General features: G+C 43.5%; 54 protein-coding genes, 1 tRNA gene, 1 pseudogene and 1 riboswitch (1 of these 57 running past the window's edge). Of the genes and pseudogenes, 44 read left to right on the forward strand and 12 right to left on the reverse strand.

Features of this window, described 5'->3' with window-relative positions:
- Nucleotides 1-673 precede the first annotated feature (673 nt).
- A complete protein-coding gene (locus GM612_RS07705) occupies nucleotides 674-1,237 on the reverse strand; it encodes a hypothetical protein (protein ID WP_155431804.1) in 564 nt (187 codons plus the stop codon).
- A 501-nt stretch (nucleotides 1,238-1,738) separates the two neighbouring features.
- Between GM612_RS07705 and GM612_RS07710 the strand changes: the two genes are divergently transcribed.
- The 4 genes from GM612_RS07710 (at nucleotide 1,739) to spxB (ending at nucleotide 6,331) form a co-directional block, all read left to right on the forward strand.
- Nucleotides 1,739-2,953, forward strand: a complete 1,215-nt coding sequence (locus GM612_RS07710) for a glycosyltransferase family 2 protein (protein ID WP_155431805.1) — start codon at nucleotides 1,739-1,741, stop codon at nucleotides 2,951-2,953.
- Between the two features lie 3 nt (nucleotides 2,954-2,956).
- Nucleotides 2,957-3,250, forward strand: coding sequence for a hypothetical protein (locus GM612_RS07715; protein ID WP_155431806.1), 294 nt, complete (start codon nucleotides 2,957-2,959; stop codon nucleotides 3,248-3,250).
- Complete coding sequence (locus GM612_RS07720) at nucleotides 3,243-4,130, forward strand: polysaccharide deacetylase family protein (protein ID WP_155431807.1); 888 nt, start codon at nucleotides 3,243-3,245, stop codon at nucleotides 4,128-4,130. The genes GM612_RS07715 and GM612_RS07720 overlap by 8 nt, the downstream gene beginning before the upstream one ends.
- A gap of 446 nt (nucleotides 4,131-4,576) precedes the next feature.
- On the forward strand, nucleotides 4,577-6,331 hold the full coding sequence (gene spxB, locus GM612_RS07725; RefSeq protein WP_155431808.1) for a pyruvate oxidase: 1,755 nt from the start codon (nucleotides 4,577-4,579) through the stop codon (nucleotides 6,329-6,331).
- On the opposite strand, the gene GM612_RS07730 is transcribed toward spxB, so the two are convergent.
- Entirely contained in the window at nucleotides 6,324-6,764 is a 441-nt protein-coding gene (locus GM612_RS07730) for a MerR family transcriptional regulator (RefSeq protein WP_343031852.1), read from the reverse strand. The two genes, spxB and GM612_RS07730, sit on opposite strands and share 8 nt — an antisense overlap.
- Nucleotides 6,765-6,867: 103 nt before the next feature.
- On the opposite strand from GM612_RS07730, the gene GM612_RS07735 reads away from it, so the two are divergent.
- The 11 genes from GM612_RS07735 to GM612_RS07785 all read left to right on the forward strand — a co-directional run bounded on the left by GM612_RS07735 (nucleotide 6,868) and on the right by GM612_RS07785 (nucleotide 15,751).
- Nucleotides 6,868-7,605: an SDR family NAD(P)-dependent oxidoreductase gene (locus GM612_RS07735; protein WP_155431809.1), complete on the forward strand. Its 738-nt coding sequence runs from the start codon at nucleotides 6,868-6,870 to the stop codon at nucleotides 7,603-7,605.
- Nucleotides 7,606-7,663: 58 nt separating this feature from the next.
- A complete protein-coding gene (locus GM612_RS07740) occupies nucleotides 7,664-8,440 on the forward strand; it encodes a glucose 1-dehydrogenase (protein ID WP_155431810.1) in 777 nt (258 codons plus the stop codon).
- 80 nt (nucleotides 8,441-8,520) lie between these two features.
- A riboswitch (TPP riboswitch) is annotated at nucleotides 8,521-8,620 on the forward strand.
- A gap of 83 nt (nucleotides 8,621-8,703) precedes the next feature.
- The gene (locus tag GM612_RS07745; RefSeq protein ID WP_155431811.1) at nucleotides 8,704-9,978 is read left to right on the forward strand and encodes an acetylornithine deacetylase; all 1,275 of its coding nucleotides are present in this window, start codon (nucleotides 8,704-8,706) and stop codon (nucleotides 9,976-9,978) included.
- Nucleotides 9,979-9,995: 17 nt separating this feature from the next.
- Nucleotides 9,996-10,553, forward strand: a complete 558-nt coding sequence (locus GM612_RS07750; RefSeq protein WP_155431812.1) for an ECF transporter S component — start codon at nucleotides 9,996-9,998, stop codon at nucleotides 10,551-10,553.
- Between the two features lie 92 nt (nucleotides 10,554-10,645).
- Nucleotides 10,646-11,005, forward strand: coding sequence for a hypothetical protein (locus GM612_RS07755; RefSeq protein ID WP_155431813.1), 360 nt, complete (start codon nucleotides 10,646-10,648; stop codon nucleotides 11,003-11,005).
- Nucleotides 11,006-11,508: 503 nt separating this feature from the next.
- Nucleotides 11,509-11,841 (forward strand): metal-sulfur cluster assembly factor, encoded by a 333-nt coding sequence (locus GM612_RS07760; RefSeq protein ID WP_155431814.1) that lies wholly within the window; start codon nucleotides 11,509-11,511, stop codon nucleotides 11,839-11,841.
- Between the two features lie 27 nt (nucleotides 11,842-11,868).
- Entirely contained in the window at nucleotides 11,869-12,777 is a 909-nt protein-coding gene (locus GM612_RS07765; RefSeq protein ID WP_155431815.1) for a helix-turn-helix domain-containing protein, read from the forward strand.
- Nucleotides 12,778-12,938: 161 nt separating this feature from the next.
- A complete protein-coding gene (locus tag GM612_RS07770; RefSeq protein ID WP_155431816.1) occupies nucleotides 12,939-13,160 on the forward strand; it encodes a hypothetical protein in 222 nt (73 codons plus the stop codon).
- On the forward strand, nucleotides 13,135-13,527 hold the full coding sequence (locus GM612_RS07775) for a hypothetical protein (protein ID WP_155431817.1): 393 nt from the start codon (nucleotides 13,135-13,137) through the stop codon (nucleotides 13,525-13,527). The genes GM612_RS07770 and GM612_RS07775 overlap by 26 nt, the downstream gene beginning before the upstream one ends.
- Before the next feature lie 2 nt (nucleotides 13,528-13,529).
- Complete coding sequence (locus GM612_RS07780; RefSeq protein ID WP_155431818.1) at nucleotides 13,530-13,796, forward strand: hypothetical protein; 267 nt, start codon at nucleotides 13,530-13,532, stop codon at nucleotides 13,794-13,796.
- A gap of 86 nt (nucleotides 13,797-13,882) precedes the next feature.
- Nucleotides 13,883-15,751 carry an FAD/NAD(P)-binding protein gene (locus GM612_RS07785; protein WP_173021250.1) on the forward strand — a complete coding sequence of 623 codons (1,869 nt, stop codon included), beginning with the start codon at nucleotides 13,883-13,885 and terminating at the stop codon, nucleotides 15,749-15,751.
- Between the two features lie 265 nt (nucleotides 15,752-16,016).
- On the opposite strand, the gene GM612_RS07790 is transcribed toward GM612_RS07785, so the two are convergent.
- The gene (locus GM612_RS07790; protein WP_155431820.1) at nucleotides 16,017-16,253 is read right to left on the reverse strand and encodes a hypothetical protein; all 237 of its coding nucleotides are present in this window, start codon (nucleotides 16,251-16,253) and stop codon (nucleotides 16,017-16,019) included.
- 241 nt (nucleotides 16,254-16,494) lie between these two features.
- On the opposite strand from GM612_RS07790, the gene asnB reads away from it, so the two are divergent.
- The 4 genes from asnB (at nucleotide 16,495) to GM612_RS07810 (ending at nucleotide 22,011) form a co-directional block, all read left to right on the forward strand.
- Nucleotides 16,495-18,399 carry an asparagine synthase (glutamine-hydrolyzing) gene (gene asnB, locus GM612_RS07795; protein ID WP_155431821.1) on the forward strand — a complete coding sequence of 635 codons (1,905 nt, stop codon included), beginning with the start codon at nucleotides 16,495-16,497 and terminating at the stop codon, nucleotides 18,397-18,399.
- Between the two features lie 104 nt (nucleotides 18,400-18,503).
- A complete protein-coding gene (locus GM612_RS07800) occupies nucleotides 18,504-20,039 on the forward strand; it encodes a UDP-N-acetylmuramoyl-L-alanyl-D-glutamate--2,6-diaminopimelate ligase (RefSeq protein WP_155431822.1) in 1,536 nt (511 codons plus the stop codon).
- Nucleotides 20,040-20,041: 2 nt separating this feature from the next.
- Nucleotides 20,042-21,295 carry a carboxylate--amine ligase gene (locus GM612_RS07805; protein ID WP_155431823.1) on the forward strand — a complete coding sequence of 418 codons (1,254 nt, stop codon included), beginning with the start codon at nucleotides 20,042-20,044 and terminating at the stop codon, nucleotides 21,293-21,295.
- Nucleotides 21,296-21,300: 5 nt separating this feature from the next.
- Nucleotides 21,301-22,011: an aspartate/glutamate racemase family protein gene (locus tag GM612_RS07810; RefSeq protein WP_155431824.1), complete on the forward strand. Its 711-nt coding sequence runs from the start codon at nucleotides 21,301-21,303 to the stop codon at nucleotides 22,009-22,011.
- A 123-nt stretch (nucleotides 22,012-22,134) separates the two neighbouring features.
- Here the strand turns inward: GM612_RS07810 and GM612_RS07815 are convergent, their stop codons facing one another.
- Nucleotides 22,135-22,479, reverse strand: a complete 345-nt coding sequence (locus GM612_RS07815; protein ID WP_155431825.1) for a YisL family protein — start codon at nucleotides 22,477-22,479, stop codon at nucleotides 22,135-22,137.
- Between the two features lie 197 nt (nucleotides 22,480-22,676).
- Between GM612_RS07815 and GM612_RS07820 the strand changes: the two genes are divergently transcribed.
- On the forward strand, nucleotides 22,677-23,456 hold the full coding sequence (locus tag GM612_RS07820; RefSeq protein ID WP_343031853.1) for a sulfite exporter TauE/SafE family protein: 780 nt from the start codon (nucleotides 22,677-22,679) through the stop codon (nucleotides 23,454-23,456).
- 251 nt (nucleotides 23,457-23,707) lie between these two features.
- Here the strand turns inward: GM612_RS07820 and GM612_RS07825 are convergent, their stop codons facing one another.
- Nucleotides 23,708-24,055, reverse strand: coding sequence for a DUF1516 family protein (locus tag GM612_RS07825; RefSeq protein ID WP_155431827.1), 348 nt, complete (start codon nucleotides 24,053-24,055; stop codon nucleotides 23,708-23,710).
- A 225-nt stretch (nucleotides 24,056-24,280) separates the two neighbouring features.
- Here GM612_RS07825 and GM612_RS07830 point away from each other — a divergent pair, with 225 nt between their 5' ends.
- From GM612_RS07830 to GM612_RS07870, 9 genes are all read left to right on the forward strand, one after another.
- Entirely contained in the window at nucleotides 24,281-24,496 is a 216-nt protein-coding gene (locus GM612_RS07830) for a DUF2187 domain-containing protein (RefSeq protein WP_155431828.1), read from the forward strand.
- A 92-nt stretch (nucleotides 24,497-24,588) separates the two neighbouring features.
- Nucleotides 24,589-24,659: transfer RNA gene (locus GM612_RS07835), tRNA-Gly, on the forward strand.
- Nucleotides 24,660-25,219: 560 nt separating this feature from the next.
- Nucleotides 25,220-25,612: a hypothetical protein gene (locus GM612_RS07840; protein WP_155431829.1), complete on the forward strand. Its 393-nt coding sequence runs from the start codon at nucleotides 25,220-25,222 to the stop codon at nucleotides 25,610-25,612.
- A 255-nt stretch (nucleotides 25,613-25,867) separates the two neighbouring features.
- Nucleotides 25,868-26,875, forward strand: coding sequence for an aldo/keto reductase (locus tag GM612_RS07845; RefSeq protein ID WP_155431830.1), 1,008 nt, complete (start codon nucleotides 25,868-25,870; stop codon nucleotides 26,873-26,875).
- Between the two features lie 643 nt (nucleotides 26,876-27,518).
- On the forward strand, nucleotides 27,519-28,814 hold the full coding sequence (locus tag GM612_RS07850; protein ID WP_155431831.1) for an MFS transporter: 1,296 nt from the start codon (nucleotides 27,519-27,521) through the stop codon (nucleotides 28,812-28,814).
- 462 nt (nucleotides 28,815-29,276) lie between these two features.
- Nucleotides 29,277-30,512 carry a condensation domain-containing protein gene (locus GM612_RS07855; protein WP_155431832.1) on the forward strand — a complete coding sequence of 412 codons (1,236 nt, stop codon included), beginning with the start codon at nucleotides 29,277-29,279 and terminating at the stop codon, nucleotides 30,510-30,512.
- A gap of 260 nt (nucleotides 30,513-30,772) precedes the next feature.
- Nucleotides 30,773-31,060 carry a putative quinol monooxygenase gene (locus GM612_RS07860; protein WP_155431833.1) on the forward strand — a complete coding sequence of 96 codons (288 nt, stop codon included), beginning with the start codon at nucleotides 30,773-30,775 and terminating at the stop codon, nucleotides 31,058-31,060.
- A gap of 677 nt (nucleotides 31,061-31,737) precedes the next feature.
- Nucleotides 31,738-32,286, forward strand: coding sequence for a matrixin family metalloprotease (locus GM612_RS07865; RefSeq protein ID WP_343031854.1), 549 nt, complete (start codon nucleotides 31,738-31,740; stop codon nucleotides 32,284-32,286).
- Between the two features lie 76 nt (nucleotides 32,287-32,362).
- Nucleotides 32,363-36,817, forward strand: coding sequence for a MucBP domain-containing protein (locus GM612_RS07870; RefSeq protein ID WP_155431835.1), 4,455 nt, complete (start codon nucleotides 32,363-32,365; stop codon nucleotides 36,815-36,817).
- 109 nt (nucleotides 36,818-36,926) lie between these two features.
- On the opposite strand, the gene GM612_RS07875 is transcribed toward GM612_RS07870, so the two are convergent.
- Nucleotides 36,927-38,384, reverse strand: coding sequence for a hypothetical protein (locus GM612_RS07875; protein ID WP_155431836.1), 1,458 nt, complete (start codon nucleotides 38,382-38,384; stop codon nucleotides 36,927-36,929).
- A gap of 328 nt (nucleotides 38,385-38,712) precedes the next feature.
- Between GM612_RS07875 and GM612_RS07880 the strand changes: the two genes are divergently transcribed.
- Nucleotides 38,713-39,231 carry an AP2 domain-containing protein gene (locus GM612_RS07880; protein WP_155431837.1) on the forward strand — a complete coding sequence of 173 codons (519 nt, stop codon included), beginning with the start codon at nucleotides 38,713-38,715 and terminating at the stop codon, nucleotides 39,229-39,231.
- Nucleotides 39,232-39,429: 198 nt separating this feature from the next.
- Here the strand turns inward: GM612_RS07880 and GM612_RS07885 are convergent, their stop codons facing one another.
- Entirely contained in the window at nucleotides 39,430-40,413 is a 984-nt protein-coding gene (locus GM612_RS07885; RefSeq protein ID WP_155431838.1) for a LacI family DNA-binding transcriptional regulator, read from the reverse strand.
- Between the two features lie 299 nt (nucleotides 40,414-40,712).
- On the opposite strand from GM612_RS07885, the gene scrK reads away from it, so the two are divergent.
- From scrK to GM612_RS07945, 12 genes are all read left to right on the forward strand, one after another.
- Entirely contained in the window at nucleotides 40,713-41,588 is an 876-nt protein-coding gene (gene scrK / locus GM612_RS07890) for a fructokinase ScrK (protein ID WP_155431839.1), read from the forward strand.
- A gap of 19 nt (nucleotides 41,589-41,607) precedes the next feature.
- Nucleotides 41,608-42,606, forward strand: coding sequence for a zinc-dependent alcohol dehydrogenase family protein (locus GM612_RS07895; RefSeq protein ID WP_155431840.1), 999 nt, complete (start codon nucleotides 41,608-41,610; stop codon nucleotides 42,604-42,606).
- A gap of 13 nt (nucleotides 42,607-42,619) precedes the next feature.
- Nucleotides 42,620-43,015: a VOC family protein gene (locus GM612_RS07900; RefSeq protein WP_155431841.1), complete on the forward strand. Its 396-nt coding sequence runs from the start codon at nucleotides 42,620-42,622 to the stop codon at nucleotides 43,013-43,015.
- A 23-nt stretch (nucleotides 43,016-43,038) separates the two neighbouring features.
- Entirely contained in the window at nucleotides 43,039-43,776 is a 738-nt protein-coding gene (locus GM612_RS07905; protein WP_155431842.1) for a DUF6198 family protein, read from the forward strand.
- Between the two features lie 163 nt (nucleotides 43,777-43,939).
- Nucleotides 43,940-44,182, forward strand: coding sequence for a YdeI/OmpD-associated family protein (locus tag GM612_RS07910; RefSeq protein ID WP_155431843.1), 243 nt, complete (start codon nucleotides 43,940-43,942; stop codon nucleotides 44,180-44,182).
- 328 nt (nucleotides 44,183-44,510) lie between these two features.
- A complete protein-coding gene (locus GM612_RS07915; protein WP_155431844.1) occupies nucleotides 44,511-45,944 on the forward strand; it encodes a DUF5776 domain-containing protein in 1,434 nt (477 codons plus the stop codon).
- A gap of 149 nt (nucleotides 45,945-46,093) precedes the next feature.
- A complete protein-coding gene (locus tag GM612_RS07920) occupies nucleotides 46,094-46,819 on the forward strand; it encodes an ABC transporter ATP-binding protein (protein ID WP_155431845.1) in 726 nt (241 codons plus the stop codon).
- A complete protein-coding gene (locus GM612_RS07925) occupies nucleotides 46,816-47,973 on the forward strand; it encodes an ABC transporter permease (protein ID WP_155431846.1) in 1,158 nt (385 codons plus the stop codon). Before GM612_RS07920 ends, GM612_RS07925 begins: the two co-directional genes overlap by 4 nt.
- 12 nt (nucleotides 47,974-47,985) lie before the next feature.
- The gene (locus GM612_RS07930) at nucleotides 47,986-48,636 is read left to right on the forward strand and encodes a TetR/AcrR family transcriptional regulator (protein WP_155431847.1); all 651 of its coding nucleotides are present in this window, start codon (nucleotides 47,986-47,988) and stop codon (nucleotides 48,634-48,636) included.
- A gap of 359 nt (nucleotides 48,637-48,995) precedes the next feature.
- On the forward strand, nucleotides 48,996-49,625 hold the full coding sequence (locus tag GM612_RS07935) for an NADPH-dependent FMN reductase (RefSeq protein WP_155431848.1): 630 nt from the start codon (nucleotides 48,996-48,998) through the stop codon (nucleotides 49,623-49,625).
- A 2-nt stretch (nucleotides 49,626-49,627) separates the two neighbouring features.
- Nucleotides 49,628-51,076, forward strand: a complete 1,449-nt coding sequence (locus GM612_RS07940; RefSeq protein ID WP_343031855.1) for an NAD(P)H-dependent oxidoreductase — start codon at nucleotides 49,628-49,630, stop codon at nucleotides 51,074-51,076.
- Between the two features lie 416 nt (nucleotides 51,077-51,492).
- The gene (locus tag GM612_RS07945) at nucleotides 51,493-51,966 is read left to right on the forward strand and encodes a glutathione peroxidase (protein ID WP_155431850.1); all 474 of its coding nucleotides are present in this window, start codon (nucleotides 51,493-51,495) and stop codon (nucleotides 51,964-51,966) included.
- A gap of 117 nt (nucleotides 51,967-52,083) precedes the next feature.
- Here GM612_RS07945 and GM612_RS07950 read toward each other — a convergent pair whose 3' ends face one another.
- Entirely contained in the window at nucleotides 52,084-52,893 is an 810-nt protein-coding gene (locus GM612_RS07950) for an alpha/beta hydrolase (protein WP_425500343.1), read from the reverse strand.
- A 148-nt stretch (nucleotides 52,894-53,041) separates the two neighbouring features.
- Nucleotides 53,042-54,004, reverse strand: a pseudogene (locus GM612_RS07955) (3-hydroxyacyl-CoA dehydrogenase family protein).
- A gap of 117 nt (nucleotides 54,005-54,121) precedes the next feature.
- On the opposite strand from GM612_RS07955, the gene GM612_RS07960 reads away from it, so the two are divergent.
- Nucleotides 54,122-54,439: a thioredoxin family protein gene (locus tag GM612_RS07960; protein WP_155431852.1), complete on the forward strand. Its 318-nt coding sequence runs from the start codon at nucleotides 54,122-54,124 to the stop codon at nucleotides 54,437-54,439.
- Nucleotides 54,440-54,669: 230 nt separating this feature from the next.
- Here the strand turns inward: GM612_RS07960 and GM612_RS07965 are convergent, their stop codons facing one another.
- The 3 genes from GM612_RS07965 to GM612_RS07975 form a co-directional block, all read right to left on the reverse strand.
- Nucleotides 54,670-55,164, reverse strand: a complete 495-nt coding sequence (locus tag GM612_RS07965) for a hypothetical protein (protein ID WP_155431853.1) — start codon at nucleotides 55,162-55,164, stop codon at nucleotides 54,670-54,672.
- A gap of 105 nt (nucleotides 55,165-55,269) precedes the next feature.
- Entirely contained in the window at nucleotides 55,270-55,845 is a 576-nt protein-coding gene (locus tag GM612_RS07970) for an LOG family protein (RefSeq protein ID WP_155431854.1), read from the reverse strand.
- 65 nt (nucleotides 55,846-55,910) lie between these two features.
- Nucleotides 55,911-56,411 (reverse strand): methylated-DNA--[protein]-cysteine S-methyltransferase, encoded by a 501-nt coding sequence (locus tag GM612_RS07975; protein ID WP_155431855.1) that lies wholly within the window; start codon nucleotides 56,409-56,411, stop codon nucleotides 55,911-55,913.
- A 195-nt stretch (nucleotides 56,412-56,606) separates the two neighbouring features.
- On the opposite strand from GM612_RS07975, the gene GM612_RS07980 reads away from it, so the two are divergent.
- Nucleotides 56,607-57,671: the 5' portion of an ABC transporter ATP-binding protein gene (locus GM612_RS07980; protein WP_155431856.1), read on the forward strand. The gene runs 42 nt beyond the window's last position; 1,065 of the gene's 1,107 nt are visible here — the first part of the coding sequence; the start codon lies at nucleotides 56,607-56,609; its stop codon lies off the right edge, out of view.

Here is a 57,671-nt window from a genome sequence, read left to right on the forward strand (position 1 = left end):
AAAAATTAATAAATTAGTTCCCCTAAACTAATCTATCTATAGAATCATCACATAACAGTCTTATATATACAACCGTAAATTACACATTTTAATTTTTTCGTCACACGAGGTATTGAAACGATCTGGTAAGAAAACCGAGTCATCAGCCTAAAACGGTTTTTTTCCACAAAATTGAATCTATTTGACGAAAAATGTGTAAAAGCGGCATCGTTAGCGACTGAAGACTGTTTAACGCTCAAAAATAGTGCTGATTAAACTGACTTATGATTTCAAATAACATTTTTTTAAGCCTTTGAAATCTAGTGATGCAATTAATTTCTGTCTGAAAATTTAGTTAGCATAAGCAGTTATTGATTCAAAGGTTACCAGAATTATAGAAGCAGAAGGGTAACTATCAAAATGCTATAGAGGTTCAAAAATGCATCATAGTTTACAGTCTTACTATTGCCGTGAAAGCCTGCAATGTACTTGGAAGTGCGAAATTTGAGTGGCGAGATGATCATCAAACGACGCGATGCATTTAAGACGAATAGAGTGGTGAAGATCAGTTTACGGCAACCACTTTAAAATTTTGGAATATGAAGTAAATAGCTAATAAAAAGGCCATCCGCCCTCGAATATTAGAGTAACGAATGGCCTTAAATAAGAACGATTTTCCATTGTAGTAATCTGTCTAGTACTTCGAACCAGCTTTATACCAGTTGCCCTTAGTGGACAACTTATAAATGTTAGCTAAATTTGATTTTGAGCCTGCGTACATCCAGTACCATGGTAAATGCTTATTAAAGTGGCTGCCTTTTTTGAGCATCACATAGCTAGCATTATTTGGTTTAGCAAACGAAATTAACTTCTTGCCACTGCGCCAAGTATTAAAACGGTAAAATTTAACGTCCTTGAGGTTGACATAGTAAACATGCCCCTTGTATTTAAAATCATACACACCCTTATAAGTGGTGTTCTTGCGGGCATAGTAGGTCTTATTACGATAAATATCGCTAAAGTTATAAACAAATCCAGCGACGTTTTCGGTGCTTGCCGTGCGAGCACTAGAGTACAAATTAGCGAAATCATCATGACGTCCCCGATACATATAAGCACGATTGAACTTCTTAGTCGAAAAGGCGTTCGAAGAAGTCGTCTTATAGTGCCATGATTTAGCTTGAGCGGTGTTCCCAGCACCAATTGCACCCAAACTTAAGCCGATTAAAGTAGCGGCAATTGCAGTTCTAATTTTCATTGTAAATCCTCCAAAATAGATTTTTACTCCTCTGTTGCGTTCCCATGGTATCAAAAAGAGATAGTTTTGTCTGCAACAATTTTTGGTGCGAAATATTATATCTTTATTAATATTAGATGAAAGTTTATAAAGCGGTTTTTGTTGGCTTTATTTGTGAACTATTGAGACTCGTTTTCTATCATCAAAGCAATCAGACGGTACGCTAATAATTTTTTAAAATGAAAATTTGCTAAAATTTTTGAAACATTTATATATTTATGTTTTAATAATCCGCATTCTTTTAAAATTTAAGAAAACTTAAGTTATCGGTTTTGCGTCTTCTGTGAGCGGTTTCATCCGTGATATAAGTTACTTTGTAGTTTTTATGATATCATTAACAATCCGAATGTCTACTTGACGACCCAGAAGTCTATCAGTAGAATGAGCTGTTGTTCAACAGACACTTACATATTGTTTAGTGGGATAGTTTTAGGTTTAGGGTCATTTTTAAGGGAGATTACAATGTTTTTATTAAGCGGTTTTGTTATTTTGTATCCACTGATTGTTTCCATCGTTTGGATAATGGGAGCAATTTTTTTCGGTATTTTACAGCGTCAGTTACCTCTTCGACGACCTAGTAAAAGTGACGCAGAACCATTAGTGTCAGTTCTGATTCCAGCTCATAATGAAGAAGCAACCTTAGATCAAGTGGTGGCCTCAATCAGTGACATGACCTACCGGAACGTTGAGTTGATTTTGATTGATGACGGAAGTGACGATCAGACTTTGACCGTCATGCGAACGTTGCAGCATCAATATCAGTCTCAACTGACTGTAAAAGTGGTGCCAATTGTGCAAAATGGTGGTAAGGCCAACGCGCTCAACGTTGGTTTGAAGTCAGCTAAAGGTGAGTTCCTGCTATGTGTTGATTCGGATTCGTACATTGATAAAAATGCCCTTGATCAGATGATGCTGCGGTTTTATAACGATCCTAAAACTGGGGCAGTAGCCGGCCGTCCCGTCGTTCGTAACCGAACTACGCTATTAGGGCGTCTGCAACTACTGGAATACATTGGAATCATCGATATTATTAAGCGTGGACAAGCGTTTATTACCGGGCACATTACCACGGTTTCCGGCGTGATCGTTGTTTACCGCAAACAAGCGGTTGAAGAAGTCGGCGGCTGGACCGTCGAAGCGTTAACCGAAGACATTGATATGACCTGGCAATTATATACCAAGCACTGGCACGTTGAATACTGCCCGCAAGCGGTCTCTTGGATCCTGGTGCCAGAGCACATGCGAGCTTTAATTCGTCAGCGTCGTCGATGGGCGCGGGGCGGTTTGGAAGTCCTCGTCCGTAACCGGCGCTTGATCTTTACCGGTAATTTGGCCGAGCAGTGGCTTTTAGTCGATATGATCGTCAGTAATTTCTGGGCCTTGTGCTGTACCTTTGGTGTTTTGATGTACTTCTTAACAATGCTATTTGCTCACGCTGTGATTTTAGACGGCGGGATCCTCTTTGTGCTTACTTTGATCAGCATCGTGCAGTTCATCATTGGTTTTACCAGTTCACAACGACAAGGATACGTTGATTGGCAAGATCTATTGCTGTTGCCGATGTACTTTATCTTCTATTGGGTCGTCAATCTCATCAGCTGCATAACGGCTCTTGGGTCATTTTTCATCGATCCTAAACGTCGCGGCGTCTGGTCCAGTCCGGATAGGGGGGTGTAGACAATGGATAAAGATCAATTAGTGATTCGCAAGAAAACTTCGTTGGGCTCTCGAATTCGACGGTTTGTTCTGTTGGTACTGCTGTGGGTAGTGGCGATTTATATTATTGCCGTGAACCTGTGCTTTATTTTTGGCATCTACAGTGATGGCCTAGTGGTTAATTATTCATTGTTTAACCTTTCTTTTCACATCTATAAACTGCTAGGGATACTAATTGTTGGTATTGGTGCCCTCATCACCATTTATGGGGTCATTCACCTTCGGAATTTAAAGCGAAAGGTGGCCCATCATGAGTAAAACAACCCGTAAATGGATTTTGGGAGTCCTGATCGTCGTGTTCCTTGGTGTTCTGTCCTACACCGTGCGCAAGAGTATCAAGTTTGAAGTGGGGAATCACGAAAACTACGCATTAGCCGCTAAGGACATGAAAATTAAGAACGGTATCATGGTCTTTTGCTACCACCGAATTTTAAACGATGATGCCACCGTTAAAACGGTAGAAGCTTTGACCCCAAACAATCAGCTTCATGTTTATAACGTGAACGTGTCAGCCTTTAAAGCCCAAATGAAATTTCTGTCAAAACACCATATTCGAGTGATTTCAACCTCACAAATGGTGGCGATGCTCCATAGTCATCAGCCAATTCGTGGCAAATACGTCGTGCTCACGTTTGATGACGTTGACCGGACGTTGACCGAAAACGCGGCACCCGTCATGAAACACTATGGTTATCCTTATACAGCCTCGATCATTACTGGGGCTACTGGCCGCTACATTGGGGGTGAGCAATTGGCTACATGGCCACAAGTCATGAAAACTTACCGAAATGCTCATGGCAAAATGGAACTGGGAGTTCATACCAATGACATGCACTACCTTGTTAAGGGGACGCCAGTGTTTAACCTGCGGAAAAATTACAGCAAGTTCAAGACTGATTATGCAACTAGCCAAAAAGTTATGGCAACTAAACTTGGTCATGCCTCATCCATCTTCACGTATCCGTATGGAAGTGGAACGCCACAGGTTGAGAATTTTCTAACGGCGCAACCAACTTTAAATGTGATTTATACCTTAAACAACGGTATCGTAACGTCGGTGAACGATTTACGGCTCACACCACGGATGATTGTGACCCAGGATAGCTGGCCGAGTATTTCACGTTGGTTATCGAGGTAGTTTGTGACTTTGATTGTGTGATACAAAAACTATCTTAACCACCAAATTCGCTGATTATTCTGATTTTAAAAGGACCTTTTAGATTCTGACTCTTGCTAAAACTAATTAGATGTAATATACAATTATCGCTTTAATTATCCCTTACTTGTGCCGTCAATTCGATTTGGTGGCACTTTTTGTTTTGATTAAGGGCAATCTTGATTAAAACCATCCCGTTTAGGCCACTTATTTTAAGTACCTTGTGGCCTCACTTTGGTGCTAACTCATGAGTGACAGCAAATTTGCCGTGCATTTCGTTCATAGCTGCTGCAAATGATCAGATTCAAACAGAAATATAAAAATGTTTAATTTTAATTTCAATAAGTCAAGTTAATTGATATTCCGAGGTAATCAAATTATTATGAAAGCGCTTTAAATAACTGACAGTATTTGGAGGAGGAATTGACATGGCTGAGATGATTAATTCGGGTGTTGCCGCCCTTAAAACATTGGAAAGTTGGGGTGTTGATCACATCTACGGTATCCCAGGTGGAACGATCAACAATCTTATGTATGCTTTACATCAGGAGAAGGATAAGATCACTTATGTACACGTTCGACATGAAGAGGTCGGTGCCCTAGCCGCTGTGGCCGACAGTAAATTGACCGGCCATATTGGGGTTGCATTTGGTTCGGCTGGACCTGGAGCTACTCATCTATTCCAAGGAGGCTACGACGCGATGGCAGATAAAGTGCCAGCGTTATTCATCGTCGGCCAAAATCCACAAGCGTTGATGAATCAAGACTTTTTCCAAGAATTCGATGAGGATCCCTGGTTTGATAATCCCGGTGTATACGCTCGCACCGTAACCACCGCTGAAAGCCTGCCACACGTGTTAGATGAAGCCATTCGGCGGGCGTTTGCACAACACGGTCCTGCGTTTGTGACGATTCCTAACGACTTAGCTAACAAGCCGATCCCTGCTGATGGCTATTACAGCGCGGCCGCTAACTTTGCTAAACCGGTCTTGGCAGCGCCAGATGACAGTCAGATCAACGCGTTATTGAAATTATTAGGTGAGGCTAAGAAACCGCTGATTTACGTTGGACAAGGGACGATCGGTGCGCCAAACGAAGTGATGCAGTTTGCTAAGAAGTTCCAAGTGCCAGTAATCACGACCGCACTGGGCAAGCAAATTATTCCTTACGATTTTGAAGCGCTGTTAGGCTCAGCTGGCCGTGTGGCTTCAAAACCAGCCAACGAGGCGCTTCAAGAAACCGATTTTATCCTGTTTGTCGGTTCCAACTATCCGTTTGCCGAAACCATGTTTAAACCGGGCATTAAATTTGCCCAAATCGATGCTAACCCGCAGGTATTGGGCAAACGGCACAAGACTGATGTGGCTATCCTAGGGGATGCTAAGCAGGTTCTGCAACGGTTGCTCACGCTTGGCACGACCGCTGACCCATCACACTGGTATATGGCTAATGTGGAAAACGTAGCCAATTGGCACGACTACAACGATGATATGATGGCAGGTACCGAAGGAAAGTTGCGCTTTGAGCCAGCATTTAGGGAAATTAACCGAATCGCTACGGAAGATGCAGTCTTCTCAATCGATGTCGGTGACGTGACGCAAAATGCCGTTCGGTTGCTGAAAGTAAATGGCAAGCAGCCGTGGATCACTTCCGGTCTGTTTGCAACCATGGGGGTTGGTTTACCAGGTGCCATTGCCGCTGCCTTAAGCTACCCAGGTCGGCAGGTATTTAACCTCACTGGTGACGGTGCGGCTGCGATGGTGATGCAGGACTTAGCTACAGAGGTTACTTACGGTCTGCCAATCATCAACGTGGTCTTCTCAAATGAAGCTCTGGGCTATATTGAAGACGAGCAAGAAGATGATGGCCAAGAGTGGTTTGGCATTAGTCTGCCGCCGACTGATTTTGCGAAAGTTGCGGAGGCTCAAGGACTCACAGGTATTTCAGTATCCCGAATCGAAGAAGTAAAATTAGCCTTCGATAGAGCTCTGGAGATCAGTCAGTCTGGCAAGCCGGTTCTGATTGACGTGAAGATGTCAAACGAACGGCCGATTCCAGTTGAGAAACTCGAACTGGATCCAGATAAGTTCAATGGCCAAGAGATTGCCGACTTCAAGACTCGTTACTACGCCGACAAACTGGTTCCTCTTAGCGCCTTTTTAGAAAAGCACGGCGTTAACTAAAAGTATCTCTTAGTCCGTGGGCGCGCTTTTCATTTGATGCAAATTGTAGTTCGGCACTGACAAAGGCGGCCGCATCTGGCGCGTTGTAACGGTCTAACTTATAATCGATTTCCTGCAGGTCATGCATGATTTTGGCCTGCTTTTTGAGTACCCGGGATTTGTGAGACTGAAGCAGGGCTTTGCGCAATGGAATACTTTTTGGGCCTGCCATGCAGTAGTTGATATATTGCCGAATGTCTCTTAATGGCATTTCGGTATTTCGCAGGCAAACGATTGTTCTGATCAAATGCAGGTCAGCGGTCGTAAATTCCCGGTAGCCAGCCTGATTTTTAGCCACAAACGGCAGCAATCCCTGTTTGTCATAGTAGCGGATGGTAGAGATCGGCAAGTTAAAGCGTTCTGCGACGTCCTTGATCGTATACGTGTTATCGATTTTTATCACTCCTCAAAATAATCTTGCCCTAAACTATGGTTCAGGGTTTATGCTGTCCATATTGTAAGTGAAAATAGGTTGCAAGACAAGAGGAGCTAAAAAATTGAAAAGAGTATTAATTACGGGTGCAAATAAAGGAATTGGTTTCGCGTTGGCTCAAGCAATTGGTCTGGCTGGGGTCAAAGTGTTGCTAGGAGTTCGCAGCGAAGAACGGGGGGCACAGGCGGCCCAAAAATTGCGGGCAGCAGGTGTGAAAGCAGTGGATGTGGTTCGAATTGATCTTAATCAGCCGGCAACCATTGAACAAGCTGTTACAACCGTCAAAGCGCAGTATACCGATCTTGATGTACTGATCAATAATGCCGGAATATCCGGTCGTGACGTGGCTAATAATCAGTTGACAGTGGCTGACCTGCGTGCAACGTTACAAGTGAACTTTTTGGGCGTCTACCAATTGACAATGGGACTGTTGCGACTGTTATCAGTAAACCACGGTCAAGTTGTTAATATTACGATCCCCACAGACCCTAATCCGCTGTGGAATCCGCTGGCTTATAAGTCATCCAAGGCGGCCTTAAACGTCTTTACTGACAGTTTGGCCCTTGATATGAAGCAGCAAAAACAGCCGGTGACTGTTTACGGTATCCACCCTGGCCCAACCACGACTGATTTGAATGACAATGCCCATTATCCGGGATTCCATACACCGGCAAAAGTTGCATCGAAGATTTTACCGATTTTGGCAAAGGGAAAACGCAATCATGGCAAATTCATCGAAATTTATCACCAGATATCTGCTGGTCCATTTTCTGGGCTAATTGCTAAGGTGATGCATAACTAAACTAACTTGACTTTCTGATGGCTTCCCTCAAAATGAACAGCAAAGGGGTGGATGCAAAATGGCAGCAACATTCAGTACGGAACGGTTTCGATTAGATGGTCAAGTGGCAATTATAACGGGTGGCGCCTCAGGCTTAGGGGCCTATTATACCCAGGCGTTCTTGTTGTCCGGCGCAAAGGTTTTGGTGGTTAGTGCTAGTCAGAATCACTGGGATGAAACCAAGCAATTTGCGGCAGAACATAGTGGCACAGTCGGCTTTTATCAGATCGATATCACAAGTGAAGGCGCAGCCGCAAAAATTGTGGTAGCTGATATGGAACAGTTTGGTAAAATTGACATTCTCGTGAATAACGCGGGCATTCAGATTCGCAATGAGTGGCGGGAATATAAGGATGAAGATTGGCGTCGCGTAATTGACACTAATTTGAATGCTCTGTATTTTCTGTCCCACGAATCTGCCAAACAGATGGCCACTCAAGGCGGCGGTAAAATTATTAACATTGCCTCGATGCAGTCGTATCGAGCCGGTAAATTCATTTTTCCCTACGCCGCTAGCAAGCACGGTGTTGTCGGCTTAACCAAGGCCTACGCAGATGCTCTTGCACCCGACAATATTCAGGTCAATGCATTGGCGCCTGGTTACATCGATACGCCAATGACCAAGGCACTGCAAAATGATCAGTCTCGCAATGAAGAGATTTTGGCCCATATTCCCGCTGGCCACTGGGCGGATCCATCCGAATTAATGGGTGCCATCGTCTTTTTAGCTAGTCCAGCCGCCAACTATATTACTGGGGTGACATTGCCAGTAGATGGTGGGTATTTGCTACGATAAACTTGGTTTTTGTCACAGCAATAGTTTCCATAAAAACGCCATAAAAGATTGTAAATATCAACTAAATATGTCATGATGTTGACACAAGCTAGGGGTGCTCGTTTGGAGCTGAGATGGTGCATACCAGACCCTTTGAACCTGAGAGTTAATACTCACGTAGGAAAGCAAACATCGTGTGCAAACTCTTGGAGTGGATCTTCAGGAGTTTTTTTATTGGCTTGGCGTGGTTCATAGCTGAGTAAATCACGGAGGAATTGAGAAGAATGGAAGATTTAAGGGCTTTACTGATGGCAGCGATTGAGGAGCGTCAGTCACTGTTAATAAACGATTTATCGCAGTTGGTGAAGTTTAAGACAGTCTCACCGCCGGCTCGAAATACGGTTGGTATTCAGGATTTCCTTGAAGAGGCCTTGCAGACAGTTGGGTTTGAGGTCAAGCAACAACCCTTTTATAAACGGGATCGGTTGCTGTCAGCTAGGTTACCTGGTTATGATTCAATGACACATCGTAGCTTACTACTGAACGGTCACGTTGATGTGGCTGCTTTAACGGAAATGGGGCGTTGGCAAACCGATCCGTTTGAGCTGGTTGAACGTGGTGGACGGCTATATGGCCGCGGCGTCAGCGATATGAAGGGTGCCGTTGCCTGTTATTTGTATCTCTTTCAACTGCTGCAGGATTTAAATTTGCATCTGCCTGGAGACTTACTATTCCAATCAGTTGTGGGTGAAGAAGCAGGTGAAGCCGGAACGAAAACCCTGTTGAAACAGGGGGAAAGGGCTGACTTTGCAATTGTTGGTGATACTAGCGATATGGCATTTCAAGGCCAGGGTGGCGTGGTTACTGGGTGGATTACTTTAAAAAGTGCCCATACTTATCACGACGGCAATCGGGTCAATATGCTACGCGCAGGTGGCGGCATTAAGGCAGCCAGTATGGTCGAAAAATTGCCAGTAATTCTGGAAGCGTTGAGCAAATTAGAGCACCTGTGGGCGGTCATAAAGCAGTATCCAGGATTTTTACCAGGCACGAACACCATTAATCCGGCCTACGTTGAAGGGGGTATTCACCCAGCTTTTGTCGCCGATGAATGCCGATTATGGATCACCGTGCATTTCTATCCGGACGAAACCATTCAACAGGTGACTCAAGAAATTGAAGCGCAGGTTCGAGCAGCAGTTGTTGCTGATCCATGGTTATCAGATACCACGTTAACTTTTTCTTGGGGTGGGGAGTCGATGCTGGTAGATAAAGGTGAAGTCTTTCCACCGTTAGCAATCGATGAAGATTCACTGGCCGTTTCAACGTTAAAGGCCAGCCACGTGAAGGTGCTGGGGCAGGAACCTCAAATCAATATGTCAACTTCTGTTTCTGATGGTGGCTGGTTTGATTACTATCACATACCAGCAGTGGTCTACGGACCGGGAGAATTGGCTCAGGCGCACAGTGATAATGAGTCGGTTGAGCTACAGCAATTACTGGATTATACAAAAATCATTGCGGATTTTGTGTTGAACTGGTGCTCACAGGTTAAATAACGAGAGGAATTAAGAGAATGAATAAAAAATTTCATCTACAAGATATCATTTTGATTACGATGATTGCCTTGATCTTCGGTGCTATTTTCGTGGGGACGGATTACATCTATAATATTTTGTCGATTTTGGTCGGTCCATTTGCAAATGAGATTTTGTTTGGTTTGTGGATCATGGCTGGCCCACTGGCGATATACCTCACTCGAATTCCTGGTGCAGCTATCTTGGGGGAAGTTCTGGGAGCGGCGGCTGAAGTCATTTTTGGTGGCACATTTGGCGTGTCTGCGCTGCTTTCCGGCATCGTACAGGGTGTGGGAAGTGAAGCGGGATTTGCAATCTGGCGGTATCACAACTGGGGCTGGAAAAGTCTATTGACATCCTCGTTCACTACTACCGTCGTGGCATTTACTTACGAACTATTTCGGCTCGGCTACGTTAAATTTTCAATCGGTATGATCATTGCGCTGTTTGTTGTCCGGTTAATTTCGGTCTGCTTCTTTGGTGCAGTACTGGTTCACGGGGTATTTTCTCTTCTTGCCCGTGCCCACGCACTGCGGCATTTAGACTCAGAGAAATAGTGAGACGAGTTAGTTGCACATCCACCAAAAAGCCGGTATTTTCTAAGTGTAATCAATCTCTTAACAGACCTACCTTGGAGGAGGAAAAGACCATGCTGGATATTAAAAATTCAATTGAACGTTTGCAGTGGAATACAGAACATCATTTTTTACACATTCAAGCACAACACGAGTTCATGCGTGCCTTGGCGATTCAGTTTGAGTTGGGGTACACCGATTTCCGGGTGATTCAAATGACGTTACAGATGGGCACGTCGCAGCATTCAGATATTTTAAAGCGTTTCACATCCGCGTATGAACAGATTTATCAATACGAATACGCCTTTGTTGCTGGCGGTTTAGAAGGCTTTAATGAGCAGTTTGGCAATCAAATGACAGCCTATGAAAAGGCCGAAAAGGAGATGCTAGCAGTCTTGGCTGAGGTTCAGGCTTTAGACCAGGCTGATCAGTAGGGGTGATAGTCAATATAGCTATAAAAAGCCAGTTCAAGGCGGCGCCATTTAAACCTGTGCTGGCTTTTTGAAATGGTTCTGCAGAGCCACCTCAATTGAGCAGGTAAAAGGTTTGATCAGGTCTTTATGCTGTGTTGGAAGGAATCTTCATTGCTTATAAATCGTTTTTTATAGTTGCAGCATGATTTTAATGGCATCACCTTGCACAAGGAGACGATAAATACGATTCAATTATGGTTAAGCTTAAATTGATCAATAATTTACAAATAGTCAAAAAATTAACTTGAGACTCAAAATTAAATCGAATTATTGGCTGCCAAATATGTTATGATTTAGGTTAAAAGTGGTCGTTGTCAGTGATCGTACGGTATGTAATCAATTTGGTCATAGTCGATTTTATAGTTTGTATAGCTGTGAAATGACGAATAAGCATTATTATATAAATATAAAACGGTAAAAGGGTATTTAAGAGTTAACTTTAAGTTAGTCTGGAGGTCAGAAGCATGGCAGAAGAAACTGACACACAATTATCACCACTGGAAAATGACGTTATGGACGCCTTAGAGAACGTTATCGATCCAGAACTGGGCATCGATTTGGTTAATCTTGGACTGATCTATGGGATCAAAGTTGACGATGCAGGCAAGTGTGTTGTCACAATGACGTTAACAACTATGGGTTGCCCAATTGGGAATTTGCTGGCTGATTCAATCACTGACGCCGTGAAGTCCGTTGCTGGTGTTACTGATTGTGATATCAACCTTGTCTGGGAGCCGGCCTGGACGATGGATCGGATGAGTCGTTTTGCCAAAGTTGCTTTAGGGATTCATGGCTAGATAAGAAAAAGATGGGATCGATGACATATGGATATCGATAAATTTGTTGCAAAGCGTAAAGCAACGCACATCTCACAAGTTAAAATGTGCGATGGCATTTGCACACAATCAACACTCAGCAAGTTCGAAAGTGGCGGTCATGTGCCCTCATTGTCGATCCTAAGTCAGTTATGCGCTCGGATCGGACTCACCATTGATGATTTAAGCGATTCCGATGGGATAACTGCCAATCAGATGCAGAGTAAGCTAGATGATCTTGAAGAACAAATAGCCTTGGAAGACTACCCCGAAGTACTGGCTGGCCTTAAAGAGATCAATGACGAGCAGCTGGAGTCAAGTCGGTTGCAAATGCAGTTTTACTACCTACGTGGGTTTCTTGGGGCCGTGATCAACCAGCCCGCCGAAAAAGTACTGTATGACTTTTCACAAATTCTAAACGAGTTGGATGAATCTCACCAAACCATTTTTACTCAGTTGGTTTTCATCGGTTCTGGCGTGCTGTATAACCGACGCAAACAGACGGATCGAGCAAATTTTTTCTTTCAAAAAGTTGAGACCTTTATCCGTCGTGTACAAGGGGCTCATAGGCAGCCTTTTGCGCATACGGACGTCAATTATCTGCGCTTGTTAACGCTGGTATTCTTCACTGCCGGTTACAACAATAGTTGTCGTAGATTCGAACGGAGCGACCAATTAGTTAATCTTGGTATTAATATTTGCGCTCAGTATCACGTCACTTATTTTCTGCCAAGACTGAAATTTTTGGCGGCGGAAAATGCGATTGAAGAAAAACAAGATGCTGCGGTTGTGGAACGGCTGATCAACGAAGTTCTGGCGTTTGCGCGCATCAATAACAGTCAGTTGATTCAGTTGAAAGCAGCAGCTTTGAATCTTCGGTATAAAAAGCGAGAACCCTTAGTGAATCTGATTGCTTAATCATGGATTTTATCAGCGTACGTTGAGCGTGCGCTTTTTTGATGCACCAAAGCAATCTTGAAATGAATTTGATTAAATGATTGACAGCGGGTTAAATCGCTTGCAGGCCAGTATAAAATAAGCTATTCTCACTGTAATTAAAGCAATTAGGAGGCAACATTATGGAATTAACTGAGACAGACTACACGATTTTAGATGCTATTGAATCTGGCAAGGTGGAACCCGGTACCAGTCCCCGGCACTTTGTTGATTATTGCGATAACAGTATCGGTGGTGACCCGCAACCCCTTATCGATAACGGTTATATTGATGCCGACCACTACATTAATGGTCTGACGGAAAAGGGTAAACAAGCACTTGCCGAACACAAACGTCAAAATTGATTTTAGTCATTTCGAAGGTGCTAAACGGCAGATCTTGATTCAACTTGAGCAATGGCACTGGCAAATTGCAATCGTGGAAAATAAGGTTCGAGAACAGCAGGATTTTGATACGGTCACTGCGGAGAGTCACCGCTTGCGGGAGGCGATTCGAGACCGATATCAAGCTAATGAAAAGCTGTCTAGGCGTGAACCGATGGCGGCACAGCGCCTGCACCGACGATATCTACAAGTGCTTTTAGACTTATCAGCGGAGATTGTTTCCGTTCCCAGTCGGTCAATGGCCTATTATGATTTAGTCAGTTTTAAGGACCATTTACTTCGTGATATTGAATATATTCGCAGTACTGGTATGGAAAGGGAGAAGTAAAGGTGCAGCTATTGATCAGTGATGTGTCGGAGTTGAAAATGCCCTCACGAGGACCAGAAATCAACGCTTTTTTAACGATGATCGGTTATCGTATTTGTGCGAAGGGTGAGGAGCTTCTATTAGCTAGCGATTATGGCCAATGGAACATAACGACGCCAGCCATCTTCATTCGCTATGATCGAGACCATTTTTTGAGTGTGCGTTTTGATTCCCGGAACATGGATCTGCCGTATTTAAAAAAGCTCAGGCAGCCGGGCTTGAGACATTAGTAATTAACCAAATGTATTAGGTTCAATAAATCTGAATCTCATTTTCTGCAGACCAACAGCCATTAATTTGAAGGAGTATGACAACAATGGACATCACCATCATTGGCGCCGGCCCCCGAGGCATCATGACACTTGGCCGATTGATTGCTTGGCATGCCCAGGCACAAGTAAACATTAACGTGATCATTGTGGATCCGTTTCCCGTTGGTGGTCACGTTTGGCGCACTGATCAGCCACCGGAGCTGCTCATGAACACGCCCGCACAGCAAATCACGATTTATGCAGATGATTCTGTCCGGATGGCGGGCGCTAATTCCGTAACCGGTCCAAACTTAGCTGAATGGAGTGATTACTCCGACACGCCAGCGTTCATTAAAGCGCGGCACTTTTCAAATCAGGACTTTTTCTTAGCTCAAGTCAAAGCGCTTCAAGCTAACGATTATGCACCCAGAAACGTGTATGGAGTCTATCTGCAGTGGGCCTATGAAGATTTACTTAGTAAACTACCGTCGTCATTTCAAGTTACTTTTAAACGGACTGAGGTGACGGCAATTAACCGGACTGCTAATGGTTATACTGTGCAGGCTGGAGAACAAAACTGGCCGGCTGACCAAGTGGTACTCACGATTGGCCACTATGTCATGCGGCCGACTGAAGAGGAACAGAAATTTCAGCGGACGGCGGCTGAAAACGGTGGTTTCTACCTACCGCCTATCCTGCCTGGCGACGCTAATTTCAGTGCAATTGATGCAGGTGAGACCGTGTTGATGCGTGGTGTCGGACTGAGCTTTTACGATTACGTGGCAATGTTAACGGCCGGTCGTGGTGGCCAGTTTAGCCGCGCTGCAAATGGTCAGTTGGTTTACACACCCTCTGGCAATGAGCCGCGAGTCATTGCTGGTTCACGTCGCGGCTTTCCGTACTATCCAAAAGGCTATAATCAAAAGGGATACGGTGAACAGGTGATGCCAGCCTTCTTAACTGATCAGCGAATGGTTGATCTGGCGGCTGATGGTGGCATCAGTGGTCAAAGCTTTTTTGACTTGTTGAAACGAGACGTTGAGTTGATCTATTATACTCGGCTGATCAAAGCCACTTATCCGCATCTGGATGTTAAGGTGTTCGAAAAGGCGTTTACAACTGAGAGGGATCCGGAATCAGTCATCGCCCAGGCTGGTTTCAAACCTGAAGATCGGTTGAACTGGAATCGCTTGGTTGATCCTTTTTCTGATGTTATTCGTAATCAGCCAAAAATGATTCCTGATTGGCTTAAGCTACTAGTTACGGATGCGAAGCTAGGAACAAAGACTGGTCCGTTGACAAGTGGTCTTGAAGTTTTACGGGACCTTCGTGACCAGGTTCGGTTTGCAGTGGAACATAACCTGTTCAAACCGGATGATTATTTAAACTTTTTGCTGCGTTGGTACACACCGACTCAGGACTTTATGGCAGTCGGTCCGCCAGTGATTCGACTGGAACAATTGCAGGCACTAATGGCGGCTGGAATCGTTGAGTTTATGAAGCCCAATATGTCAGTGCGCGTCTCAAACGGTCGGTTTGTGGCTCAATCAGCTAATGATGAAACGATTTATTCTGCGCGGGTACTGATTGAAGCACGGACTCCAGGAGTGGATGCGGCTCACAACGCTGATCCGGTACTTGAATCTCTGCTGGCTGCTGGATTAGCAGTTCCAGATCAACGACGTCTGACGAATGGTAGTCAGTTTTTTACGCACGCAGTTAGCCTTGATCCTAAGACTGATCAATTAATGGATCACAATGGTCAGTCAGTAGTGGGACTTTACCTGTTTGGCATTCCCAGCGAGGGGCTGCACTGGATGACGACTGCTAGTCCACGACCGGGTGTCAACGATGGCAACCTCATTGCAGCTGATCGGATTGCCCAACAAATCGTGACCGGAAGACACAATTTTGATGATCACTTGAACCAATGAGGAAGATTAGAGCCATTTGTGAGAAAAAGTTCTTACTTAATTGAATTAAAAATACAAATAGCACACCAACAAATTCGTAATGAATCAATCGGTGTGCTTTTTTAAGTAGTTATTTAGGACTTGTTTCCAGTAGAAATCACATTTTATTTTGCCGTGGTTAGCTTCAGAATCGAGAGAATTTAAACTGAATGACACCCGGTAGAAGGGATCGTTAAAAGTTGATAAGGTCTCCATCCAAGCGAGCCCTTGATCGGGGCTTAAAGATTTAAAGCTTTTTCGATACCTTATACGGTTTTTCTGGGCCAGCTTCATTAGCGTGCGTAATTTCGTTGTCTGATAGGAAAATATCAAACTGCGTCTTACTGTCCATTCCCTTAACGACTAGCACGTGACCATCTTGAAGATGATTCTCCCGATAAATTTGGGCAGTTCGCACGGCTTCATCATAGTCGTGAAAGTTTGCGATTGAATCGCCTGGGTTGAAGAAAATTAAATTGTCCATTGAAATCACCTCTATTCATGGTTTGGATACATTATACCGCAATCGCTTTCATTTTCCGAGTTTAAAGAAAACCTTACATGCTGTGACGTTTCCTAGTATTACAGCGTTTTTTTTGCTAAAATAAGTCTTGTTTTAAATTGTCGTGAAAAGGATCAGAGAAACGATCCATTAACGACAATATCGACGTCGAATTTTGACGCTCGAGAAACCGTAAATAAATGGAATAAAGGGGATAAACTACATGTGTGGATTTGTTGGTTACGTCAACCAGTCTGATGTTCCTAGCGATACGATCGTCAAGATGGCAAACCGCATTCGTCACCGTGGACCTGATGACGAAGCATATTTCAACGACGACAAGGTTACAATGGGCTTTCGTCGTTTATCAATCATTGACCTGGCGCACGGTAAACAACCAATGTACAACCAGGATCAAACAAAAGTATTAACTTTTAACGGTGAAATTTATAATTATCAAGATATTCGTAAAGAACTCCAAAACCTCGGTTACCAATTTCGGACTGATGTTGATTCAGAAGTTTTGATTCACGGTTATGATGCATGGGGTCCAGACCTGCTGCAACACTTGCGCGGGATGTTTGCCTTTGCCATCTACGATTCTAAAACTGGTGAAGTTTTTGGCGCCCGTGATCATTTCGGTATCAAACCCCTGTACTATTACGATGATGGCCAAACCTTCCTTTGGGCCTCTGAGATTAAGGCTTTTTTGGAGCACCCAAACTTCAAAAAAGAATTTAACGAGGATCTGCTGGCGATTCACCTCAGCTTTGAGTTTATTCCTTCAAAGGATACCATGTTCAAAAACGTCTTCAAGTTATTGCCCGGCCACTACTTCATTCACAAGGCGGATGGTCACACTGAGACGCACGAATACTACAAATTTAACTACGATAATATCGACCCTAATCAAACCATTGAAGGCGATGCAAAGAAGATTCGTAAGCTCGTTGACGAATCGGTTGATGCCCATATGATCGCTGATGTGGAAGTGGGTAGTTTTCTTTCCAGTGGGATCGATTCCAGTTACGTGCTCAACGAGGCTGCTAAGTTAAAGCCAATTCAATCGTTTTCGTTGGGGTTCAATCATTCTAAATACAGTGAGTTGAGCTGGTCAACGGAATTCGCCAAGGAAATCAAGCAGGACAATACACCGATCACGATGACCGGTGACGACTACTTTGATATCTTGCCAACCATTATGTATTACATGGACGAACCGCTCTCAAATCCTTCAGCGATGCAGCTTTACTACCTATCGAAGGGAACTCGCAAACACGTCAAAGTTGCCTTGTCTGGTGAGGGGGCTGACGAATTCTTTGGTGGTTACAATACCTACTTGGAAGCCAAGCCGTTTGAAACGTATCAAAAATACGTACCAAAGTTTGTCCGCAAGGGACTGGCAAAGGCTGTCGTTAACCTACCGCGTTTCCACGGTCGCCGTTTTCTGGTTCGTGGCGCTCAACCGCTAAGCGAACGTTACTACCGGGTCAATTACGTCTTTGACTACCATGATCGTGAACGGATCTTAAAGAACCCAGATTTAAACCGGGATGCTGGTGAATACACTAAGCATATCTTTGATGATGTTAAGGGCAAAGATGAAATGACTCAGATGCAGTATTTTGACATTAACACCTGGTTGCCGTACGACATTTTGCATAAGGCCGACCGGATGAGCATGTGCAATTCGCTGGAAGTCAGAACACCATTAGTGGACAAAGAAGTTGCTAAATTTGCGGCTACGATGCCTATTAAAACGCGAATTCGCGGAACCGAAACGAAAGTCTCTCTGCGGACTGCAGCGATGGCTGAACTGCCTGAAAAAATTGCCAAGAAAGAAAAGCTTGGTTTCCCATCTCCAATTGCCAGCTGGATCAAGCAGGACAAGTACCGCAAGCGAATTGAAGAAGCTTTCACATCTGACGTTGCCAAGAAGTTCTTCAATACGGATGCCTTGTTAGACATTCTCCAAGAACACATTAACGGTAAGTCATCGATGCAAAAGATCTTTACCATTTATACCTTCATTTTGTGGTACGAAGTTTACTTCCCAGAAGACACCACGGCAGATACGATCAAGAAGGTTCACCGGACGGATATCGATAAGATTCCCGTTGCTAACTAAACTGCATTTATCAAACTGAAACCGGCTGGAAATGTCGGTTTCTTTTTGCATGAAAATGTGAAACAATAGAATTTAGGACTCAATTAATTGGAGATGAACAAGCCATGTCACTTGATATTACCCAAGTGGTGACTTTATTACGAGAACACGATTTATTAACGACTGTGAATACTGCAGTGGCGCAGCAGACTTTTCAACACGTGAGCTATAATTCGAAAACGGTGCAGCCAGCGACCCTGTTTTTTTGCAAGGGCAACTTTAAGCCAGCTTACTTAACTGACGCCAAAACGGCCGGCGCGACCGCCTACGTTTCAGAGACCCAGTATGATGAGGGTAATGGCATGACCAGCATCATCGTGACCAATATTCAAAAGGCGATGTCATTACTGGGTGCTGCGTTCTACGATTATCCGCAAAACGACTTATTTATCATTGCGTTTACGGGGACAAAGGGGAAGACCACTTCTTCTTATTTCACCTATGGTATTGAACGAACCCATACACACGACCGGGTGGCGCTATTTTCGACCATCGACCGCATCGTTGGGAATGCCCCTGAAGACCGGTTTAAATCGGATCTGACGACACCGGAATCGCTGGACCTTTTTCATGACATGCGGCACGCAGTGAATAATGGGATGACTCATCTTGTAATGGAAGTATCTTCCCAAGCTTATAAAAAGGACCGAGTTTACGGGTTGCACTATAATGTGGGTATCTTTTTGAATATCACCCCCGACCATATTGGTGAAAATGAACACCCCACGTTTGCGGATTACCTGCACTGTAAGGAACAGTTGCTGGTGAATGCTGACAAATGTATTATTAACGCGGAGACTGACCATTTAGCTGACATTTATTACGCGGCTAAAACGACGACTCAGCCGGAGGATATTTACCTGTATGCGCGTGAGGGTGCGGATGTTTCCATGCCGTTGAAGCTGGATGTAACCTTTAAAAATACCAACGAAACCCTGCATCAAAGCGATTTTCAGGTGACAGGTCTTTCCCCTAAGGGTCGGGCCTTAAAAGTGGATGGCAGCTACGAACTGCACGTTCCCGGCGACTTCAATGAAAGCAATGCGGTGAGTGCCATCATGGCCAGCGCACTGTCTGGCACCAGTTACGACGATGCCAGAACCGCTCTGACGACCGTTCACGTTCCTGGTCGAATGGAAATGGTGACTAGCCAAGATCACGGTACGATTTATATTGATTACGCCCATAATTATGCCAGCCTGAAAGCGTTGCTGAGCTTTTTACGCACTCAAACGGATGCCGGTCGAGTCATTGTGGTGGTTGGCAGTACTGGCAACAAAGGAGTATCTCGTCGGCAAGGTTTCGGGAAGGCGCTGAGTGAAGAAGCCGACGTTGCCATTTTGACAACCGATGATCCAGCCTTTGAAGACCCAAAGAAAATTGCCGAAGAGATCGATGCTCATATCGACCATTCACGGGTCAAGGTTCAATACGTGATGGATCGAAAGACGGCGATTCAGACCGCAATTAAAATGAGCGATCCTGACGACATCGTTGTGTTAGCTGGCAAGGGTGAGGACGCTTACCAGAAGATCAAGGGTGTGAATACGCCGTACGCGACGGATGTCACGATTGCAAAACAAACAGTGGAGGAATTGTAAGGATGCAACAAACACCAGAATTTACCCCAATATTATTAGGCAGTGATTTTAACGTTTACGGGATGGCACGCTCACTCTATGCGCTGTACCATCAGCCCGTAAAGGCGATTGCTTCGATTCAGTTAGCGCCAACCCGGTTTACTAAGATCGTTGATTTGGAACTGATTCCCGGATTCGACGAAGACCCAGTGTGGATCGAATCGATGCGAAAAATCAAGGAACGTTACCGTGATCATGATGAACCAGTGATTCTGATCGGTTGTGGTGATGGCTATGCAGAGCTGATTGCCAAGCACAAGGCGGAATTGGAAGACGTCTTCATTTGTCCGTATATTGATTATGATCTGCTTAAACAACTAAATAACAAGGAGAACTTTTACAAAGTTTGTGACCGCTATAATTTACCGTATCCCGCAACCAGAACGATTTCTAAAGCGGAACATGACAGTTCGGCGAAGGTGGAGCAGCCGTTTGATTACCCCGTAGCCCTGAAGCCGGCAAATAGCGTGGAATGGCTCGACGTGCATTTTGAAGGTCGTAAAAAAGCCTTTCGAATTCAGTCCCGTGAAGAATTCGACCGCGTACTGGACGCCGCCTACGCTAATGGTTACAAGTCCGATTTTATCCTGCAGGACTTCGTACCCGGTGACGATAGCAATATGCGGGTATTAAACGCTTACGTGGACCAGCACCATCACGTGAAGATGATGTGTCTGGGACACCCGTTATTAGAGGATCCAGCCCCCAGTGCGATTGGCAACTATGTCGCAATTCTGCCAGAATACAACGAGGCCATTTACAAGCAGATTCAAGGCTTTCTAGAGCAAATTGAATTTACTGGTTACGCGAATTTTGATATGAAATACGACGTGCGCGATGACACTTTCAAACTGTTTGAAATTAATTTACGTCAGGGGCGCAGCAGTTTCTTCGTCACTCTGAACGGCTACAACCTTGCTGACTGGGTCGTTAAGGATTACGTCAAGCAGGACTTAGTGGATCAGCCAACCGTTTACGGCAATAAAGATGAGAGTAAGCACGCTGTTTGGCTGGGAGTTCCGGTGCACGTTTTTAAGAAATACGCGCGTGAAAACGCCGATAAGGATCGGGCTTTGGAATTGATTCGAGCTGGTCGCTACGGCACCACTTATCAATATTCAGCAGATATGAACCTGAAGCGTTGGGCGCTGATCAAATGGATGAATCATAATTATACGAAGAATTTTGACCGTTATTTCGCTGAAAACAAGGGGTAATTTTGATGAAGCATTTCTTTACGATCATTGGTGGAATGGGTACTGAAGCGACTGAGACTTATATTCATCAGTTAAATGAGCGGACGCCAGCCAACAGTGATCAGGATTATTTGGATTATATTCTGGTCAATCACGCCACGGTTCCTGATCGAACAGCGTACATCAAGGATCACACTCAGGCCAGTCCACTGAAACCGTTAGTGGAAGATATCAAAGTTCAGAGTCAGTTAAAGCCTGATTTCTTTGCGTTACCATGTAATACCGCTCATTACTTTTTTGATGAGATGCAAGCGGCGACCGATATCCCGATCCTGCACATGCCACGTGAAGCCGTGAAGGAAATTGGGCAAAAGTATCCTCGCGCTAAACGGATCGGATTAATTGCGACTGAAGGCACGATATATGATCATATTTATGACCATGAGATTCAGGAAGCTGGCTATCAGTTTCTTGCGCCTAGTCAATCCGTTCAAGAGCAGACCAATCGGCTGATTTATGACAACATCAAGGACAATAATTATGTCGATCCTGAGCTGTATCACGGGTTAGTGCAACAGATGTTTGATGAGACTCACTGTGACGCCTTGGTCTTGGGCTGTACTGAATTATCGCTGGCTCAAGATCGTGAACCAGTGGCCGATAAGCCGATCATTGACAGCCAATCGATTCTTGTTGACCGGACTTTGGAACTGGCATTGAAACAGCAGAAGCACTAAATTCTATCCGAATCAAAGAGCACTTAATTTTAAGAGCAAAAAAGCGTTGGTAAACTTCGGTATTTTCCCGAAATTCATCAACGCTTTTTAGCTGTGCCAGACTTTTAAATTGAAGTAGCTGGTTTAATGGCCATAAACTAACCAGAGGCCGAGGCATGCTGTGACAATGATAACAATTGCCAAGCACCAAGCGAGGATCGGTGATAGTTTTCGTTCCTGTTTGCGCGCAAAAGCAATTTCAATCAGGGCGATTACTGCTAACCCGAGCAACCCCTTAATGGTCATAATCACAGGGGCGTACTTGAATGCCCCAAAAATCAACACACCACCGCTGATCAGAATCAAAATGTACAGTACCCGGTCGGCCATCAACCACGGCACAATTTGTTTCTTATTGTGCCGAGTCAGCCCAATTAGCGTGACCAACGCTAGCAAAATAAATGAAATTAAATGAATAAGTAGCCACATCATTAACGCCTCCAAGAAATTTAAAGCAAAGTTTGCTTAGTTACTTACTAATTATAACTTAATTTCATGAAAAATGTCGTCTTGGTTTTAACAGTAACGGTTAAATCTATTATCTATTCTGAATTCGTTTAGTTAATGAGGTACAATAATCAAGGTATTTTTAAAATTTGAGAATGTCAGGCTCAGAGGGAGAGATTATTTTGGGAACGGTTTTATTTTTATTTGGGGCAGGCGTGGTTGCCGGTCTATTAGCATCAACAGCTGGTTTGGCTTCCTTAGTATCCTATCCAGCATTACTAGCAGTCGGGTTGCCACCAGTCATCGCCAACGTGACGAATACGACTGCACTGATTTTTTCTGGTGTTGGTGCGACCGTTTCGTCATTGAAAGAGCTGCGTGGCCATTTCCATCAGCTGGTCATGTTTGTCATATTGTCTCTGATTGGTAGCATTGGTGGCAGTACATTGCTGCTGATCGCGCCAGCTGGCTCATTTGAAAAGGTGGTGCCGTTTTTCATTTTAGCGGCAGCCATCATGCTATTTGTGTCTGGGAGACAGACGGATAATACAACGGAACGGTTGAAGGCAGCGCAAGCCCACCCTGTGAAGCGCATCTTAATTCGCGTGGCCAGTTATCTTGGCATTATATTGGTAGGTGCTTATACCGGGTATTTTGGCGCGGCAGGCGGTGTGATCTTTTTGGCACTGCTGTCAATCATTTTGAACGAAGACTTCGCCGTCATTAACGCAATGAAAAACGTGATTGCTTTCGTTGGTAATTTGGTAGCTACGATCATCTTTATTTTTAGATCAAAAATTAACTGGCACTTCGCTATCCTGATGGGCATCGGGTTATTCATTGGTGGCTACATTGGCCCCATCATTGTGCGTCACGTCAATATTAAATTGCTGCGAGCATTGATTGCGATTGCGGCGGTTGGATTAGCAATTGATTTGTTTGTGACGGCTTACTTTTGATTGAAAGTGAAAATGATAACTGGTTAGTCTAGACATACCGTCAGAGGATGAGGCGTAAAAGCGACGCTATTCGTGAAGTTGTGACGATTTTCTTGATTCAAATATCCTGATTAAGTGGCAACATAATCAGCTATGCCAGTTTTAAAGCAAAAAATAGCCACTAAAGCGATTTTTTTAATCTGAGGAATCGTTTTAGTGGCTATCTGATTAACGTTTAAAGGGGATCATCACACGCTTGTCACTTTTGAAAGTTAAATAGAGTGAAGGGTCAGGACAATGTCGACGGCTGCGGTAATCAGAATGAAAAGGGTGATGCCAATGCTCCAAGCAATTGACAGGCTGTGCTCCTGCTTTCGCCCGAACGCTATCTCAATGATGACAATGACTAACACGCCAAGCAGGAATTTCAGTGAAACCAGCCACGGCGCATGCATGAAGGTTCGAATCATCAAGACAATCATTGCAGTGGCCATGATGAGGTAAACGATGCGATCGAGGATCAGAAATTGAGCGATTCGTTTTTCCGATGTTCGGTTGAGGCCAATAATGGTTACAGGTATCAACAGGATCAAGCTGACAAAGTAAATACTAAGCCACATGAGGGTCACGTCCTTCAATAAAATAGTTGCAGGTTGTTAGTACCTTCGTTTTAAATTATCACTTCAAGTTTACCACGAAGCCATTGTGAAACTTACTTTCATTTAAAAAGTTTAATGCTTCATTAAGTTTTCGAAAGTTTTGCAGAAAATGAAATTCTCCCTTGTATTTCATCTTAAATTTTGATATTATCTTTCTCATCATGCGAAGTGGAGGAAATATCCTAAATGGCTGAACATAAAATTGGTGAATACGTGAAGGGTAAAAAGTATGGCTCTTTTGAGCACGATTTTGAAGGTGAAATCGAGAAAGTTTACGAAAACTCGGTTTTAATTCATATCCTTCGTTATAATGATGAAGATCGGATCTTAGTTGGTGAGTTAAATAACCGGGCCATCGTCCGAAAAGGCGATGCCAAAGCGGTTAAAGTGAAGGCGGAATAAATCAAATAAAGGTAACTATTTCATGAGGACTCATTTTTATGCAGATTTGGCTGACAAAATGAACCGAATATGATAAGATAGTTACTGTTATTGCGGGTATAGTTTAGTGGTAAAATTCAAGCTTCCCAAGCTTGCGTCGCGGGTCCGATTCCCGTTACCCGCTTAAGTGAATCATTCTTGTTTTGAAGAGAGTGAGACAAAACTCGGTTAGATCCCAGAATGCAAGTTAAGAGCGCCGTGGATTCCTGATTTTGGAATCTACGGCGCTCTTGGCTTGCATGGCCGGGATCTGAGTTTTGACGCACGTTTAGACCATGTTCAGTCTCGAGGTTGAGTAACATGTTTAACTACTTCAGCGTTAAGAAACCAATTAGATATTTACCAATATTAACTTTTGTCACAGCCTCTTTTTTATTTACGCGAATTCAGGGCCTAATAAGAAATTTTTATGTATCGGTATTCTTTTGAAGTGAATCTAGTATGTGTTAAATATAAAATTGGTGTTCCAATAACAGAAAACTCGTAATTTGTTTGGGTGTTAGATAATTTACTCGAACTGTTTTTTCCTGAATTTATAGGAGATTCGTCGCACATTTTGATTGATATTAGTGGCCAGGGTCGCGTGATTTTGAGTTTTGAAAACGTTCATGATTGACAGCTCAAAAAATAGTAAACGCATCGCCCTAAAAAGAGTAAACTATGAATTGTTAGGGAGGGAAAAACATGAAAAAATCGATTTTAGTCACTATAGCAGTTGCTGCTGGATTAGCTGGGGGTGCGGTTACTACTGGTACTTCAGCTCAGGCGGCAACTTGGCATCAGGGCATGCCCAAGGCTTTGCGGGGAGTTTGGCATACCAAGAAGATTAAATTCTTTGGTGGTGTGAGATTTACAATACGCATTGGCAAGAATTATAGTCATGCAGCAGTTACTGATCCGGATGTTTTGAACCACACTCGTTATCGCTACTTAGGCCATCATGATTATAAAGTTAATGGCTATGAGCCAATTTACTCTAAAAAGCGGACGAATCGGTACTTCAAGTGGGTCTCTAAGCACCATATTGTCTATTCGGACTTTTTAAAGAAGGGGTATGGAGCCAGCTTTTATCGTTAAAAAAGCGGCACTTTTGTTAACATTTTTTAAATTGGCTTCCTTGGTATTGATGACCTTCATCAATACCTTTTTTGATGGGGAATCGCGTATCATGGTTGAGTTGATAAGCATCTAAGATGGCATGTGTGAAAGTGTTTGAATTTAGATTAGTCCTTACTAATTGAAGCGGAGAGAGCCTAACTTTTATCCATGGAATTTTTATAAACAGAGTGGAACATTGAACTTAATAAAAAACGACTGAAAGGACGGGTTCAAATGGAGTATACAAAACTAGGTCACACGGATATTGAGATTGCCAAACTTTGTCTCGGCTGTATGAGCTTTGGTAAAGCGGGGACGATGCATGACTGGACTTTGGACGAATCACAAACTGAAGAGGTGGTTGCTCACGCTTTAGACCTTGGGTTTAATTTCTTTGACACTGCTAACGTTTATTCTAAAGGTACCAGTGAAGAATACCTTGGCAAAGCGCTGAAGAAAAATGTTTCCCGAGATAAAGTGGTGATTGCCTCTAAAGTGTATTTTAATGAAGGCCGCTTATCACGGGCAGCTATTAATCGTGAAATCGACGGGACTTTGAAGCGTCTTGGGACCGATTATCTTGATTTGTATATTATTCATCGTTTTGATTACAACACCCCGATTGAAGAAACAATGTCAGCTTTGAATGATTTAGTGAAGGCCGGAAAAGTTCGCGCTTTAGGGGCCTCTGCCATGTATGGTTATCAATTCTATAATATGCAGCTAGCTGCCCGCGACAATCATTGGACGCCCTTCTCCGCAATGGAAGACCACTATAATTTGGTTTACCGCGAAGACGAACACGAACTGATTCCGATTTGCAAACAGATGGGCGTTTCGTTGATGCCATATAGTGTTCTGGCCTCGGGGCGTTTGGCTCGTCCAAACTGGAAGAGTGATACCCTGCGAAGTCAGACTGACAAAGTGGCCATGGGTAAGTACGATCATACAGAGAAGACTGATGTGGCAATTGCCGAGAGGGTTCATGAGCTGGCGGAAAAGCATGGTGTGAAAATGGCCCAGGTCTCACTGGCATGGCAATGGGCTAAGGGCGTTTCATCACCAATCGTTGGGGCCACCAAGAGTAAGTATCTAGACGATGCCGCCAAGGCGTTTGATCTGCACCTCAGTGATTCTGAAATTCAATATCTTGAAGAACCCTATGTTCCGCACAAAATTGTCGGCGCAATTGACCATAATCCTGCTGAAGGTGTTGTCCTGTTAGATAAAGATCCGAAATGATAATCTAATGAGTAAATTATGTGAATAAGAATGGTATATTTTTAAATATATAAAAGCAGAATATTTTCGACCAGTAGTAGACTCAACAAATCCCAGTGGGACAGTAATAATTAACAATATTCCTAAATATTTTAATTAAAAATAAATTAAAAAATATCTTGTAAAGTCTCATTTTAAATGCTACTGTAAAACTATTAAATCAAAGGGAGGTACGAACTTATGACAACAGTCGCGTATAATGGCAACCAATCGAATAACTTTGTAACCTCCTTATTAGCCTTATTACTATAACTTAGGACTCTGACAATTAATCGTCGAGTCCATTTTGCGTTATAGAAATGAGGCTCGGCGCACAAGCACCTCATTTCTAGTAAATGAGGTGCTTTTTTGATTTTAAATTCCGCTGAGAGAAGGGATTGATTTGGATGTCGTCAATGACTACTGGCAGTTATGGCCCACAGTAGGTCATTTTTGCTAGAAATTCTAGTTGATTAATCACACATATTTGACCGGGGATCCACGTTGGACGTTCCGGCACACATACCAACATAGTTCAAAAATGTTTTTGACTGAGATTGATCAGACTCAGCCCACATAACTTGTTTACCAGTTACAGGGTCACACACATAAGGAGATGCGTTACATGGAACTTCAGAATTTAAGTTTGCAGGATCGACTCGATCAGACGCGAGAGTCGCCACTTTTTTATAAGATTTTTGCTTTGGTTGCCGGAGGCATGTTTTTGGACGCCGCAGATGTTTACATGGCCAGTTCCGTTGCTAGTTATACGTTGAAAACTGGCTGGTCTACCGTTCAGATGAATTCGTACTTTCTTTCTAGCGGATTCTTAGGTTTGTTCATCGGTTCACTGATTTCAGGCTTTATTGGTGACTTAAAGGGCCGCCGGGTGGCCTATCAGATCAACCTGCTGCTGTTTGGTGGTTTTACATTTGCCGCTGCATTTGCCCCCAACATGGCGGTTTTGATTTTTTGTCGATTGATGGCTGCCGTTGGCCTCGGGTCTGAGATCGTTACTGGCTATTCAATGGTCAATGAATTTTCACCCGTTCACAACCGTGGCAAATGGTGTGCTGCCGTTTCACTAGTTGCTAATTGCGGGGCGCCCATTACGATGCTGGTCTGCACGATCGTGTTGCCACGCTTTGGCTGGCGGGCACTGTTTGCGATGATCGGAGTGATTGCTGCCATTCTGTGGTACTTGCGTCGAGACATTCCAGAATCACCGCGATGGCTAATTGCCCATGGACGTAAAAATGAAGCTGAAGCCATTATTGAACAGTTGGAAGTGAACGGCAGTCGTCATGAAGACGTCGATGCTGATTCACAGACCCATCCGCGTGTTCACCATTCATTAGGAATCAGCTTGTTTGTGGCAATCGTGGCCGTTTCAGCCACCATTATCTGCCAATACGCCTTTACCTCATGGGTGCCAACCCTTCTGTTGCAGCGTGGAATCAATATTTCTAACTCACTTGGCGTTTCAACTATCATGATGCTTGGGGCACCTGTTGGCTGTGCAATCGGTGCCACCATGATTGATCGAATCGGTCGCAAACGCACCATCGTCCCAGCCTTTCTGCTAACTGCCGTCTTTGGTATGATGTACGCGCATCAAGATAGCATGGTCATGGTGGTGTTTGTTGGCTTCTTACTGACCACCTGCTTCTATGTGCTAATGGCCAGTGTCGTTGCCGTTTACGTATCTGAGCTATTTCCGACCGAGTACCGTTTTCGTGGTTCAGGTGTCGCCAATGGAATTGCTAAACTGATGACGGTTGCCATGCCAATCGTCGTTGCTTGGATGTTAAAGGTCGCATCGGTGAACGTGGCCTTCTGGTCAATCAGTGGGATCGCTCTCTTTGCTGGACTGGTCGTTTGGATCTTTGGTGATGAGACTAACCAGAAATCAATTGGATAATTTGAATAATAATCAAAACAATGCTTGAAATCACGATATTAAATGATTTCGAGCATTATTTGATTACCAGCACTTGATCAAATATCACGCAGAATTTGCTGTTTATTAGGGTCAATCGCAAAAACGGACTGAGAGATGCTCAGTAATGCACTCATTTCGGGGGTGTTAACCTTGAAATCGCGGTGCGCCATAATGAGCGTGTAGCGTAGGTCAGATATTGGAATTGGGACAGTTTTAATGCCTGGGGCATGACGACTTATTTGGTAATTGGGAAGAATCGTCCAACATTCTGTTTGATGAAGCATTGCTAAAAATTGGTATACTGAATTTATTAGCCTATTCAAGTCGTGAATTTAATTTTCAAAATACAATCTCAGCCTTTGTTCTCTACTAAAGGCAGTCCTAAACTTCACAATAAAAGTGGTACAATAATCGTTAAATGATTAGGGAAGATGATGAGAAATGACCACTTTTGATGGTGAACCACTTAATATTTTACATACAATCGGACTAGATACTTTGTACCCAGTTGTTCGAATTGAGATTAATTTTCAAAAGTCGCTAGACCGAACTAGATTTGAGGCTGCCCTTTCGGCAGTTTGTGGTGTTGTGCCAGCACTGTGCTGTCGTTACGAACTGAGTACCAACCAGTGGGTATCGGTAACTGATGATCCTCGGACACTGATTCATGACCAGGTTACTGATGTGGATACCGACGCACAGAAGTGGGATCTCATGAAGGATCCACAGCTGCAGATCTATTGGAATGAAGAAAACGGCGGTCTTCGTTTAACGCTTTACATTAGCCATATTTTAACGGATGGTGCCGGTAGTAAGCAGTTACTGTATTTACTCGCGAAAGCCTATACTCAGGGGCCAGAAGCGCTTAAGAACGTGCACAATAGTCAAGATATTGGCTGGCTCGAAGAACTTGTCGCTCAGCATCAGCAGACACCAGGTCGCAAGACTGACCACCCAGATGAACCGCTATTGTTGCCGCACTTGGAAAAGCAGGGGTCACGCACATATCGTGTGGGGCATGTCACCTTCTCAAATGGCGCGACCAAGCAGTTGATTGCGGCTACTCATCAAGCTGAAATTACCGTTAATGATGTGGTGATGGCAGCCTTTGGTCGCGTCATGCAAAACTTTGCGGGTACGCATTCTATCGCGCTTGCTTGTCCAACCGATATGCGGCAGTTCACAACTGTACCAGAGGAAACGACACAGATTGCTAACATGACTTCCCGCTATAATTTAAATATTGATACTGAAATGACCGAACCATTATTGAAGTTGATCGAGCGGTTCCATAAAGAAATGACCAGCCTTAAGGATCAGCGGCAGTGTTTTGACTCTGTTGCCGGGCTGCTTAATAATTACCACACTAAAACGTTACCAGAACTTCAAAAGACGGTGGAAGATAACTATCACGTCCGGGAAGTTGCTTACACCAACTTTGGTATCATTGATGACCAGAAAGCGAAGTTTGGCGATGTTGCAATCAATAGTTTGATCGTGACAGGCGGTTTCCGTGAGGCACCGATGTTTCAGATTGCGGCGGGGACCTTTAACGGGCAGTTAACACTGGCCTTTAACATGCAAGGTACGGACGAAGAATTTAAATTTGGGGTGGCATTAGCTAATGACGTCGCCAATCTGATCCAGCAAATTTCATTGGCTGAACTTGTCCATTAATACTTTTATTCATGAAGAAATGACGTTATCCGCAAGTGATAACGCCATTTTTGCGTTTAAAATTAAATACTTAATGAGCGGGGCTCAGTATGCCCGAAGAAGGAATAACCATTGATGAACTGAAACTGTTTCGGAACTTTTTCGAAATGAATTTCCCCGTGGGACACATTCCGGTCACAATTTAATTCACGAGGTTATCATTGGCGTTTTAGTCCCGGGTCCGGCATAATAAGGTCATACAAAGCAAAGGGGATGTTGTTATGAAAGTCATCAACGTTAAATTAGCCGTGAAGCCAGGTCAACAAGCAGAATATGAAGCCTTTATTGACAAATTGGTTCAGGGTTCCCGTGCTGAAGCGGGAAATGTCAGTTACGATCATTTCAAAAAATTAGGCAGCGACACCGACTATGAAATTATTGAGCACTGGAAAGACGCCGCCGCAGTGGATTTCCATAACGAAACGCCGCACTTCAAAGCTTTTTTAGCTGGTGTCGGTGATTATCTGACAGCTGATCCTGTGATCTACCGAATGACTTATGGAGAATAGTTGAATTTTTCGTTTGAATCATGTGTGAGTTAAACCGTTTTAACATTATTAATTGATGATAAACTAAAACTTGCCCTGATGGTTGTTGATTGACAGCTATCGGGGCTATTTGCGTTGCAACAATTAAAACAGTCCAGATAGGCATGTCTACCTGGACTGCGAAACATATCATCTCAGCCAGCAAGCTGATAAAACACGTTCCGGTCTCGGCTCCAAACTGGGACAGTAGTTTGTGAACGTCGACTAGTATTTTATTGCGTTGGATAACAGTTAGAATGTTAGAGGACACTGCATGGGGTTCCAACGCAATCCGCGAAAAACGGTAAGGGAAGCAGCAGAAACCTACTGTTGCCTGTAACCAACTCTTCTGAATTGATTACGGTGGCATTTTAGCAAGTCGGTTCGAAAATGGCAACTATATACACTTGAGATTTTCAAGCTAAACCGTGGACTTTCCGGTAAAAGCAAGTAAAATACCATTTGCCAGAGAGATTTTGGCTCATCAGAAGAACGATGCTGCGCTCATGCACAAGAGAGAGAATGTGAGAACATGCGAAAAAAACTGAGTATCATTCTAGTCGTTTTAATCTTGTCACTAATTAATATCGCGCCGGTCGCCCACGCGGCCTACCCCTGTTAATCCATGGCGCTTTGAAACTGCTCAAGCAACCGTCCAAATTAAAACTGGGGCGTATTACACGTCGGTTTGGGAACGGGCAATTAACGTCTGGAATTCGAAACGGGTCTTTAAATTCACGATCGTTAAAGGACCCGCTCAAATTACGATTGTGCCTGCGCAAAGTGACGAGAATTCGCTGATTGCAAAAGATTACGTAGGGGTGGCCTACGTGGACCACGATGCCACTAAACGAATTATCAGTGTTCGGTTGCATCTTGTGCACACTTTGCTTAAGAAATACGCTTATACCACTAGTCAGCGGGTCAACGTAGCGGAGCACGAACTTGGCCATGCCATGGGGTTGGCGCATAATCCAATCAAACAAAGTGTGATGTATAAATCCACGCGCTATGTAAGTGTTCAGCCGGTTGATGTTGCCAATGTACGTTACCTCTATAGTCTGCCACCAGCTCAATACTTTATTAACACCGCCCAAACTTCTAGCACGGTTAATGCCAATAAGGATATTGTGACTGATTCGTGGATGAAAGTTATTTTTAATTCCCATGAAAGGGAGTCTGAACGAGTTGCTGGCACCGTGCATTAAACCGAAAATATTAGTCTAAAGGTGAATTTGTCGTCAGAATTTCAAGCGTTGCAACAGCATAAGAGGGGCGAGGAAAATGGTTAAATATCAAAGGGGCGCTAAACCCGTCAAACCAAGTCATGTCTTGATAGCTTCAGCATTATTCTCTAGTAGCCTATTATTCGGTTCGTTGTTGGTTAGCACTAAAGCTCATGCGGAAAATACGAATCTAGGTACCTCGACAAATGTGGATATGACACAGGACGTAGCCGGTATTCAAACCTCTGAGAAAGTCGCAACTGCTGGAGCTGGCTCTCAGAACAGTGCTGCTACACAAACTAATAGTACAGAACAGGCAAACGTTAGCTCATCTGCTGACGGTTCAGCTAGCAATAAATCGTCAATTTCGGACACCGCATTAACAACTGTCTCTCATTCAACTGAGACTAATGCACAGCAGCTTGAAAATGATCAATCAACTCCGGAACAGGTTCAAACACCGACTCCCAATTCGAATTCCACTCAGAATCAAACGACAGCTCAAAGTCAAAAGACGACGCAGCCCGAAGACCAAAGTGGCACCAGCCCAAACGCCAATGAAGTTGAGGCTAACTCAGCACCTGAAACTGCCAACAAGCAGGTCAACTCTTCAACTGACAATCAGTTAGCTACTGAAAGTGGGCAGCCAATTGAGAGCCAAGATACCGCTGCAAATCAGTCAACAACGAGTTCAGCACTTGATGATAGTACTATTCAAAATGCTGCGCAGTTTGCGTCTGATCCAGAGCAAATTGCTGCTGTGGCAGCTCAGACTTTAGCAGCGGTTGAAACAACTGCGCCAGCGCCATTAAGTGAAAACGTGATTCAAAAAGTAACGCTGAACGTACCGGTACCGGCAGATGGCACCAATGCGATTAAAGCTACGAATGCTTTCAACATTTCTACTTCTACTAATTTTTCGTACGTCAACGTGCATCCCAAAATGACGAGTGTCAGCCAGGGTAAGTGGCAGGGCTACGACTATGCAGCGGCAATTCCAGACGATGCCATTGGTACCGATCCAACGACCAAAGCCGCATACATCGACGAGTGGATGCCCGATACGGCGTTACAGTATCTGTTGTACACAACGGATTACGCGACTCAGTACAGTTCTTTTGCGACTTTTAGAAGCAATTTTAGCAAATCCAGTTTGAGTACCTTAACTGACTTTACCACCTTGAAGAATTTGCAAGAAACTGATCCCGTCAGTCACAACGCGACCACCTACTGGGCTCAGTTGATGCTTTACCTCCAAACGCTGGAAGGACTACAGTACGCTACTAATTTGCAGACCATCAATTTATCTGATGATAGTGACGTTACGCAAAAAGTTTACCAAGGCGCAACACATCACGGATACCTATGGGATATTACCGCGCTGGCAAACTTGCACAATCTCACGTCAGTTCAAATCGTTGATCAGATGGTTCAAGATGCCAGTCCTTTAAAGTCAATGAGCTTGAATAATTTTAATCTCAGCTTTAATGCCATTAGTGATGGGACCGGCGTTCAGGTGGCCTCGCCAAGTTCGCCAATGGGTGGCCTGCGCTATCAATACATTCCAGTAACACCATTGGTTTTACCCACTGGTACGACCAGCGTTCAGATTGACTACAACGTTTTTGGAGCAAATGGCCAGCCACGGGTAACGAAACCGTATAATGGCACGGCTTATCCGGGTGATAATGGTTATGCCGTCATTGCCAGTACGGCGGATGGGGCGAATGTGGGTGTGAACTCAGTTGTCTTTAGCAACCTCCTTAAACCACCGGCTGGGAAAATGGGCGTCCTGACCGTTTATGCCCCGTTTTTCGGGTACGATTCCGATGCGCCAAATGCTACACCTGATAGCTTTGAGGCTTATGTATTGATTCCGTACTACTTTGCTGATGGATACGGAAACGTGAATGTAAATTATCAGTTTCTGCAGGCTGACGGCCTACAGAAGGTGATTGGACCAACGGAAACGCTCGCCAATCCGGTGGGTACGACTTATGACTTAAATAACAACACCTATACCAATTACCCAATGAGCTACTTGACTGACCGATTAAATGGCAGGTATATCGTGTTAGATGGAACGGGAAAATACAGTGATTACGTTGCCCAAAACGGCTTAGCAAACTTAGTTCCGTCTACTGGCATAACTGCAGCAGGTGAGACAAATTTGACGGTACTTTTTGCAGATACAATTCCCGCCAGAGTGGCTTACGGGTATCAGGATGGCACGAATCTTGTTCCGATCAGTGAAGATAGTAGTGTGGATAACGACATCAATAGTGCCACTTTATTAACTAGCCTTGTGAAGACGATTCCCCACTATTCATTTGCCAGCATTAATATGGTTGACGCAAATGGCAATGTCACGCCGTTAAGTAGTACGACGTTACCATATCTAGTGGCAGGAAGCTACCTGCAAGTTGTTTATACAGCTGACAACATTACGATTCCGGTCAGCTACGTTGGACCAGATGGACAGACTATTCAAGCAAATGGTGAACTGACAGGTTTGTATAATCAAACCGTCACATCAAAACAGCTTCAGACTCAACAGATTGATATTTTCAATTACCGTTTTGACCACTTTGCGACGTCTGATGGGACACCAATTACTGGTCCAGTAACTTTTGCCGAGGTCGAGGGCGGCCTTCAAGCCGTTTACCGGAGTGGGCAGGTTAATTTACCAGTACGATATGTCAATGTTGACGGCGAATCAATTGCCACTGACGGGAAATTGTCAGGCGACTATAAGACGCCATTAACAGCAGATGAGTTAACTGGACTTCAAATCGATATTCCAAATTATCGCTTCGACCACTTTGCTGCGGCTGATGGGACACCGATCACATCGGCGGCTACCTTTGCGGATGTCGAAAATAATGGCATTCAGGCCGTTTACCGCAGCGGTCAGGTTAACTTGACGGTTAAATACACCACCGCGGATGGTCAAACCATTGCTGCGGACGGACAATTGTCAGGTGATTATAAGACGCCATTAACAGCAGATGAGTTAGCTGGACTTCAAATCGATATTCCGAATTATCGCTTCGACCACTTTGCGACTACTGATGGGACACCGATCACATTGGCGGTTACCTTTGCAGATGTCGAAAATAATGGCATTCAGGCAGTTTACCGCAGCGGTCTTGTCAATTTACCCGTGAAATACACCAATGTCGACGGTGAATCAATTGCACCAGATGGGCAATTGGACGGAATTTATAACTCAGTGGTTTCGGGAACTGCATTAATAGCACAGCAAATTGAAATCCCAGGTTATCGGTTTGATCATTTTACGACGGCGGATGGTTCACTAATCGTCGGTGACGTCACCTATGAAGATTTGCAGACAGGCTTGGTTGCCGTTTACAGAAGCAGTGATGTCACGGTTACCATTAAATTTATCGATCAGATCGGTAATCCAATTGCACCGGATATGACTTGGACTGGGAGCGATACAGACGTGGTTAATCAAACTGCATTTAATACCCAAGCTCAACCAATCAACGGCTATACCTTTAGAGAAGTTAGAAATACGAGTGGCACACAAATTACTATTCCGACGACCTTTGAACAACTGCCGACGACTCTGGTGTTCTTGTATAGTCGAAATATCGTGTCACCTGGGAATCCAAATACACTACCAATCGGCGGTAATTTCCCTGGTGATGATTCCTCCAATCCAGGGTCACCAGACACTGGCTCTCCGGATATGGGTTCACCAAGCACCGGTACTCCAGATACGGGATCACCAAGTAATCCTGTAACCTTCCCAACTAATCCTGCGACTAACCCGCCAGTAGTAGTTGAAAAGCCCGCACTGATGGGGCAGGTGATTTATGCCCTGAATTCACTTAAATTGTATAACGGCCCGGATTTTGAAACGAGTCAGGTCCTGACTAGTTACGAGAAGAAACCACGTATCTACCGGCCGCGATTTAAGGTCATCGGTTGGGCGTTGGACACACACCACCAACTTCGTTTTCAAGTTCGAGATATCAATGAAGAAAGTAGTACGTTTGGCTTAGTTGGATACGTCACGGCTGATCCATTGTTTGTCCGTGGTGCTTACTACCAAAGTGCCCCGGCTAAGATCACAGTCATTAATCCGGCGGGCATCAATGCATACTCATCGGTCAATCTGAGGGGTAAGCTCGTCCATTATCGACAGGGAACAGTCTTGCAGGTTAAACGCGTCATCATTGGACGCACAGCGACTCGGTTCGTTTTGCAAGACGGCAGTTACGTGACCGCTAATAAAACCTTGGTAAAAATGGGTAGCATTGAGATGCCACATTTCGCAGTGAAGACGCAGGCGTTGAACCGTTACGATGATCTGCAACTAACTAAGCCTAACCGGCACTATAAAACGATTGCGCCACAAACCTTCCGCATTAAGGGCTGGGATTACTCTGACGGTTACAACTATCACGTTAAATCGCTCAAACGGTATCTGGTGAGTGGCGGCTATATCACAGCATATTCGGTATTAGTTAAAGCCAAGTTTTAGCGTTATCTGAGGTTATCACTATCAAAAATAACCCCTGGCAGGTCATCGTAAATGATGCCTACCAGGGGTTTTGCTGATACTTTTATTAAATAATTTAGAATTGGCGTGGCTAGTTCTTGTTACACCGATGTCTGCGCTGCCGTATTTTAAGAATTAAATCAGCAATTTTCGCCCAATCAGTTGCCGTCGGTGGATTCGCCCAAATGACCTGTGGTAGTTTAATCTGTCGTGTGTAAAGGTCCGAGACATAAATATCAGTCTGGGATGTTAACCGGTTATCAACGGTTAATTGGGTACTATTAAAAGTCTTGAGCGAATCGATAACATAGTCGGTGTAAAGTGCACCCTGAGAGAAATCAACGCAAATATGAATCGGTTTTTCATTGAACGCTTGCGAAACCGAGTCAATCAGTGCAAACATGTAACTAAAATACAGGTTAGTTTTTGTTAATTCATTAAGTTCAATAACGCCATTCTTTTGTAAATCAGCGATCATTTGTGTCACTGTGCGATTAAATATCGGGTAAAGTTCAGCTAAAAATTTGGTTTTTCGTGAATCCGAGAAGGTTGGCCATTCAATGAAGAAGGTGACAAGCCTCAAGTGAATGGCCTGCAAGCGTGGTTTTAACTGAGTCATATCAACTGTAAATTGCTGATCTTCATTGACTTTTAAATGTCTGATAAACTGATCGGACAATTTGCCGATAGTTGGGAAATTATTCGCCGTTTTGACCATCTCAGCTTGACCGCAAAATCCCTGCGAGACTAAGAATAAGTAGAAGTAGTTAAATTCGGTATCACTGAATTCTTTCTTATCAGGTAAAATCGGTTTCAGTTGTGCCAGCAAACGTTGCCGGTTTGGTGAATCCGTAACTGCTGTAATCAGTCCCGCTGGCAACGCGTTACCATTGTTCATGCGTAGAAGCCAAATACGGGTGAAAGTAGCGAGCTTTGTGATTTCTGTCGGGCGCAAACCATTTTTCACGTGTGACTGAACCGCGTCAATAATGCTATTGACCTGGTCAGTCAATTCGTTAAAGGGTTGTTCACCCGTGCTATACATTGCATTATAGAATTGAAATAAACGGAGCCGGGTTATAAATTCAGCCTCATTAGGTTTCATATTTACCGGAAGGAAATGATTCTGGGTGAGGGCGCCATCGAGCTGATCCAAAGTGCGGTAAAACACCGAAGTACTCATATAGTTGGCGTCGATGTACTGCCGTTTTGTGAACTGATTGTCGTAGAAAAAGTGAAATTTAAAACCGGTATAGAGTGGTGCCCGGTGTAAATACAGGAGGGCGACTTTTTGCAGCACATAATCGTTCAGATTCTGTGCGTGCCAAGTCAGTTCTTCCGTTTCGACAATTTTAGACTTGTGTTGACCACTAACTTGTAATAGGTCTGCATTGATCAGTTCATAATGCTTATGTAGTTGGTAATTTGTAAAGTGGTTGGTCTTAGCAATTTGTCGCTTACTGATCACGTGGTCATCCCGGTGATTGAACGCTGTAAGAATATGGTAATTGATGGCGTCATTTTTTGTGAATAAGTAGCTATAGTCCATGTTGTTAGATCCCCCCACAAGTCTTACTAGTCGATTATAACTGAATTTCAAAGAAAATTGGTTGAAAACCAGAAATCTCAAGGCTTTTGGGTGTGTCGTTTTTTTGCCGTGGGCTTAAAATCGGGGGAAAAATCACTCTCTAGAGACCCCTTTAGAAAGGGATATAACACTGCTATCACGAGATTAATAAGAGCTGTCAGCTTTTGAAAATTATTTTTTCCGGAATATTTAACGTTAGTGGAAAAATAAGACAAACTTAAACTATTGAAACAAAAAATAAACTTTATATAATTTAAGTAATTATTTTACTAGTGGAGGTTTCCTCAAATTGCCCGGAATTAACCATCCTAAACAACATTCATCAAGATTAATTGATTTGACTGGCAAACGATTTGGCCGGTTGGTCGTGATCAAGAAGGCGCCGTCTTCAGCTAAAAACGGCAACGCTCGCTGGCTGTGTCGATGTGACTGTGGTAATCAAATCATTGTTGATAGCCAGAGTTTGAGACGCAAATCGACTCGAAGCTGCGGCTGTTTAAGACGAGAAATCAACCATCAACGAATGTTGAACAATAAAGTGTTTGATAAATATCAGGGTAACGCAAGCTCACTGAAGGATGGGCACGGCGTATTTTACTCTTCAATTCGGAAAACCAAACGCAACCATACCGGGGTGATTGGCGTTTCTTACGATTCCCATTACCATCGTTACGTTGCACGATTACGGTTTCATGGTAAGTACGTCTTGAATAAAACCTCAAATAATTTAGAGGAAGCCATTCAGATGCGATTGGCAGCCGAGCAAAAGTATTTTAAACGCCAAGTTCAACAAGTTCATTTTAATTAAGAATTGTTATTAACCCTTTTTGGGATTTGAATTTTTAGCTTGACAGCCGGGTAAGTTCGGGAACTTTACGAACTTATCCGGTTTTATTTGTGTTCAATATTTAATGTGGTTTTTTGAGTGGCGTTGGAATTTACTGGTGCGAAAACGAGCTTTGTTTCGATTCCACTTCCGCTAAATTATTTGGCCTTGAATCTCTACTTATCTTCTAATTAATTGAACAGAAAGACGGCGAACTTTTGCCTGCCGCGTGGGGTCTTCGATGCGTTTAACTAACGCCTCTACCGCGTCGTGCCCGATTTTTTCAGTGGGTTGCTTAACGGAAATCACCGGCTGTTTAAAATAGTTAAACCAGGCGGTATTATCAAAGGTCGCAACTTTAATATCAGTTCGGTTCAATAGCTTTAATTCATCCAAAACAACTTTTAGCAACGAAACATCGGCGGCAAAAATGGCATCACACTTTTGATCGATTAGCAATTTTCGCACGTAAGGCATTGCCTTAACTTGCTGAACGTCACTAATATAGAGCAAGTGGTTATCAACCGGAATTTGATACTCTGCTAGCGCTTGTTTGTAGCCTGTTACCCGCTCTGGACCAGAAGTTCGCACCCCACTAGCAATCATGCCAATTTTTGAGCTACCTTGACGAATCAATTCTTCAACGGCTAGTTTTGCGCCAAACTCATTATTGACCAACAGCGTATCAAACTGCGGCCTGTCTGAAGACGGTGCGCGGTCGAAAAAAACGGTTGGGGTGTTACCAAGTAATTTCTGATAATCCATCGTTTCATCGGTACTGGCAATTATCAGGCCGGCCACGTTATAGTTTCGAAGCATTTTAATGGCGTTTCGCTCCTTAAAAGGGTCTTCGTCCGAGTTCATGATGAGAACCGTATAATCATTTTGGGTAGCCTGATCCTGAATGGCACGAGTGATATCTTTAAAGTAATCATTGGCGGCGTCTGAAACAATCACCCCAATCATTTTAGCTTGCTGGGAACGCATGTTGCGAGCAAACATGCTTGGCCGGTAACCTGAACGGGTAACGATTCGCTGAATCCGTTCCTTAGTTTGACGACTGATGCCTGGACGATCGTTAAGAGCCCGCGAGACGGTTGCAATGGACACCCCGGCAAGTTTGGCGATTTGCTGGATCGTGAGATGGTCGTTTTCTTCATTCATAATTAATCTGACCTTCTTTCATGCAATGAATATTTTGGTTGCTACTTACTCGCTTTTAACGCGATTAAATTAACTTTCAAGTCCTATTCCATTCTTATTTTAAATCAAATCTTGTGAAGATGGTAAAATTTCGGAAACGTTTACGTAGCTTACGAACGGTGTCGTCATAAGCAAAGCTGTATTTTCTGAAAAAAGAAGGTTTGTGAAATGGTATTCAATTTTCGATTTTGAGGGTTGCATCATGATAATCTATTACTTGAAAACGATTACAGCAAATACTTTGAAGAGTGGTGAAAAACATGCTATTAGGAAGCATTGAGGCTGGTGGGACGAAGTTTGTCTGCGCGGTTGGTAATGAAGATTATCGCGTTCAGCGTAAGATTCAATATCCAACCACTAACCCCAAGGATACGGTTCAGCAGGCAATTGACTTTTTTAAGCAATTTCCAGATTTAAAAGCTATCTCAATTGCTTCGTTTGGACCAATTGAAATCCGGAAGCACGCCAAGTACTACGGATACATTACTGATACACCCAAGCCAGGTTGGGCGCAGTTTAATTTCTTAGGAATGTTGAAGGACGCTTTTGATCTGCCAATCTATTGGACGACTGACGTTAACGGTTCAGCTTACGGTGAATACGTGATGTCGACACTGTTCAACGAAAAGATCGATGCCTTGACCTACTATACAATTGGCACGGGTGTCGGTGCTGGGACGGTTGTTGACGGTAAATTCATTGGCACACTGGGCCATCCCGAAATGGGGCACGTCAGGTTGAAACGCCATCCGGACGATTTGGACTTTAAAGGTATCTGTCCATATCATGGTGACTGCCTAGAAGGGTTGGTTTCTGGGCCAACCTTTGAAGCCCGGACCGGTAAGAAGGGTAAGGATGTCCCGTTGACCGATCATGTTTGGGATATCATGGCCTATTACGTTGGTCAGGCTGCCCTGCAAACAACGCTGGCAATTCGACCGCAAAAGATTGTTTTTGGTGGCGGGGTCGTCAGTGAGGCCTTCTTGAAAAAGGTTCGCCAACAATTTGATCAACTGATGAACGGTTATCAAAACGTTGGTAAACTAGAAGATTACATCACTATGCCACTGGCAAAGAATAATGGTTCAGCTACGATTGGCAATTTTGCATTAGCCTATCGCGAATCTAATAAATAATTAAGAGGAGTTTTTAAATATGAAGAGTTTAGTATTAACTGCAACAAAACACATGGAAATCCAAGACGCTGAAAAGCCAACCCCTAAAGCTGACGAGATCCTAGTCAACACTAAGTATGCCGGCATCTGTGGTACTGACCACGCTTTATATAACGGCTTGCCTGGTTCGGCTAACGCCGTGCCACCAATCGTGTTAGGCCACGAAAACTCAGGTATCGTGGCGGCTGTTGGTGCCGACGTTGAAGGTTTCAAGGAAGGCGACCGTGTCACTGTTGACCCTAATATCTACTGTGGTAAGTGCTTCTATTGCCGCACGGGTCGTCCAGAGCTTTGTGACAACCTGTCAGCCGTTGGTGTGACTCGTAATGGTGGTCTGGAAAACTATTTCACTGCCCCAGCAAAAGTCGTTTACCATTTGCCTGACAACGTTTCATTGAAAGCTGGCGCCACTACTGAACCAATTTCATGCGCTGTTCATGGTGTTCAACTACTAAAGTTGACGCCGTATCAAAAGGCATTAGTAATCGGTGATGGCTTTATGGGCCAGTTATTCGTTCAAATCTTACAAGCCTATGGTGTTCACCAAGTTGACTTAGCTGGAATCGTTGATTCAAAGCTGAAGTTAAACAAGGACAAGTTTGGTGTCACTAACATCTTCAACACGACCCGTGATGAGTTACCTTCAGGCTATGATGTTGTGATCGAAGCCGTTGGTTTGCCATCGACTCAAGAACAAGCCATTGAAGCAACTCGTAAGGGTGCTCAAGTTTTGATGTTTGGTGTCGGTAAACCAGATCAACACTTCTCAATGAACACCTACGAAGTTTATCAAAAGCAACTGACCATCCAAGGTTCATTTATCAATCCGAATGCTTTTGAAGACTCGATCGCACTGCTTGAAAGCGGCAAAGTCAACGTTGAACCATTGATTAGCCACGAACTCGATTTGTCACAAGTTGCTGACGTACTCGAAGGTAAGGTCAAGGATGTTTCGAAGGCGGTTGTCAAGGTCGATTAAGGAGTGAAACAGCATGAAATTAACTGATTATGTAGATGGTATTCAACACGTGGGGATTCCAGCCGTTGATCTGGATGAAACAATGGCTTTTTACCAGAAATTAGGTTTTGATGTTGCAGGCCTGTTCCACAATGGTGAAAACCGCTGTGCGTTCATGCACCTGGGTAACTTGATTATCGAAACTTGGGAGGGTGACCCAACTGCTAAAGTGGACGGCGCAATCAACCATATCTCGTTAAATACAACCGATATTGAATCCGCCTTTAAGGCGGTTAAAGAACTTGGCGTTAAGATGTTGGATGATGAGATCCAATCCATTCCAACGTTTTGGAGTCACGGTATTCGGTTCTTCAATATTCAGGGACCGAACCACGAAAAGATTGAATTTTGTGAGAAGTTGACGGCATAGTGAAGAAGGAGTCTGAAGAAAAAATGAAGATTGCTGAGGAACCGGCAACAACCTCCAAACGTACGATTAGTATGACGTCCTCGTTAGTGTACTTCGTCATTTCGCTGGTTTTCAACTCGTTTGGTAATGTCTTGACACTAGTGACTAGTAGCCATATCCACCCACAATTTTTGGGATCGGCTTACTGGACGGCGGCGGAAGCCAACTTAGGCCACGCCATTTTGGGTAATAATTCGACGGCGTTATTTTGGGCCTTCCTGGTACTAGGAATGATGATTTCGTTTTTAAACGCGATCTTAATGCACGAATTAGACTGGCATCGAATCTTTGGTAATTTTCTATTCCTGTTACCATTTTCCATCTTTATCCAATGGTTCTCGAATATTTTTAACCAAATTATGCCAGATGCGACAACCACACCCATGGTAGTCATCTATATTCTGATCAACTTCATTGGCGTGATTTTTATTGGAACTGCCATCTCCATTTACCAACGCGTAAACTTGGTCTTGCATCCAGCTGATGATCTAACTCAAATTTTGCGTTTTCGATACTTCCATGGTAATGCCACCATTGCCATGTGGGTTTCGTACGTGCCACCGACAATCATGGCACTGATTGCAGTGCTCATGACTGGCACAATCACCAACTTCGGTCTTGGGACTTTATTTGCCTTCCTATTCCAAGGCAGTGTCACTGGGATCGCCGACCGCATCGTATTCCCTAAACTAAAACACGAAGCGTTGGATGTTGGTCGTTAATCGATAGTTTTTCAACCCAAAGAGACTCACCAGTTCAATAACTGATGGGTCTTTTTGGGTTTGAAGTGACCTTCTTCAAAGGCGTCAATTTTGATTGAATAGTTCGATTCCTTCAGTTGTGCTATACTGAGGCTCAATAAAATAGTTAAAGGGGCACAAATAAATGGCACAAAAAGCATTATCAGAATACCAAGCCGATATTCCGGCGGTCAGTCAATTGTTGGCGGATGAGGAATCAATGCAGCAATTCTTTGATGACCTCACACCGGGCTATCAACGTGAATGGGCCAGGTTTATTTTTGGGGCTAAGGCAGAAGCGACAAAGCAACGCCACATTGAAGTTATGAAGACTGTATTTAAGGCGGGGTTTAAGTCGAAACGAGCTTATGATTCCAGGCAAAAGTAATGTGAGAGCGGAGTGCGATTTGCCAACTTGACGGTCTGTTTGCATGATTACGATAACCCGTGATCAAAAACTTAATATCAAATTCAGGTGAGCCTTTTTCTAATCAATTTCATCTATTTATAATTTATACTACCATTTAAAGATGGTAGTATTTTTGATTAAACGCTAACATTATTGAAACAGGGGATTATAATCATTAATAAATAGGTAGAAATCTTTAAAAATTTAATCATCCTTTCCTTGAGATTGATCAATAAGTTTTGGTAGACTTTACATAAGCTATTTGTAAATATATCAGATCAGTCAATTTTGTTTGGAGGACGACAAAATGAAGACGAAAAAGTTGACGTTACACTTGGTTGTAAGCGGATTCTTGATGGGGACAGCCTTGACAGCAGGCATATTTTTGCGGCCATTCAATGAGGAAGTGATTCAGGCTGCGACGCAGGAGATAGCGCCAACCATAACCCTAGATGCTAGCAATGCCGAGGTGGATGATAGTGGGGTGCTATCTTTAAAAGAGCCACAGACAATTATGGATGAATTCAAAAACGGCGGATGTCTGGTTATTCCAGCACGTTTAGACAGGCGAATAGTGAAGACGATTGGTCAGCGAACATTTTTAAATGCCAATACTTTAAAATGTCCCGGGATTGAAAAGGTTATATTGCCAGACACTGTCACAACGATTGGGGATGGTGCCTTTGCATTTAACCAAATTCGTCAAATCGATTTAGCACACGTTGCCACTATTGGGTATCAGGCCTTTTCACAAAATAAGTTAGAACAAATCGACCTGACTAGTGTTCAGCAAGTTGGGGCCTTTGCCTTTACCGATAATCGAATCACTTCAATTCATTTCCCAACTGATATGACTACGGTTTCGGTGGGGGAGAACGCTTTTGGGTTTCAGTTTTTCGATAAGCCTTCAGATACTTCGACAGCTAAGATGATCCAGGTGAACTATACGGATAATTTAAAGTTTGCAACCGTTGTGCAGGGTGTCGGGTTAACCATTACCTCAGGAACTACATCATTAGTTAGTGATGATGACTTCATTTTCAGTCATGAATTCACGCCAGCAGATAACGTAGTGGCCAACGCTCAACTGGGCCAATTTGAAGGGATGACTGATGGGGTTGCCTTTTACAGAACCATGTTGACCTCCAAAGCAAACCTTGGAAATTACACCATTTTACTTGGCATCCTACCAGTTAAAGAAGTCCCACCGGTGATCGTGCCACCTGAGGAAAATGGTGGTGACCCGCAGTTGCCCGATCCGAACCCGGGTCCCAAGCCAGACCCGAATCAGCCAGATACTCAGATCAAAGTGAAGTATCCTTACGCCGTTTATGCCAAGCGAGCCATGCGACTGCACGGCAACGTCAACCTCACTAAACCGCTGCACTCATACAAACAGCAGCCACGGACTAAAGCCCCAAGTTTCAAAGTTTTGGGGGTTGATTACTCTAAGCACGGCACAAAACGGTACCGAGTCAAGGGTGGTTACATTACGGCTAACCCGAAGTTCGTGACGAATCTGTATTATCAATCTAATACCAAGAACATCTTGCCCCTGGTGAAAAAGATATTTGGTTACCCTAGGAGTAAATTAACGAAGAGTCAAAGAATGGGTAGCTACAAGAAGGGTCAAGTTCTCCGTGTGCGCAGACTCGTGACCCGTGGAAAAATCACCCGATATCAGCTAACTAACGGTCAATATGTCACTGCCAATAAGCAGTTGGTCGGCTGGACGAAGTAATAAATACTTTAAAAAATAACCCCACAAGGATGTTTGCTGCATTCAAATGGGGTTATTTTTTTGAAATTAGCGTTGACGGATCGAAAAAGTGAGTATATACTCACTAGTGAGTAATCAATCACTTACCTAAATTGAATGGAGGGATTCAAATGACAAACGCAATTATTGATTTAACCCATTTAGTAAAAAAATTCGGCAAGCAAACCGTTTTAAAAGATATCAACTTACAGGTGATGTCCGGCGAAATCGTTGGACTGATCGGACCATCTGGTGCCGGGAAATCAACCGTAATCAAAACGGCGCTTGGTATGGAGTTAGCTGATGGCGGCAGCGCCACGGTATTTGGCAAAGTCATGCCAAATCGTCAGTTGCTTGCTCGAATTGGTTATATGGCACAGACGGATGCTTTGTATGAAACGCTTTCTGGCCGCGAAAACTTAAAGTTTTATGCGCAAATGAAGGGGATTCACAAATCTGAAATCAGCGATTCAATCTCTCATGTGGCTGACGTGGTTAACCTGGCCGACGATCTGGATAAACGAGTCAGTGGTTATTCTGGTGGGATGATGCGGCGTTTGTCGTTAGCAATTGCGTTACTGGGTAATCCCGAATTATTAATTTTAGACGAACCAACGGTGGGCATCGATCCAGCGTTAAGACGTCAAATTTGGAAGGAATTAAATGCCATTCGTGATGAAGAGCGCAGTATTCTGATCACGACGCACGTCATGGATGAAGCGGAACTCTGTGATAAAGTAGCCCTGCTACTGGGCGGAAAAGTGATTGCATTTGACGAACCAGTCGTCCTTAAGATGCAATACAAAGTGGATTCAATTGAAGAAGTATTTTTGAAGGCGGAAGGTGAATTCAAATGAGAACGATTGCGATAATGAACCGGGTCATTAAAGAATTACTACGTGACAAACGGACCCTGGCACTGATGTTTTTGGCACCGATCTTAATTCTCTGGCTGATGAGTGTGATTTTTACGGCCAATTCGACCACCAATGTGAACGTTGGAACGGTCGCTATTTCAAGTAGTGTTTCGACGAATTTAAATCAGGTTAAGCACGTGAATGTGAAGCATTATCAGTCCACAAAAACTGCTCGTAAGGCGCTAAAAGATGATAAAATAGATGCCATCATTCACAAATCTGGAAATGATTACACAATCACTCACGCCAACACTGACTCGAGCAAAACCTCCGCGGTTAAGATGGCCTTTAGGAGCGCTTTAGTTGCCGCCAACGTGAAGACCATGAAGACTCAACTCGGAGCTGCAAAGGCGACGATCAACAAGCTGCAAAAGATGCTGCCAGTCCAAGCACAGCAAAAATTGCGCGCTCAATCTCAGGGACAGGTCTCAGCATCAAAGCAAAGTGCATCGCCTAAAATTACTAACCATTACGTTTATGGGGATTCAAGTACCGGGTTCTTTGATAAAATGTTGCCAATTCTAATGGGCTTCTTCGTGTTCTTCTTTGTTTTCCTGATTTCTGGCATGGCGCTTCTGAAGGAACGAACCAGTGGCACCCTTTCACGGCTGCTTGCCACGCCAGTTAAGCGCTCAGAGATCGTTTTCGGTTACATGGCTAGCTACGGGATCTTGGCAGTTTTTCAAACTATTTTGATTGTTGTGGCGACAATTTGGTTGCTCGGTGTAGAAGTGGTCGGCAGTGTATTTAACATCATTATCATCAATTTGATACTAGCTTTGGTTGCACTGGCCTTTGGTATCTTACTTTCAACCTTCGCTAATTCCGAGTTCCAGATGATGCAATTTATTCCACTGGTTGTTATTCCGCAAGTCTTTTTCTCAGGAATCATTCCAATGGATTCAATGGCCAGTTGGATCAAGGATATTTCCTATGTCATTCCAATTAAATATTCTGGGGATGCCGTAACCGGGATCATGATGCAGGGTAAAAATTTGACCTCGTTTGGGCTGGACATTGGCGTGTTACTGATTTTCCTTGTTGTCTTGACCATTTTAAACGTGGTCGGTCTCAAACGTTATCGTAAAGTATAGGGGGGTGTAAAAATGGAACCGGAAATTTCTGTTAGTTATTCTGAATGGTTAGATGGGCAAAAGATGCCAGCTGGTAAGCGTTCAGCAATGAAATCCGCGCTGGAATTATTTGCCAAGCAGGGTTTTGACGGCACTTCAACCATGGCAATTGCGAAAAATGCTGGCATTAGTCAGGCGACGATCTTTAAGTATTTTAAAACAAAGGATGATCTGTTGCAGGCCATTTTAGAGCCCCTTTTAGGGCATTTATTTCCCAATTACCGTGACGAGTTCTTGGGCCATTTTCCGAAGTTACAAACACTGCGCGATGAGATTCACTATTTTATTCGTAACCGATTCGATTTTGTAGAAGAAAATTCTCAAGTGACCATGATATTGATCAGTCAGGTCATGACCAATAAAGAGATGCTCAGTCATTTTTATGATCTGCTCTCAGCCAGTTCTCCACAGTTTTTGACGCAAATTTACAGTCGGCTAAAAAAAACGGGTGGCTTGCGAGAAGATGCGTCACCATTGGTTGTCTTTCGCACTATGGTCAGTTTAGTACTCGGTTACTTTTTACAACGTAATTTACTGGCCCCAGATCTAACAATTGATGAAGATGCCGATTTGCAGCAAATTGAAGATATCATCATGCGGGCCATCGGCAAACCGGGTCAATGAACTGATTAGCTATTAATTTTTTAACGAGATAAGAATAGACTGGATGCGAGTTTTCCCAGTTGAAAATAAATGATTTTAGCCGATTCAGGGTTAAAATCGTTTTTTATTCTAACGGTATTATAAAGGAGAAATTAGGTTAAAATTCCAATAGTATATATTAAAATTTTTAAAAAATGAATTTTTTTAGTGTTTTACCTCTTATTCTTGTCGGTTTAGTGTTAAAATGTTTCAGAAAGAAAGAGGTATAGTACTATTTGTGGATTTATTCACATAGAGCTATATAATTGAATTGGAATGCGCATAAGTAATTGATACCTGACGATCCTGTTTAGATAATTAACGGAAGGGTGGACCAACCAATGAAAAAATTCGTTGCACTTGTGGGGACTAATACCTCCAAATCAACCAATCGGAAGTTGTTAAAGTATATGAAGAGAAGGTACGCTGACGAAGCTGACATCGAAGTCGTTGAGCTAAAGGGCTTGCCGATTTTTAAGAAGTCAACTGAGGCATTCGTGCCGCAGCAAGCGCGTGATATTGCTGATAAAATTGACGCTTCGGATGGTGTCATTATTGGGACTCCTGAATATGACCACTCCATTCCAGCGCTGTTATCGAGCGCATTAGCTTGGTTATCGTATGGTATCCATCCACTGATGGATAAGCCCGTTATGATCGTTGGTACTTCATATGGGACTTTAGGTGCTTCCCGAGCTCAAGCGCAACTGCGTCAGATTTTGGATTCACCAGAGTTGAAAGCGACCGTGTTACCAAGCTCAGAATTTTTGCTGGGGCACTCGCTGCAAGCCTTCGATGATAATGGTGATCTGAAGTCAGCTACGGAAGCTCAAAAACTTGACGGCTTATTTGATGATTTTCTGGAATTTGTTGACTTGACTAGTCAGCTGGATAATTCCAAGAAGTTGCACGAACAAGAAGCTGCAACGGCCTTTACATGGGACAATGGTTTAACGGGAGATGAACAATAATGGTGAAATTAGTTGCAATTGCCGGTTCAATCGGTGAACAATCATATAATCGCATGCTACTGGAGTTTATGCGCAAACACTTTAAGAAGACTGTTGATATTGAAATTTTAAATATCAATAACGTGCCAATGTTTAATGAGGATGAAGATCACAATGATAATGCTGATGTTCATGCGATTGCACGTAAAATTGCCGGTGCAAACGGCGTGATCTTAGCCACTCCTGAACATAACCATACTGTTCCAGCGGCCATGAAGAACGTGATCGAATGGCTGTCGAATAACGTGCATCCTTTAGATGGCAAAGCCGTTTGGATCGTGGGCGCTTCATATCACATTCAAGGGTCGTCACGCGCCCAACTGCATTTAAAACAAATTCTTGAATCACCAGGTGTGAATGCCATTGTGATGCCCGGAAATGAATTTCTCTTGAGCCAGGCTAAAGAGGCCTTTGATGAAGATGGTAATTTAAAGGATCCACGGACAGTTGCATTTCTAGATTCAGTACTGAAGAAGTTTTTGACGTTTATGAAGGTGATCGAATTGATGGACGCACCAGATCCAAAGAGTGCTACGGAAGAAGATATGGACTCTAAACATGCCGTCAATACCACTGTTGAAGACGTCGACATGACTGATCCAGAATGGGTTGAAAAAGCAGCTGAAAAGACCCACGCTGCAAGCGGTGGTGACTACGTTAAACTTGACCGCGGGCTATTGACCGTTAACCAGTTGAACTACTTCTTGAATTCCATGGCTGGTGAGTTAACGTATGCAGATGATAATAACCAGTTTATTTACTACAATAAGAATGCTGATGCAGCTCACATGCTGGCACCACGAACCCCTGATCAAGTTGGTGATCCATTAGCAGCGGTTCACCCGGACCGAGTGATCGAACACGTCAAGCAAGTTCTATATGCGTTAAGAACCGGTGAATCAGACGTGGTTTCGATGCCTGCTCAAACGGGGCCTAATCAGCATGTGATGCATTATTACCGTGCAATGCGCGATGAGAATCGCCGTTACCGTGGGGTTAACGAATTAGTGATCGATATTATGCCGATTTTGAAATACTACTTGGCTGCCACCGGCCAAAAGCTGGTTAAGGATTTCGATGCTGTACCGATCTCACCAATTACGGGCTTGGATGCGGTTACCGCTGCTTCAAAGGGTCATTCCCGTGGCCAAGCTGACGCCACAACTGGTGCCAGTGAGAAGGCTGCTGGTGAAGCTGCAGCTGCTACCGCAACGGATGCGACAACGGGTGCTTCAGATGCTGGCGCCACTCAGCTGGCACCGGAACCTGAAGAAAAGGTTGATCCTGATGCGCTGACCGGAGCCTCAGAAGAAACGCCAGCTAAGCCATATGATGCAGAGAGCGAAAAAGCAGACGCAAAGCCAACTCCGGAACCAGAAACGGACGCCACAACTGGCGCCTCAGAGAACTAAAAATTGAATCGTTTTAGGGTTTTGAATAAGAGAGTGGAGGGTAAAAGTTAATATTGTTAAGTATCAAACCAATTTCCTAGCGCAGAGTTAGTTAAAAATGTGCCTCAATCTTCAGGACTCAGATTCCAGCCATATATGCAAAGAGCGTCGCAGATTCCTGTTTGGAATCTGCGACGCTCTTTGCATATATTTTGGAATTAAACCGAGTTTGTCCGTCTCTCTTTTTTGATGTGGAAATCTGCTCTCGTTTTGAGTAAAACTGATTTATCAAAAGCCAATCTATTCAGCTGTAGCTGTTGCCATCGTGTGGCTTACTTTTCGTGTCAGTTTCTAATAATTGTTTAATATCATTGTATTTATTAAATAAAAGCGCTAATATAAATTGTGTACAATTAAAGAAGAGAAGAGGCTATGATATGAGTGATATTTATCAATTTCAAGAAACTGAAATGAGTGGCCAAAAAATTGACTTTGCTGATTACCGCGGAAAGGTCGTTCTGATTGTCAATACCGCTAGTAAGTGTGGCTTAGCACCACAATTGGAAGGAATCGAAAAGCTCTACAAACAGTATCATGATCAGGGCTTCGAAGTTTTGGGCTTGCCATCCAACCAATTTCATCAGGAATTAGGATCTGATGAAGAGACAAGCGAGTACTGCCAGATGCATTATGGCGTCACTTTTCCAATGACTAAGCAGATCCGGGTTAACGGTGATGATGAGGATCCACTATTTACGTATTTAAAAGAAACTGCAGGGCATGGCCGAATCAAATGGAATTTTACTAAATTTTTGATTGGGCGGGATGGCCAGATAATTGACCGTTACGCGCCAGTTTTCAAACCGGAAAAGATTGAACCAGCCATCGTGGCTGCTTTGGCTAAGAAATGAATATATTCAAATTAATTTTAAAAACCGCCTGAAAGGGAGCTTTCAATACTCCTTTTCAAGCGGTTTTTGCTTGTTTGTGAGTTGATTTTGAACTTACTTGAGTTGCTGCATTGCAGTCTATTCGACTTCAACGTGTTCAACTAACACGTGTCGTTGAAGAAAGTCAACGGTCTGATTGAATACGTCATCGAGATACCCTTTGGCGTGTCGAGTACCAGGGACCATGTTCAGCTCAAATGGTACTTCAGCCTCAGTTAGCGCGTTGGCCATTGCTAACACACCACTGGTTGGTACAAATTCATTTAGTGAGTTTGCCAGATACATAGCGCCAGTCCGACTATTAACTCGGTGAACAGGAGTGGCGGCCTCTAGTTCATCCGTTCGCTGATTGAAGTAATTCATGACGAACCACTTATAGAATGCGTCATTAGCACCAGATTGGTTGATCGTTGCACTGGCCTTTTGATTAAAGGCACTGGTATCGCCTTCAGCTGCGACCACATCTTGGTGCTTAGCTAACCAATCGTCGATGTCGAGAATACCAGACAGCGAAACGGCAGGAATTCCATAACGAATTGCCATTTCAACAGCCATATTTCCTCCCGCTGAGGAGCCAACGACTCCAATTGGCATTTGATTATACTCACTGCGGTTGATCCACACCATTAAACTGTTCATGTCTGACAACGGTTCTGGATAATAAACGTCGGGAGTCATTTGGTAGTTTGGCACCAAAACCATGTAGCCAAGTTCGGCTAACCGGGTTGCCCAGTCCTCGTCCTTGGCTTTATCCCCACGGAACCAGCCACCCCCATGAATATCAATAATTAGACCTAAGTAGGGCTTATTTTCCTCATGGTAAGCGTCCAGCGTTAAATGTCTGTTTTCATCATAAATAATATCGCGCTTAACTTGCATCTTACCCACCTCCAAAGAATAATTTCATGGTGAGTATGCCAAAATCCGTCGATAAGGTCAAGCAATTGGCTTTGTTAAGCGAAGGAAAGCGCTTAAAGTAGTCTTTACATTATAAAGGTTTCACGAGCCATTTTATCCTTCAGAACTTGCTTACGGCTTATCTTTGCTGAGATTGTTCCTGATCCGTTTTAAGCATTTTAAGGAGGGCTGCATCACGTTTTTTAACGGTCGTCTGACCAGTGTTACCAGACCAGTCAAAGAAACCTTTACCAGTTTTAAAACCTAAGTGACCTTCATCAACCTTCTTTTTAAGGTTCGGATCAACGCCCGCAGTATTGGCTAAATCAGCATACAAGTAAGCACTGATGTTTTTAAATACATCAAGGCCACCCAAATCAGCGCTAGCGATTGGGCCCACTAAACTTTAGCGACGGCCCAAACTGTATTTGACAATATCATCCACCGCTTCAGGAGTAGCGATTCCTTCATTAACAATGTTAAAAGCCTCTCTTAAAACTGCTAATTGGATACGATTCCCAACAAATCCCAGTGCAGCTTTCTTCAGCGGCACTGCGTGTTTACCAACCTTATTCATCAGGTTGACAACTCGATCAACGGTGGTCTGAGCTGTCTTTTTGCCGGGAACAACTTCAACTAGTGGCATTAGTTGTGCTGGGTTCCAAAAATGAGCCACCACAAATCGTTTCGGATGTTGCAAAACGGACTGCATGTCAGAGGGATCTAAACCTGAAGTATTTGTAGCGAGGATCACATCTTCATCGACGAATTGCTCAACGGTTTGCCAAACTTGCTTTTTGATCTGCATATTCTCAATAACCGATTCAATGACAAAATTAGCATCCTTGAGTGCCAGTTTATAACTGGTAAACGGATGGATCTGATTTAAAATATTGACTGTCGAATCGCTGAGTAAACCGGCCTGATTGAAGGTCTCCAGATCTTCTTTAATGCGTTGCATACCTTGTTTTAAGGCTGCCTCATTACTGTCCAATAAATTAACTGAAAAGCCATTGATTACAAATTGCAGCGTGATAGCGTGTCCCATCGTACCTGCTCCAATGTTAGTGATGGTTTTAATTTGTGATTCAGTCATCGTCATTGCTCCCTTTAAATGTATTTTCTCTTAATTTTAGCACACTGTATACGCTGACAATCTTTTGCTAGTTGTTAGTCTACAGCTTCCAGTCTATAATGAAGCGCAAAGGGGGGCTGGTTGATGATTCAAATCATTCATGACGATGAATATGCAAAGAAAACGGCTACCGGATTGGTTGTTGTCGACTTTCGAAAAGATTGGTGCCCACCATGCAGCCAGATGGATGCGGTCTTAGACCAATTGGATACTCAAATTGGGGATGAAGTCAAGATTCTGGCCATTACCATTAATCGTGATCCCTACGTTGCTCAAGCGATTGGCGTAAAGAGTGCGCCCACATTGGTCATTAAACAAGAAGGTCAAATTGCTGATGTTGTTTTTGGAACGATTACTGGGAAAGTACTAAGACTTAAATTGGAAAAGTTGATGGCAGTCTAATATACCCACGACATCGTTGTAAATATGGTCAAAAGAAATGAAGCATATTTAGATTTAGCAGCAGTCCTATTTAAAGTTATGGTAGGTAGTTCCTTTAACATTAAATGTACATACTACTGTTTAAATTTTGGCTAATTAAAACGGTACTAGATACTTCCTGAATTAGGTGAGTTATCTGGTACCGCTTTTTTGATATTTTAATGCTTAGTGATCCGCCTCATTTCTTATAACTAATAAAGTGGGTGGAACTGATATAAAACAATTCCGGCAATAACCGCTAAGGCGATAATGTTGCTTAGGATATTATAGTGGCTAGCAAGTGCCATTTGATTTTCAAAATGAGCTGTTAGATCCGTTAGGGGGGCTGAATTCTTGATCATGTCTGCGTGCTCCTTATATAATTTGGCAAATTGCGGACTTAGCTCTTGGTATTTGATATCCCGTGCCCAAAATAACCATGAAGCAGCAAACGATACGACCATTACAATGATCAGAAAGATTTGAAATGGATCCGTCAAAAAACGTTGCAGTTCAAAGCTGATATTTTTTTGTTGAGAAAGTGGTTCAATTGCTGATGTTCCCATCGCTGAAACTAACAGTAACACTAGGCAGATCAACTGGGAAAAAGTTGCCCGTTTATGTTGAGAGGCCTGCTTATCAAGAGAAATGAGTTCTTGGGAAACATCAGTTTGAATCTGGGTCAAGAAATGCTCGTTACTGATCATGGCAAGTCAGTCCCTTCGGTGTCTTATTTACTTATTATTTTACCCAACATTTCCACAAATTGAAAATATAAAGCCTTTGCTCTTTTCTTGAGCAAAGGCTTTTAATCAATGTTCATAGTTAGTGCGGATCGTTGGTGCAGTGTAAGTTTCCATGAACTTAAAAATCGAGTTGAGGTTGTCTGAAAATAATAATTTGCTGCGGTGTTCCGCTGTTAGGAATCCCTGTGCCACCATCTGATCAAAAAAGGTAGCTAGTGGGTCAAAATAATGATTGACATTAAAGAGTGCACAGGGATTAACGTTATCGCCAATTCTCGCCCAAGAAAAAGCTTCCGAGATTTCTTCTAACGTTCCTGGTCCCCCAGGGATGGCTAAGCAACCGTCGGCTAGATTCATCATGAGTCGTTTACGTTCAGACATATTATCGACGATTGTCAGTTTCGTTAGGTGATGATCACTAGCGCCTCGAGCAGCTAGTTCCTTTGGCATAATGCCATGAACGACACCACCATCACCGATTACAGTTTGAGCAAGCACACCCATCAAACCAACTCCACCACCGCCGTAAACTAATTCAAAATTATGGGCAGCTAGGAAATGACCTAATTTAATTGTCGACCGTTGATAGATTACCTGATTCCCAGTTGAAGCACCGCAATAGGCAGCAATTCTTTTTAACATAGATGAGCTCCTTTAGAATCCCTAGATAGAGACAATTTGTATTATACATTGTACATAGCAATCAGTTATTTGGAAGTGGTTTCGAAAGTCAAAAGAGCTTTTTTTCTATCAAGTCCACCAGCATAACCAGTAAGGCTGCCATCGCTGCCAACCACTCGGTGACAGGGGATAATAATCGAAATCGGATTATGACTGACTGCTCCACCGACTGATCGGGCGGAGCCGGTTGGCCGACCGTTAACGACTGTTAATCGTTGCCTAATTTGCTGATAGGTCATTGTTTTGCCGTAAGGAATAGTCATTAAAACCTTATAGACTTGGTTTCGGAAGTCGGTTTCTCGTGGTGCAAGTGGTAAATCGGAAATGGCTGGTTGATGACCAGCAAAATAATCGTTCAACCATTGACTTGTGCACTGAAGAATAGGTGAGACACCAACTTTAATATTGTTCAAGTCATAGTGGGAGCCTTCATATTTTTGCCCTTTGAACCAGACGCCCAGCAGGTAGTGTTCATCTGCTAGTAAAATTAATTTTCCTATTGGTGAATGATAAGTAGTTCGTAACATGATTCCACCTTCTAAAAGATTATTTACCAGTAGCCTAATCTATTTTGCAAGAGTTGGCAAACAACTAATCAAGTCATTCTTTTCTAGAACTTTACACGTTTGATACCTAACCTATGCAGAAACGATACGAACAGTCGATACAATGCAAGTGTAGTGAGAAATCACTGCCAAATTAAAATGAGCAGGTGAAAGTCATTGACAATTACGTTAAAGCAATTGGCAAAAAAGTACGATGAAAGTTCACAGCCGGTTTTGAAGGATGTTTCAGTTCAAATTAACGACGGTGAATTTTTCGTTATCGTTGGCCCCTCTGGTTGCGGCAAGAGTACGCTACTTCGTATGATTGCGGGTTTAACTTCGATTACGGCTGGGCAATTGACCATCAATGGTCAGCTGGCAAATGATATGCCACCGAAAGACCGCGCGTTATCGATGGTTTTTCAGAGTTACGCACTGTTTCCTTTTATGACAGTGGCCGAAAACGTTGGCTTCGGTCTTAAATCAAGAAAGTTGCCAGCTGCTGAGATTGAGAATCGCGTTAAGGATGCTCTTGCAATGGTTAACTTAACTGAATTTCGGCTCCGCAAGCCCAAGGCACTCTCTGGTGGCCAACGTCAACGGGTAGCCTTAGCACGTGCCATCGCCAGTGATGCCAAAATTTGTTTAATGGATGAACCGCTGTCTAACCTCGATGCACAACTCCGAGCCAAAATGCGGATCGAATTAAAACAACTTCAACGTAATCTAGGTCTAACTGTCATTTATGTGACGCATGATCAGGTTGAAGCAATGACAATGGCAGACCGTGTTCTAGTTTTAAACGACCGAAAAGTCCAGCAGGTCGATACACCAGTTAACCTATATCAACACCCCCAAAATGCCTTTGTTGCTCAATTTTTCGGTACCCCGCAGATTAACTTATTATCCGCGGATGTTTTGGGCAACGAATTGGTCGTCGATAGTACGCTGCATTTGAAGCTGAACGGCAATCTAAATGTTGACAATAAAGTATTAGTCGGAATCCGTCCGTCTGATATTCAAATTGAAATTGGTCCTAAAAATGCCAATGCCAGAGTTACAACCGTTTCTTATTTAGGTGATCAGTCCGTCATATCGGCCGTTTTAAATGACACTCAGACAATTCGAATCTTGGCTGATAGTACCATATCAGTAGTGGTTGATGACCTGATTAAAATCACAGCTATTGAAGGCTTTGATGTTTTTGATGCTCATTCCAAGGAATTCATTACAAGACAAAAG

Source organism: Secundilactobacillus folii, assembly GCF_009720675.1.
Lineage (GTDB): Bacteria > Bacillota > Bacilli > Lactobacillales > Lactobacillaceae > Secundilactobacillus > Secundilactobacillus folii.

Coding starts and splice junctions, on each gene's coding strand:
- GM612_RS07705 (WP_155431804.1), bottom strand. CDS start 1,237: ATGAAAATTAGAACTGCAATTGCCGCTACTTTAATCGGCTTAAGTTTG.
- GM612_RS07710 (WP_155431805.1), top strand. CDS start 1,739: ATGTTTTTATTAAGCGGTTTTGTTATTTTGTATCCACTGATTGTTTCC.
- GM612_RS07715 (WP_155431806.1), top strand. CDS start 2,957: ATGGATAAAGATCAATTAGTGATTCGCAAGAAAACTTCGTTGGGCTCT.
- GM612_RS07720 (WP_155431807.1), top strand. CDS start 3,243: ATGAGTAAAACAACCCGTAAATGGATTTTGGGAGTCCTGATCGTCGTG.
- spxB (WP_155431808.1), top strand. CDS start 4,577: ATGGCTGAGATGATTAATTCGGGTGTTGCCGCCCTTAAAACATTGGAA.
- GM612_RS07740 (WP_155431810.1), top strand. CDS start 7,664: ATGGCAGCAACATTCAGTACGGAACGGTTTCGATTAGATGGTCAAGTG.
- GM612_RS07745 (WP_155431811.1), top strand. CDS start 8,704: ATGGAAGATTTAAGGGCTTTACTGATGGCAGCGATTGAGGAGCGTCAG.
- GM612_RS07750 (WP_155431812.1), top strand. CDS start 9,996: ATGAATAAAAAATTTCATCTACAAGATATCATTTTGATTACGATGATT.
- GM612_RS07755 (WP_155431813.1), top strand. CDS start 10,646: ATGCTGGATATTAAAAATTCAATTGAACGTTTGCAGTGGAATACAGAA.
- GM612_RS07760 (WP_155431814.1), top strand. CDS start 11,509: ATGGCAGAAGAAACTGACACACAATTATCACCACTGGAAAATGACGTT.
- GM612_RS07765 (WP_155431815.1), top strand. CDS start 11,869: ATGGATATCGATAAATTTGTTGCAAAGCGTAAAGCAACGCACATCTCA.
- GM612_RS07770 (WP_155431816.1), top strand. CDS start 12,939: ATGGAATTAACTGAGACAGACTACACGATTTTAGATGCTATTGAATCT.
- GM612_RS07785 (WP_173021250.1), top strand. CDS start 13,883: ATGGACATCACCATCATTGGCGCCGGCCCCCGAGGCATCATGACACTT.
- GM612_RS07790 (WP_155431820.1), bottom strand. CDS start 16,253: ATGGACAATTTAATTTTCTTCAACCCAGGCGATTCAATCGCAAACTTT.
- asnB (WP_155431821.1), top strand. CDS start 16,495: ATGTGTGGATTTGTTGGTTACGTCAACCAGTCTGATGTTCCTAGCGAT.
- GM612_RS07800 (WP_155431822.1), top strand. CDS start 18,504: ATGTCACTTGATATTACCCAAGTGGTGACTTTATTACGAGAACACGAT.
- GM612_RS07805 (WP_155431823.1), top strand. CDS start 20,042: ATGCAACAAACACCAGAATTTACCCCAATATTATTAGGCAGTGATTTT.
- GM612_RS07810 (WP_155431824.1), top strand. CDS start 21,301: ATGAAGCATTTCTTTACGATCATTGGTGGAATGGGTACTGAAGCGACT.
- GM612_RS07815 (WP_155431825.1), bottom strand. CDS start 22,479: ATGTGGCTACTTATTCATTTAATTTCATTTATTTTGCTAGCGTTGGTC.
- GM612_RS07825 (WP_155431827.1), bottom strand. CDS start 24,055: ATGTGGCTTAGTATTTACTTTGTCAGCTTGATCCTGTTGATACCTGTA.
- GM612_RS07830 (WP_155431828.1), top strand. CDS start 24,281: ATGGCTGAACATAAAATTGGTGAATACGTGAAGGGTAAAAAGTATGGC.
- GM612_RS07840 (WP_155431829.1), top strand. CDS start 25,220: ATGAAAAAATCGATTTTAGTCACTATAGCAGTTGCTGCTGGATTAGCT.
- GM612_RS07845 (WP_155431830.1), top strand. CDS start 25,868: ATGGAGTATACAAAACTAGGTCACACGGATATTGAGATTGCCAAACTT.
- GM612_RS07850 (WP_155431831.1), top strand. CDS start 27,519: ATGGAACTTCAGAATTTAAGTTTGCAGGATCGACTCGATCAGACGCGA.
- GM612_RS07855 (WP_155431832.1), top strand. CDS start 29,277: ATGACCACTTTTGATGGTGAACCACTTAATATTTTACATACAATCGGA.
- GM612_RS07860 (WP_155431833.1), top strand. CDS start 30,773: ATGAAAGTCATCAACGTTAAATTAGCCGTGAAGCCAGGTCAACAAGCA.
- GM612_RS07870 (WP_155431835.1), top strand. CDS start 32,363: ATGGTTAAATATCAAAGGGGCGCTAAACCCGTCAAACCAAGTCATGTC.
- GM612_RS07875 (WP_155431836.1), bottom strand. CDS start 38,384: ATGGACTATAGCTACTTATTCACAAAAAATGACGCCATCAATTACCAT.
- GM612_RS07885 (WP_155431838.1), bottom strand. CDS start 40,413: ATGAATGAAGAAAACGACCATCTCACGATCCAGCAAATCGCCAAACTT.
- scrK (WP_155431839.1), top strand. CDS start 40,713: ATGCTATTAGGAAGCATTGAGGCTGGTGGGACGAAGTTTGTCTGCGCG.
- GM612_RS07895 (WP_155431840.1), top strand. CDS start 41,608: ATGAAGAGTTTAGTATTAACTGCAACAAAACACATGGAAATCCAAGAC.
- GM612_RS07900 (WP_155431841.1), top strand. CDS start 42,620: ATGAAATTAACTGATTATGTAGATGGTATTCAACACGTGGGGATTCCA.
- GM612_RS07905 (WP_155431842.1), top strand. CDS start 43,039: ATGAAGATTGCTGAGGAACCGGCAACAACCTCCAAACGTACGATTAGT.
- GM612_RS07910 (WP_155431843.1), top strand. CDS start 43,940: ATGGCACAAAAAGCATTATCAGAATACCAAGCCGATATTCCGGCGGTC.
- GM612_RS07915 (WP_155431844.1), top strand. CDS start 44,511: ATGAAGACGAAAAAGTTGACGTTACACTTGGTTGTAAGCGGATTCTTG.
- GM612_RS07920 (WP_155431845.1), top strand. CDS start 46,094: ATGACAAACGCAATTATTGATTTAACCCATTTAGTAAAAAAATTCGGC.
- GM612_RS07925 (WP_155431846.1), top strand. CDS start 46,816: ATGAGAACGATTGCGATAATGAACCGGGTCATTAAAGAATTACTACGT.
- GM612_RS07930 (WP_155431847.1), top strand. CDS start 47,986: ATGGAACCGGAAATTTCTGTTAGTTATTCTGAATGGTTAGATGGGCAA.
- GM612_RS07935 (WP_155431848.1), top strand. CDS start 48,996: ATGAAAAAATTCGTTGCACTTGTGGGGACTAATACCTCCAAATCAACC.
- GM612_RS07945 (WP_155431850.1), top strand. CDS start 51,493: ATGAGTGATATTTATCAATTTCAAGAAACTGAAATGAGTGGCCAAAAA.
- GM612_RS07960 (WP_155431852.1), top strand. CDS start 54,122: ATGATTCAAATCATTCATGACGATGAATATGCAAAGAAAACGGCTACC.
- GM612_RS07965 (WP_155431853.1), bottom strand. CDS start 55,164: ATGATCAGTAACGAGCATTTCTTGACCCAGATTCAAACTGATGTTTCC.
- GM612_RS07970 (WP_155431854.1), bottom strand. CDS start 55,845: ATGTTAAAAAGAATTGCTGCCTATTGCGGTGCTTCAACTGGGAATCAG.
- GM612_RS07975 (WP_155431855.1), bottom strand. CDS start 56,411: ATGTTACGAACTACTTATCATTCACCAATAGGAAAATTAATTTTACTA.